This is a genomic window from Rickettsia endosymbiont of Rhinocyllus conicus, assembly GCF_964026465.1.
Taxonomy (GTDB): domain Bacteria; phylum Pseudomonadota; class Alphaproteobacteria; order Rickettsiales; family Rickettsiaceae; genus Rickettsia.
In genome coordinates this window covers 288,358-346,028 of sequence record NZ_OZ032155.1, presented here as the reverse complement: position 1 = coordinate 346,028, position 57,671 = coordinate 288,358, and the positions used below count along the sequence as shown (strand labels likewise).

Genomic DNA, 57,671 nt, shown 5'->3' with positions numbered 1-57,671 from the left:
CATAAATCTTAATTTTTAGTCTAGACAAATTGGGCCACCTCACTTTTATAAAAATCTTGAAGTTAATACAAAAGATTTAGGAGGAAATTCTCCTTTACATCTAGCTATTAAGAGTAGTAACCCTGAGATAGTTGAAATGTTACTTTCCTGTGAAAATATTAATGTCAATGAAAAAGATAAATATGGAGATACTCCTTTACATAAAGCTATACGTAGTTACAACCATAAGATAATTGAAATGCTACTTCTTTGTGAAGAGATTGATGTAAATGAAAAAGATAACCAAGGAGAGACTCCTTTACATGGAGCGGTTAAGAGTAATAGACCTGAGATAGTTAAAATGCTACTTCTTCGTAAAGAAACTGATGTAAATGAAAAAGATAACCAAGGAAAGACTCCTTTACATAAAGCCGTTGATAACGATAAGCCTGAGATAGTTAAAGTGCTACTTTCTCGTGAAGATATTAAAATTAATGAATTAAACAAAGGTAAAGAAACCGCTTTATTGATAGCTTTTTCTAATGAAAAAACTAATATAGTTAAAATGCTACTTTCTCATAAAAACATGGATACTAAGCAAAAAGAAATATTTAGTTTTCTAGAAATTTCTAGAGAAGATGAAGCTAAAACTCCTATAAATGATGGAGTATCAATTTTAGGAGCATCAGAAGCAGAAAGTTACGGTGAATCACTACATAATAAGGATGCTTCTTCTTACAGCTTATAATTAAATTCAACTGCATTAACCCAATCTTTATAATACGAATGAATACAGGATAAGGTTTTTTAAAATCTTATCCTATACTAGCGTTTATAAATTCTTAAATTGAAATTATTTTCTTAATTGACTATATTATTTTTACTTGATGAGAAATAACATGACCAAAGAGAAAAAGCACTATATTTGTTCTAATTGTGGGAATACTAGCCCTAAATGGTCGGGGCAGTGCTTTGATTGTGGGGTATGGGGTAGTATTGTTGAAGAAAAAGTAATTTCAAATAAGAATATTGCCAAAATAGGAAGTAAACAAGATTTCGAACAATTATCTAGTAATGTAACTGATCAGGTGCGTATTTCTACGCCAATTGGTGAGTTAGATAGGGTCCTAGGCGGCGGTTTAGTACTCGGTTCAGCTATATTAATAGGCGGCGATCCTGGTATTGGAAAATCTACCTTATTGTTGCAGCTAGTTGCCGGCAGTTTTGCTTCAAAAGTAAAATGTTTATATATAACAGGTGAAGAGTCGCTTGATCAGATAAAGCTAAGAGCTTTAAGACTAGATTTAGTTAATGATAAAACAAATATTTTAGCTGCTAATAATTTAGAAGATATTATAGCAAGCCTTGAGGCGAATAAAGGTAATATCGATTTAGTGGTTATCGACTCTATTCAAACAATTGCAACACGGGAACTATCTTCCCCTCCTGGTACTGTTTCCCAAATTCGTACATGTGCTCATGAGTTTGTTAATTATGCCAAGCAAAATAATATCATTATTCTACTTAGCTGTCACGTAACCAAAGATGGGCAGTTAGCAGGTCCTAAATTGCTTGAGCATTTAGTTGATACTGTACTATATTTCGAGGGTGATCATAATAACCATTTCCGTATTTTACGCTCTTATAAAAACCGTTTTGGCGGAGTTGGGGAAATAGGTGTGTTTGAGATGAGCAGTAGCGGGCTTATCGAGGTCACTAACCCATCCGAGTTATTTTTGATGAAGCGAGAGCAAAATGTGATAGGTACAGCAATTTTTGCTGGAATCGAAGGTTCAAGACCACTACTTATGGAAGTGCAAGCTTTAATAGTGCCGTCAAATATGGTAACGCCTAGACGCTCTGCTGTCGGCTGGGACGTTAACAGGTTATCAATGATACTTGCGGTATTAAGTAGCAGAATAGGACTAAATCTTGCCAATTATGAAGTATATTTAAGTATTGCAGGCGGACTTAAAATAAACGAACCTGCATCAGATTTAGCGGTAGCAGCTAGCCTTATTTCCGCAGCTACAAATAAGCCTCTACCGGAGCATAGCGTATTTTTTGGTGAAATAAGCCTATCGGGTGAAATAAGAAAAACTGCCAAAGCCGAAGCAAGAATAAAAGAGGCTTTAAAGCTTGGATTTAATAATATTATTTGTTCCAGGTCAGAAAATTTAACTCATGATTTTATATCTTCAATAGCTCACTTAAAGGATTTGAAATTATTGTTAGGTAGTTCTTAAAATGTTAAATCTGTCATTATGCTTAAAGGTTGTTATATGTATCAGTCTTAACCATTTTCACCCCATGACGGCATTGCTTGCGTGGATCATTTTCCCCTATCACCTTGTGGCTTGCTAACTAGGTCTATGAGTTTTGTAAATGAATCTAATAAAAAAATTTTTAATAATATCTATAATTCTAATTCCAACTTTGGTACTAGCAAATACTTATCGGCAGATAAATTATAAAATAACCCCTTTAAATGATCGTCCTGTTTCCGCTATCAAGGTTGAAACGGAAATAATAGGCGATATCGACGGTGAAGTTATTTTAGATTTACCATATGCTTGGGCTAGTGCTTCTTACTATCAGCAAATCAAAAATGTTAAGCTAGAATATCCGATCGGGAAATTAAAATTTAGAAATCAAAACTCTAATGAAGCTATTTTTAATATAGGAAAAATCAATATTATTCGTTTAAGCTATGAAATATACCAAAAAACCGGTAACCCTTCAAAAGTTCATGAGACTATAATTAGACAAAATTTAATCCATTCACCCGGTTGGGGACTTTTTGCTACTCCTAGAGATCTAAAGAAAGAGGATATAGTAGAATATAATGTTGAGTGGAATAATATTCCCGAAGCTTGGCAGGCTATATCCGATTATGGTCTTGGTAAAAATATCAAGTTTAAAGCTACGCCAATTGGGCTATATGATGCTATTTATGCGGCAGGAGATTTACGTATTTATAAAATAGTTAATAAAAAAAATCCTGTTTATCTTTCTTTGCATGGTCAGTTCGATTTGAAAGACCAAGAAATAGCTTCTTATACAAATAAAATTATTAAAGGTCAGCGAGCATTTTTTCATGATAATGATTTTCCATATTATTTAATAAGTTTAGTTGAGGGCGATCAACCAATGCATATGGGCGGCACAGCCTTAACTCATAGTTTTACCGCTTTTATTCCACAAGGTTTGAATAAGCAGGATTATACGACTTTACTTGCTCATGAGCATTTGCATAATTGGATAGGTAAGAAAATACGTAATACTTCAGATTTAAATTATTGGTGGAGCGAAGGATTTACTGATTATTATTCTAGAGTTTTGGCTTTGCGTTCTGGAGTTATAACTGTGGAAGAATTTGTAGAAGAATTTAACCAATTTTTTAAGGATTATTATTTATCACCAGTAATAAATGAACCTAATAGCAAAATTGAAGAAGATTCTTGGAGAAATTACGCCGTAAGTAAATTGCCTTATTATCGTGGATTTATTTTTGCACTTTATCTAAATAACCTTATAAAAGAGAATAGTAAAAGTAAATCGTTAGATAATGTTATGCTTGATTTATTTAAAACAGCAAAGCAAAAAGAATTTTCTACAGATTATTTTAAACAGATCACTAAAAATTATATTCCAAAAGGAATAGATAAAGAAATAAACGAATATATAGAGCAAGGTAATACTATAGATTTAAGTGATGTAGCTAAAATATTACCGATTGAGAAAACAAAAATGGGGGCGTATGATCGTGGTTTTGATAGAGATGCTTTATTAAATAATAATATGATAAAAAATATTGATGAAAACAGTAATGCTTATAAATCGGGTTTACAAAATGGTGATGTAGTGATAAATTATGACTTTCCTAAATGGGGTGCTCCTGATCAGATCGTTACAATCAAAACTGCTAGAGGTGAATTTAAATATAGACCCGAAAGCCCAAACAAAAAGGACATATACAGGTTCAAACCTGATTTATCTAAAGAAGATAAGCTGAAAATCAAAAATTTTTTTAACAGTTAATACTCCTTTCTATCGATTCTAACGAATTTTTAATAGTACCAGATAGTTTTTATTAGGTTTTCAAATCGTCATTGCGAGCGAATGAAATGAGCGTGGCAATCCAGGAAAAATAATTAAAAATACTAATTTTATTAGTATTTTTAACTGGATCCCGTGAATAAATCACGGGATGACAGGGGAAAATGATTCACGCAGGCAAAGCCTATGTGGGAATGACATATAAGGTCACCTATATTTGAATAAAATATAACATTTTTTTAATAACTATCTGGTACTATACGGATTTTTACCTAATCGTTAACTCTTGAGATAAAATTCTAATTTCTCATTCTATCAATTAGAATTATCTATCCCCTTTACTCCGGTAGTTGTAGCTTTATCAAGCTGAGTATTTTTAATTTCTGCCTCAGTAAAGTCAGCATTAGTTAAGTTACTACCAGTGAAATTAGCTTGATCAATTTTAGCCGATTTAAATATACTATCCGTTAATGTAGAGTTTGAAAAGTCTGTTTTACTAACTATTGCATTAGAAAAATCTGCTTTTTCTATAATAGAACTTTTAATTGCTGTATTTGCTAAATTAGCATTTTTAAAAATAGCACCAGAAAAGTTAACTGCGTTAAATATTAAATTACTTAAGTCAAAATTTGCTAAATTCATATTTGTTAAATTAGTAGTTTTTGGTAAATCCTTTACTGAAGTAATTAATATATTTGATGGAAATTTACTAAAATCTTCACTATTTAAAATGATATTGCTTGCAAAGTTGGTATTAACAAAAGTCGAATTTATATAGTGGCTGTTATTTATTTGCGAATTATAAAAAGAAGAATTGTTAAATGTAGTATTCGTTAAATTAGATCCTATTAAAGCTATCTGATTTAAATTTCCTGAAGTAATTTTTACATCCGAAAAATTTACATTTTGCATTAATGTTTTAGAAAAATTTACATTACTAAACTGACTATTGCTTATATTCGAGTTTGATAATTCACTATTATTTAAGTCGGTATTAATTACTGTGAACTGCTTAACATCATTATTGCTAAAGATATTATTAGTCCAACTTAAATTGTTGAAAGTAATATTTACCCCAGCCATTTTATTAAATCTTGCAAAATTAGCGTTACTATTTTTTATCGATAAATTATTAAACTTAATATCATTTAGGCTTACATTATTTAATAAGCTAGTATCTACTTTAAACTGAGTTAAAGTAGAGCCGCTAATTACACTACTTTGTAAATCACATTTAACTATACTGATATTTTGCAGGGTTGAACCTTGAAAAGTAGTATAAGAAAAAATAGAGTTATTAGACTGTACATTGTTAAAATTTATCTCATTAAATATACTTTGTGTAAAATTAGAATCCTTAATTATTACGGCAGTTAATTTCGCTCTACTTAAGTCACTAGATTCAAAATAATTATTAGTAAAATTAGTATTATTTATGATACTCCCCTCTAAATCTGCACCATAAAATATTGAATTTTCTATATTAGTATTTTTAAAACTATTGCTTTTAAGAACGGCTTTTTGAAAATTAACCCCATCAAGAGTATTGTTATTCCATAATATATTTTCAAGCTTAGCATTTTCAAAATTTACATTTTTAATAGTAGTTTTACTAAAAGCAGTATTACTAAAATTTGCCTGAACAAAATTTATATCTTGCAGAGTAATATTATCAAAAATAGAGCCTTGGAAATCAGAGTTATATCCTGAAACATTTTGTATTGTCCCATTTGCAAAATTACTTTCTTGTATGATAGCATTTGTTAAGATAGCTTTTTGTAAATTAGCTCCAGTAAAATCAGCACGTAATATTTCGCATGAAGTTAAATCTACCTCTGATAAATCTTCGTCTATTAATTTTACTCCAATTAGTTTTAATCCTCTTAGATTTGAGCCAAATTGTCCTTTAAGGTTAACTTTAAGGTTTTTAGCATTTTGTGATATTATGTAATTCCTAATCACAGTACTTTGGCTATCAGTTAATAAACCATTCGCATCACGTGTAGGTTCAGAGCAGTTAGTTAAGAATAGCGAAAAAGTAAATACTAGAAGTAGGTTAGGCGTTTGCTTCTTCATATTCCTCCTCGTTTATTCTGCCTGTCGGAGGTATATGCAAGCTTAATAGTTTTAATTTACGATGCAATGCTGATCGCTCCATACCAACAAATGAAGATGTTTTCGAGATATTATTATTAAAACGACTCATTTGTGCTGATAGATATTGGCGTTCAAAAACTTCTCTAGCTTCTCTAAGGGGCATAGATAGCATATCAAAGCTATCTTCAAGTTTAGTTAGATTAACGCTGTTTGCTAGAATCTCTGAAGGTATCATATAGGGTTTAATGATTTCATTATTTCCTGAAGTGATAGGATTCATAATTAAAGTCCACTCAACAACGTTGCGTAACTGTCTAATATTACCTGGCCACTCGTAAGATTGTAATGCAGCAATAGTTTCATCGGCAAAAATACGTTCCTTTAAACCTGAAAATTTTGAAAGTTGTTTAACGAAATATTTGACTAGCAGTGGTATATCTTCTTTTCTCTCAAATAATGATGGTACTTTTAATGACGATACATTTAGGCGATAATATAAATCTTCTAAAAACCTACCGTTATTAACCTCTTCCTGAATATTTTTAGAAGTACCAGTGATGATTTTTATGTCAACTTTGACAATTTTCCCACAAGGTTTTTTTATGGTATGATCTTTTAAAAATTTTAATAATTTTATTTGAATTGGAACTGGGATATTACTAACTTCGTCTATATATAAAGTGCCGTTATTAGCAAATTCTAAAATAGTAGGTCGTTTGTTACTGTTATTATTGCTTTCTTGTTTTTCTGCTTCCCCAAATAACTCTTGATTGATTTTTTCTAAAGTCATGCATGTAGGACTGAAAATAATGAATGGATTATTAACTCTCTTTGATTTTTTATGAATTAACCTTGCTGTTAACTCTTTACCACTACCTACTTTACCATGAATCATAATACGGCTACTGGAGCTTGCCGCTTTGTCTATTTCTGCTTTATATTTTAAAGTAATAGTGGAGTTGCCTACTAGCTCAGTCTTATCTATAACTTTTGATTTTAAATCTATATTCTCACGTTTTAGCTTTGTAACTTCACAAGCTCTTTTGAGTAAAATAACTAGCTTATCATTATTAAAAGGTTTTTCTATATAGTCGTAAGCTCCCATTTTTATAGCATTTACTGCTGTCTCTATTGTACCATGACCACTAATAATTATTACTGGCATTAAAGGGTAGCGTTTTTTAATCACCTCTAAGATACCAAGACCATCCATCTCACTTCCTTGAAGCCAAATATCAAGTATCACCGCAGATACTGGCTTTTCAGCAAGTATTTTAAGAGCTTGCGTACTATTAGCTGCAACTTTAGGATTAAAACCCTCATCCTTTAAAATTGCAGCAATGATATTCCGTATATCTTCTTCATCGTCTACTATTAAAACATCTATCAGTGACATTATGACTTACCCTAAAATGTTGACATAAATATATACGTTAATGCCGAATCTAAAAGAAAGCAACATTTTTTTATAACATTTTTGTCACAATGTTTATGGATAGTTTAATATTTAGGTAAAATATGACAATTTGTTAGGTTATTATAAGATGTCATCCCGTGGCTTGTCCACGGGATCTCAGGACACAGAATATGATATAAGTTCCCGTGATCAAGTCACGGGATGACAGGAGTTGCGTAATGAGAATCTTCAACAAATAATATTTATGATCTTTTTAGGAACAAGGATAATTTTTTTAGGTTCTTTGCTTTCTAAAAATTTTTGAACTTTCGGTAAGTTAATAACAATTTGCTTTATTTCATCTTCACTTGCGGATGTATTAAACTCATAAGTATCACGAAGTTTGCCGTTAACCTGAACTGCTATAACATATGTGTCTAGCTCTAGCATCGATTCATCAAAAGTAGGAAATGCCGCATTATATAAAAATGTTTTGTGACCAAGCTTTTGCCAAATTTCTTCTGTAATATGTGGAATGAAAGGATTTAATAGCTGAATTAGTACATTAAAGCCGTGTTTTGCGTTCTGCACGTCAATTTCTTCTTTATTTATCTCGCTCGATATAGAATTAAAAAGTTCACGCATACGTGCTATTGCTCTATTTAAAGCAAAATGTTTTATATCCTCAGCAACATATTTAATGGTGAAATGGATTAACCTCTTTAATTCTTTATTAGTATTGTCATTATCTGAAAGCTTTATTATCGCTTCTTGCATTTGTTCAAGCTTATTGATGAAACGTGCACTTCCTTCAATACCGCTTGCTGACCATTCTAAATCTTTTTCCGGTGGGCTGTCAGATAATACGAAAAATCTTATTGCATCTGCACCATATTGTTGTTGCATAGTTTCAAGATCAATGAGGTTCTTTTTGGATTTACTCATTTTCTCGATGCGACCTTGTGTAACCAAACCACCATTATCTTTATGGAAAAATTCATTACCTTTTTTAATTACTTCCTCAGGATATAGCCAATTATTATGCTCGTCTTTATAAGTAGCGTGCAGCACCATACCTTGCGTGAATAACCCTTTAAAAGGTTCACGGACGCTAACATAATTCTGCTCGTTCATTACTTTGGTAAAAAACCTTGCATATAATAAATGCATTACCGCATGTTCAATTCCGCCAATATATTTATCAACCGGCAACCAATAATCGCAAGCTTTTTTATCGGTCATTTCTAGAGCCTGGCTATTACAATATCTTGTGAAATACCAAGAAGATTCGAAAAACGTATCAAAAGTATCAGTTTCACGAATAGCAGGCTTGCTACATTTCGGGCAGTTAACATGCTTCCAAGTTGGGTGATTGTCTAAAGGGTTGCCTTGACCATCAAATTTCACGTCATCAGGTAGCGTAACCGGTAAATCCGAGTCAGGTACAGGTACTAAACCGCAAGACTCACAGTGGATTATAGGGATAGGGCAGCCCCAAAAACGTTGTCTTGAAATTCCCCAATCTTTCAGTCGATAATTTATTGTGCGTTTGCCTATGCCTAATTTCTCAAATTCTTCTATGACTTTTTGCTTAGCTTCATTAGTAGATAAGCCATTTAGAAAACCAGAATTAATAATTATCCCATCTTCAGTATAGGCGGTTTTCTGCACATCAATATCCGCTTCAATTACCTGCTTTATAGGTAAGTTCATTTTAACAGCTAACTCATGGTCACGCTGATCATGAGCAGGGCAGCCAAAAACTGCACCTGTGCCGTAATCCATCAACACGAAATTAGTAATAACAACAGGTATAGTTATATTTGAGTCAAAAGGATGAACAACGTAAAGACCGGTAAATATTCCCTCTTTCTCAGCTTTGTCAAGTTCAGCAGAGCCAGTTATATTTGAACATTTAGCTATGAAATTTTCTATTTCAGGAGTTTTAGAAACTAATTTTTCTATTATTGGATGGTTAAAAGCAATACCTACAAAGCTAGCTCCAAAGATAGTTTCAGGCTTAGTTGAGAAAACCTCTATAGCATCTTCATTATCTTTAATTTTGAAACGAAAGTTAGCACCTATTGATTTGCCGATCCATTTTTCTTGCATAGAGCGAACTGCTTCAGACCATTCCGTTAAATTTGGAATTTCATTTAATAGCTCTTCAGCGTAATTCGTGATTTTTAAAAACCATTGCTTTAAATAACGCTTTTCAACTATCGCACCTGAACGCCAACCACGCCCATCAACAACCTGTTCGTTTGCAAGTACAGTATTATCAACCGGATCCCAGTTAACAAGAGATTCTTTTTGATAAGCAAGATTTCTTTCGTAAAGCTCTAAGAAGAATTTTTGCTCATGTTTATAATAATCAGGGTCGCAACTATTTATCTCTCTAGACCAATCATAAGAAAAGCCCATCGATTTCAGCTGCTTTTTCATATTCTCGATATTTGAATAAGTCCACTCTTTTGGATGAGAGTTGTTTTTTATTGCAGCATTTTCTGCTGGCAAGCCGAAAGAGTCCCAGCCCATAGGATGAAGTACGTTAAAGCCTTGCATAGTCATGAATCTAGCAACTACATCACCTATAGAATAATTACGTACGTGACCTACGTGAATTTTACCGGATGGATAAGGTAGCATCTCTAAAACGTAATATTTAGGTTTGCTGCTTTCATTTGGTACTTCAAAGGATTTTTCTTCTTGCCAAATTTGTTGCCATTTTTGTTCGATATTCATGTTTTTTATTTCTTTTGGTATGTATGTCATTCTGTGTGGATCGAAAAACGCCTTGATGTCATACCGTAGCTTGGGAACTAGATCCAGAAAATAATAAAAAATACTAATTTTATTAGTATTTTTAACTGGCTCTAGTTTATAAATCACGGGATGACAGGAGTGGGAATGACATATCATTTCGCACTATTAATATATATTTCCCTTGCTTTTCTTAGAATTTTGTCTTCAAGTGTGATAGCAAGATTCGAAGTATTGTCATTCATTACCCATTGTTTATTTTTCAGCACTTCTTCAAATACTTTTACTTCAATTGCGTCAGGATGTATCACATCATCCTTAATAAATATGTTTATTTTAAAACGAAAATTGGGTGTAGCGGGAGGGCTATACCATTCTGTAATGATAACGCCGCCATTTGAGTCAGCTGATGCAAGAGGAATAAAACTTAGAGTGTTTATTGATGCTTGCCATAGATATTTATTAATTGAGCAACCAGCTGCTTTAGTAGATTCATTTTTAATTCTGCCTGGTCTAAAAACTAGCCCTTCTTCCCCAGCTATCGAACCTACTTCATCCCATTTCTGTTCTTGTTCACTTTTGGGATAATCGTCAGCCAAAATAATATTATTTCCTACACTGAATACGATAAAAATTGCTGCAAAAAATAGTTTTATATTTTTGTTCATAACTAGAACTCTATTTGTGATTATATATTGATCAAGATAATAGAGGAGCTTTATATGTTAGTCAAATTTTATATCCTCTCTTAGTGCTAGCATTTTTTCAGTTATAGTATTTTTAGCTTCAGAACTGCAACTTTTAATAGATCTAGCAGATACAAGCCGCAGAGTGACAACGAAGAATAGGTAATAAACATATGAAAAAAATAATCTACAGTAATCAAACTTTTGACAATATAGAAATAAAATCCTCAACTAATAGTGAAGTAGTAATTAATGGCTATGCAAGTGTCTATAATATTGCCGATCATCACAATGACTTAATAGTTAAAGGGGCTTTTGCAAATGTCGCTCATCAAAATATAAAATTCCTTTGGCAGCATGATAGTAAAAAACCAATCGGAATTATTAGTCATCTTGTGGAAGATGATCACGGTTTAAAAATGGAAGCAGTGATAAATAATAAGGTTAAAGCTGGTCGTGAAGCAATAGAGTTAATAAAGCAAGGGGCGATAGATGGTTTATCGATCGGCTTTTATATAAAAAATTCGGTTTTTAATGATGCAAAACAGAGAGTAATTACCGAAGCTGATTTGTTAGAAATAAGTATTGTTACTTTTCCTGCTAATCAAAGTGCTAAGATTTTATATATCACTAAAGGACAAGAGGTAGAGAGTAATACGGAGTATTCGAATCAAATCACTGAATTACAAGAAAAAGTCCATAATATCCAAAATATCTTAGAAAGACCAAATAATATAAATATCGAAGACCAAGAACAAAAAACAGCTTTTATTAATTATGTCCGTAAAGGTGAAGAAAATAGCTTTACTCAAAAATCATCTTTAAATAGCGGTGCTGAAGCAGGTGGGTTTTTAATATTACAAACCCTGTATAATAGTATCATTACAGAAGTAAATGCCAGATCGCCTATGAGGCAACTTGCTTCAATTGAAACAATTTCTACAAACGCTCTTGATATAATAAGCGAAGACGGCAAATTTAATAGTGGATGGATTGGTGAAGTAGAAGCAAGAGATGAAACAAATGCAGCAAAATTAAAGCAACAACGGATATTTGTTCATGAGTTATATGCTCAACCGAAAGCTAGCCAAGCTTTGCTCGATGATGCAACTATTAAAATAGAGACTTGGCTAAGTGAGAGATTACGTGATAGCTTTGTTAAAGCGGAAAATGAGGCATTTATAAATGGTGATGGGGTAAAAAAACCGAGGGGCATCTTGTCTCCTGATCATGATAAAATCGAAAAAGTTAAAATGGGTAATAAAATTACAACAGATAACTTATTAGATTTTATAAATTCTCTCAAAGAGGAATATTTAGCCAATGCAACGCTGTTAATGAACCGAGCAACTTTATCAGAAGTGCAGAAACTTAAAGATAATCAAGGGCGTTTTATCTGGCAGCAATCTCTTTCCGAGTCCTTTAAGCAAACTATATTCGGTATTCCCGTGGTTTGTTAGCTCTAACATGAAACCAGTTGATAAAGATACAGCAGCTATTGCAATAGGTGATTTTAAATCAGGTTACAAAATAGTAGATAGAAGCGGTATTAATATCATGCGTGATCCCTACACCGAAAAGCCTTTTGTCAAATTCTATGCAGTGAAGAGAGTTGGTGGGGATGTAGTGAATCCGGAGGCTATTAAGGTGGGAGTTTTTAGTTAAATACTTCGTCATTGCGAGGAGATTCGTAGAATCGACGCGGCAATCTCATGAAGTAGTATAAAACTCCTGAGATTGCGTACGTACAAAACTTACAGTTTTTCCTCGCAATGACGTTTAATGACAAAAAGGTTACATATGCCACAAAAAAACAATTTTCAGATTACTAAAATATTTCTGCAAGAAGTATGGGGTTTAGAGCAGGTCAAAAATTATATGCGGGTGGAAGCAAATTATGATGATGATTTGATATTAGGTTTGATTGACGCAGCAATAACAGCAGCTGAAAATTTTACTAAGCTGAATTTCATATCTAAACAAATAAAATTTGTTTGCACTATTTATGGCAAAAGAGAGTTTTTATTAAAATATAACCCTGTGCTTAGGATATTGAAAGTAACAAAAAAATTCAAAGATCAGGAAAATGAACTAACTCTCGATGATTATGTAATAGATCAGAATATTTTAGCTTTAACTAAATCCTTAAATAATGAAGAGCTTACAGTGGAGTATATAAGTGGTTACGATAAAGATAATATACCGCATGCCATAAAACACGCGATTATGCTGCATATAGCCGAGATGTATGACCGGCAAGCACAAAACTGTGTAGGTCTCTCTAAGGAGGTGAAAAACCTGTATTTACCTTACAGAAATATAAGAATGTGAAAGGTTAAAATATGCAAAAAACAGCTATAAGAAATTTTAGGCATCAGATTAAGTTTTTGGAAAATATTACGCTAGAGCCTATGGAAGAAGATAGATGGATAGAGAAGCTCACAGTTTATGCCGAGATTATACCTTTATGTGATAATAAATTTTTAGCATTAGAGAATATAAGCTTTGGGCATGTCATAACGGAAGGATATTTTTTATTTAAAATAAGATTTATCAAAAATATTACGACCAAAATGCGTATTCTATTTAAAGAGCGAGAATTTGAGATTAAGCGAGTTATTAATGTTGAAGAAAAGAGCAAATTTTTAAATATTATAGCACTGGAAATATATGTATCATGATTTTATCTATAATTTTCAATTAAGTTTGTATAAATTACTTATAAACGATAATGATATAAAAACTAAAGTTAATAAGATATATTTTTCAATAGCTCAGGATGCAAAATATCCGTTTTTACTTATTAATATATTAAATGTTAATGATATATCAACTAAAGTACAAAATATAGTGCAGTTAGAGTTTGAAATATGTATTTTTACTAATGATAAGAATCGTAATATGGCATTAAAGCTTGCAAGTGAAATAGAGGATAAAATAAAGCATCATTCATTTGAAAATGTTGCGGGAATAAAAGCCAATAAAATCGAGTTCCAAGCTAGTAAAGATTTAGTGAGTAACAAATTAGTAATGAATTACCAGACATTATTAAAGCAAAGAATAGGAGTATGAAATGCATTTAATCGCAGGGCTAGATATAAGTAGCTTATTAAAATCAAGGAATAAATTTGAAGAATTCCGTAAACATCTAGAGACCGAACAGAATAAAGCCGGTAGCATTAAAGCCTTTGAATTTTGTTATGAATTAGCTTGGAAAACAATGAAACGCTTTTGTGAAAAATCCGGTAAAACCCCTTATATTTTAAAGGATGTATTTCGTGAAGCAGCGGTTAGTGGTTTGATTTCAGATCCAACAAGATGGTTTAAGTTTATAGAGATTCGTAATATTACAGTTCATACTTATAATGAAAAAAATTTAGAACTAGTAATTAACATTTTTGATGATTTTTCTGATGCTTTAAATGAGCTTATAAATAATTTGGAGAAATATAGTGGTTCAGATTAAAAAGCAAGATTTGTTAATATTACGTTCTATACTTAAGAAATATCCTTATAAATTTTATGCTTACGGCTCAAGAGTTAAGGGTAAGGCAAAAAAATTTTCCGATCTTGACCTTTGTATTATGGATAATATTAATTATGAAGTGTTGTTTGAAATTAAGGAAGCACTAGACGAGTCTGATGTGTCAATACATATAGATATAAAAAGATGGAATATAGATATGAACGAAGATTTTCGTTCTTTGATTAAAAATGATTTAGTGCTTTTTGAATAGTAATTTAGGTATTTTATGAATTTTCATGATATCCGTATGCCGGAATTTATCGAGAGCTTTGCGGTTGGAAAGCCTGAATTTGCTACCTCTCATGTTATGACTAAATCCGGTAGAGAAGCAAGGCATTTAGACCGCAAAAATGTTTGTCAGAAATATTTAATTAAAAACGCTAAACTAAGTGCAGCTGAATTTGAGCAATTTAATAGTTTCTTCAAAGCAAGGCGGGGTAGTAACTTTGCTTTTAGATTTAGAGACTATGCTGATTATAAAGTGACTGAAGGGATTATTGCCAAAGGGGGTGGTAACTTAAATAAATTTCAGCTAAAGAAAATATATGCTGATCCTATTTTGCCATATGAAAGAGTAATTACTAAGCCTGTTAATAACAGCGTTACATTATATATTAATAATATCAGAACTATGGGAGTAATAGATTATAATGACGGAGCTATAACTTTACCAAACCCTTTAAATCAGGATGAAATTTTAACAGCAGATTTTGTTTTCGATGTAGCAGTTAGATTTAGTGTAGATAGCTTTGAGTATTCTTATTGTAGTGATGGCTCTATAGAGTTATCAGATATAGAATTGATGGAAGTAATAGTATGAGTATTTTAATTAAAAAGATAATTACAAAGTTAGAAAATTTTGCTTATTGCTTTCAAATTAAGTTAGCAAATGGTAAGGAATTAAATCTAACGGGTAACGATCATATTATAAAAAATGAAGATATAATTTTTTTACCGAATTCCGGTTTAGATTTGAAAGAAGCAGAATTTAATGATTCCGCACAAAATCAAGTAATTATTGAGGGTATTTTTGAAGAAAAAGGCATCACGGCAGAAATGAATTAAAATAATGCTGCTGTTAAAATAATATTATATAATAATGGTGTTTTTGAGCATTTTATTACATATTATTGCACTTTATATACAAAATATGATTTGAACTTTAAAATGCATTTAAAGCCTGAAACAATAAAATATAACCAAACTATAATTAATAGATATAGTAAAACATACAGAGTGAGTTTTGGGGATAATAAATGCAAAATAGATAAAAACTTATATAGTGGAGTCTATAAGATTAAAGAAATTCTAAAAGAAAGTTTAAGAATAGAAAATTTAGATCAAGAAAATGGCTATTATAACGGTGGTCAAATTATATTTTGTGATAATAACTTTAGTAGTAAAGTTTTAAGTAGTTTCGGTGATTTAGTTATATTAGAAGATGTTATACCTGATTATGCTAAGGATGCTAGAGAAGTAAAAATTATATCAGGATGTGATAAAAATTTTATAACTTGTTGCAATAAATTTAATAATGCTATAAATTTTAGAGGCGAACCGCTAATACCTGACAAAGATTTTATAAATTCACATTTAATATAATAATGAAACAAAGCTTTATAAAAGTGATTTTTAATGAATTAAAAACTATATTCAAAACAAGCAACAATATAGAACAAAAGAAAGAAGTAGCATTGTTTGACTATTTTGAGATAGTAAGAGATAATTTAGCGTATACGTTTCAAAAAATAATAAGAGAATATGAAAGAGACTAAAAGTTTTTTTACAAAAAATAATAGATTAAACAAGGGCTATGCTAAGAGTTTTCATTCTAATGAAATAGATAAAAATTTTTATCGTAAAAAGTTTGAGCATATATTGCCGCCAATTGATACAGTTACCGAATATGAAAATATTTATCCAGGTACTTTAGAAAAGTTAGTGAATATGGCACAAAAAGAGCAAGCTCATAAACATGAGATAGAATTACAAAATTTAAAAATAAAGGAAAAAGTTGCTAAATTAACTAGAATTTGTCTAACAATATTTGGTATTGTTGCTGTATTGGTATTCGGTATTTGTTTAATTATATCTTTCCCATTTTTTTAATAGAATATATAAAAATAAAGATAAAATATTTTATTTACTTGTAATTTAGAGTAAAATAAGTTAAATGCAATATGAAACAACATAAGACGGAGTAGTTTTATTTCTAAAAATAATTTTCCTAAAGCTAATAGAGAAATCAGAGCTAGAGAGGTTCGTTTAGTAGGCGAAAATGGTGAGATGCATGGCATCGTAAATATTAGGCAAGCACTTGATATGGCTGAAAGAGTCGGTCTTGATTTGGTTGAGATATCGCCTAATGCTGAGCCTCCTGTATGTAAAATTTTAGATTTCGGTAAATTTAAGTACGAAAGCAAAAAGCGTTTGCATGAAGCACGTAAAAAGCAAAAAATAGTCGTACTTAAAGAAATGAAATTCAAACCTAATATTAGTATAGGTGACTTTGAAACTAAACTAAGGAAAATAAAAGAATTTCTAAAAGATGGTGATAAAGTAAAAATCTCTTTATGGTTTAAAGGTAGAGAAATTCTTCATAAGGATGTTGGTGAGGAATTATTTAAACGTATAGAAGTAGGATTAGAGGGACTTGCTAAGATCGATCAGCAAGCTAAAATGGCAGGCAAACAAATGATAATGATAGTTAGCCCTGACAATAAGTGTGTAATGTAATACGTCATTGCGAGGAGGTTATTTTAATAACCGACGCGGCAATCTTATTAAGCCTCCTGAGATTGCCTTCGCCCTCTGCTACGCATCTCCTCGCAATGACGATGTTGATTTACTATAAACCAAAAATACTAATAAAAAATCAAAACTATAACAAATTATGCCAATCAAAATTTTAATGCCTGCTTTATCTCCAACTATGACGGAAGGGAATTTAGCAAGGTGGTTAAAAAAAGAAGGGGATAAAATCAATCCCGGAGAAGTAATCGCTGAAATCGAAACCGATAAAGCAACTATGGAAGTAGAGGCAGTAGATGAGGGTACTCTTGCTAAAATAATTATTCCTCAAGGTAGTCAGAACGTGCCTGTGAATTCGTTAATAGCGGTATTAATCGAAGAGGGGGAAGAATCATCCGAAATTGAAGAATTTATAGCGAAAAACAACAGTAACTCACCTAAAAAAGAAGAAATATCGAAACCTGCTGAAACTATAGCTCCTCAGAACGTTAAGGAAGAAAATATCGCAACCGCTTCAAATCAAAACAATATTAAGGTATTTGCTTCACCGCTTGCTAAAAGACTTGCAAAAATCCAAAATGTGAAACTTGAAGAAATTAAAGGTAGTGGACCGCATGGCAGAATAATCAAACAAGATGTATTATCGCATAAAGGCGGCTCAAAAACCTTAAATAATAAAATAGTTAGTAGAAATCCTGAAGAATATCGTTTAGCACCTAATAACAATATACGTAAAATTATAGCTAAGCGTCTTCTTGAATCAAAACAAACAGTTCCACATTTTTATTTATCAATAGAATGTAATGTTGATAAGTTACTAGATATAAGAGAAGATATTAATAAGTCTTTTGGTGATGATAAATCAGCAAAAATATCAGTTAATGACTTTATTATCCTAGCTGTTGCTAAAGCTTTGCAAGAAGTGCCGAACGCTAATGCATCGTGGGGGGATGATGCTATTAGATACTACAATAATGTTGATATTTCAGTAGCGGTAGCAATTGAAAATGGACTTGTTACTCCGATAATTAGAAATGCTAACCAGAAAAATATTGTAGAGCTGTCTAGTGAAATGAAAGGGTTAATCAAGAAAGCTAGAGAAAATAAACTAACTCCCGAAGAATTCCAAGGCGGAGGGTTTACTATTTCAAATCTTGGTATGTATGGTATTAAAAATTTCAATGCTATAATTAACCCGCCGCAAAGTTGTATAATGGGCGTTGGCAGTAGCTCAAAACGTGCTATAGTCAAAAATGATCAAATAAGTATATCAACAATTATGGACGTAACTCTTTCTGCTGACCACAGAGTAGTAGATGGAGCAGTTGGAGCAGAATTTTTAGCTGCGTTTAAGAGGTTTATAGAAAGCCCTGCCCTATTATTGTTGTAATCTCATTCACCGTCATTGCGAGAAGAAACTGAAAAGTTTCGACGAAGCAATCTCAGAAGTCCTAATATTGTTTCATGAGATTGCCGCACTCCCTGCGGTCGTTCGCAATGACGATACCTCACCACAAATAAATCACGAATAAAATAATATGAACATTTCAAGCTTTTCGGACAATCTGACAAAAATTTTAGGTAAATATGAGGATTTAAGTGAAAAACTATCCTCAGGAATAGGAGGAGAGGAGTTTGTTAAAGCTTCCAAGGAATATGCTGACCTTGAAGATATTGTCCAAAAAATTAAAGAATATAACAAAGCTAAAGCTGAACTTGAAGAAGCAAATAATTTTAAGCAAGATCCTAGTTTAGATAAGGCAACTCTAGAAATGATTGAGGAAGAAATACGCAATCTTGAAGATTCGTTGCCAACTCTTGAGCGTTCCGTAAAAATAGCATTACTGCCAAAAGATGAAGCGGATAGTAAAAGTGCTATTATTGAAATTAGAGCAGGCACAGGCGGTGAAGAGGCAGCACTTTTTGCTGCTAAGCTGTTTAATATGTATCAAAGATATGCTGAATTAAAGGGCTGGCGTTTTGAGATATTATCTATTGATGAGACAGGCATAGGGGGATACAAAGAAGTTTCAGCATCTATAAAAGGTAAAGATGTATTCTCTAAGCTCAAATTTGAATCAGGAGTCCATAGAGTGCAGCGTGTTCCGGAAACTGAATCGCAGGGGCGTATTCATACCTCAGCCGCTACTGTTGCTGTACTTCCTGAAGTAGAAGATGTTGATATTAAACTTGAGGAAAAAGATTTAAGAATTGATACTTATAGAGCTTCAGGAGCAGGAGGGCAGCACGTTAATACAACTGATTCTGCTGTCCGAATAACACATATACCTACCGGTATTACTGTAGCACTACAAGATGAAAAATCCCAACATAAAAACAAAGCTAAAGCATTAAAGATCTTACGTGCTAGAATATATGAAGAAGAACGTAGGAAAAAAGATCAAGAAAGAGACAATAATAGACGTGAGCAAATAGGCTCTGGGAATCGTTCGGAGCGTATACGTACTTATAATTTTCCACAAGGACGTGTATCGGATCATCGAATAAATCTTACTCTTTATAAAATAGATGAGGTAATTAACGGACAGTTAGATGAATTTATTGAGGCTTTAATTGCAAATGATGAGGCTAAGAAGCTTTCAGATATATAAAGGGTTCATATGGGTAAACGTAAACTATTGAAAGAATCTCAGAATAAAACAAGCAAAGAGTTAGCAAAAGAAAGATTAGAAATTAGAAGATTACAGTTTAAAGCAGAAAAACTTGGTTTTAAAAATTCTGATAATAAAGAAGAACTTTTATCAGCCTATGCGGGTTATAGAGAAGAGAAATCAGCAAAGAAAGCTGGATTTATTGATAAAGATGATAAAGGAGATAAAATAGCGTATAGAAAATATTTACGAGCAGGAGCAGCAAAGAAAGCTGGGCTTATTGATAAAGAAAGTAATGGGGATATAAAAGCTTATGATAAGTACCTCAGAAAACAAACTGCGAAAAATGCTGGATTTATAGATAAAGATGGCGAAGCTGATATAAAAACTTATAATAAATATACAAGAAAACAAGCGGCAAAGAAAGCCGGATTTATAGGTAAAGATGGCGATGTGGATCTAAAAAATTATAATAAATATATATTAGAACAAACTGCAAAAAATGCTGGATTCATAGATGAAGACGGTAAGGTAAATGTTAAAGCTTATGATAAGTATGCCAAAGAAAAGACAGCAAAAAATACCGGATTTATTTATAATGGTAAAGGAGATATTAATGCTTATAAGAAGCACTTAAGAGAACAAAAAATAAAAAATGATAATTGTCTAAATATAAACTATTTAGACATGGAAGAGGAAAGCCATTTAATTTTAGCTGGAATGAGTCAAGAATTTAGTTCTAAAATTATATGAAAAATAGAACAAATCTATAAGAGGTGAAGTATGGATAAATATGAAAATGATATAACGATATATACATATGATCCTCAAGGTAGAATGTCTAGCGTGTCAATTGGAAATGTAAGAATAGAAAAAGCTGATTCTAATAACAGTTTAAATAGTAATGAATTAAACTTGTTAAATGAAATGGAAAAGAAAAAAGATAAGTATAATGATGAAGATTTAGAAATAATTAGTATCACTGCTGATACAGACTCATTAAAAGAGCACAAGGATAGTGATAATAATAGTCAAACAAAAATTTTAGATTCAGAAAAGGAAAGTGATTGTGGTACGTTTGATTGTATGGGTAAAAATGATGATTTTTGTTGTATAATTACCTAACATCATATGAAAACGTTTAAACAATTTAGGTAATTAATGAAATCGCAAGCATCTATAAATGGTAAAATATGGCAGCGTAGAAGCGTTAACGAGGAAATAGTCATAGAATTATGCCGTAGTTTTAAAATCAGTGATTTGCTTGCTAGAATGATATCTTTAAGGATTGATGATATAGCTAAGGCAGAAGATTTTTTAATGCCGAAAATCAAGAATTTGCTTCCTGATCCTTTCCATCTACTTGATATGCAAAAGGCAGTAGATAGAGCTATTAAAGCTATCTTAAATAAGCAAAAAATATGTATATTTGCCGATTATGACGTCGATGGTGCTACTTCGTCAGCATTACTTAAAAATGTTTTCAAAGATTTAAATATTGTTTGTGATATTTATGTCCCTGATCGTATAGCTGAAGGGTACGGTCCTACTCCTTCTGCTATGCAAAAAATTAAAGATAACGGCACTGAATTATTAATAACAGTTGATTGTGGTGCGATGGCTCATGAAGCCTTGAAATACGCAAAGGATGCAGGGCTTGACGTAATCGTTATTGATCATCATATAGCTACTGAAATATTACCTGAAGCGGTAGCTATAGTGAATCCGAATCGTGTTGATGAGACAAGTGAATGTAAACATCTTGCAGCTGTAGGGGTTGCTTTTTTATTTGCAACTGGGATATTATCAGATTTAAAGAAGCAAAATTATTTTGAGAAAACTCTTCCGCCTAATTTGATGAAATATTTGGATTTGGTGGCTCTTGGTACTGTGTGCGATATGGTAAAGCTTATTGGGTTAAACCGTGCTTTTGTATCGAGCGGCTTAAAAATAATGCATCAAAGGCAAAATATCGGCATTAAAACGTTATATGATATGGCAGGGCTTAATGAAATCCCAAAATGTTATCATTTAGGTTTTATTTTAGGCCCGCGTATTAATGCTGGCGGTAGAGTAGGAAAATCAAGTTTAGGTGCTAATCTATTATCTACCAATTGCTCTAATGAAGCTCTTAAATTAGCTGAGGAGCTTGAGAAGCATAATAATGAACGTAAAGTCATTGAAATGCTGATGATAGAAAAAGCAATGGAAATGGCTAAGACACAGCAAGATAATAGTTTATTATTTATTGTTAAAGAAGGATGGCATCCCGGTGTTATAGGTATTGTTGCAGGAAGACTTAAAGAGAAGTTTGATAAGCCGGTAGCAGTTATAGCCCTAAATGACGGAATTGGTAAAGCATCATGTCGCTCTATTTTAGGTATTGATTTTGGTGCTGAGATTATTAATGCTAAAGTCAAAAATTTACTAATTACAGGCGGAGGACACGCCATGGCAGCAGGTTTTACAGTAGTTGCCGAAAAAATACAAGAATTACAAGAATTTTTAAATAACGCTTTTAGAATTAGTCTAAATAGACTAGAAAATTATAAGCAAGCAGAATATGATCTTGATTTAAGTCTTAGTAGCGTCCACTTACCTTTAATGGAGGAATTAAGTACTTTGGAGCCTTTTGGTCAAGGTAATTATGAACCTATATTTAAATTTGATAATTTATTTGTATTAAAAGCGGATATAGTGGGAAGTAAGCATATTAGATGCTTGTTTGCTCCGAATAAAAAAAGTTCCAGTAGTAAAGCATTACAAGCTATTGCTTTTAATTCGTTAGGTACTTCATTTGAAGAGGTATTACTTAGTCCTAAAGCACATAATATTTCAGTATTAGGAACATTAAAGACAAATAATTGGCAAAATAATTACACTATTCAGTTAATTATAAAAGATGTAATAATAACTTAAAAATGATGTTTATGAGCAATTTTAAAAAAATAAAAGATGCTTCTACAAAAATTTCAAAAGATTTAGCCAAAGTCGAAGAGCATTATCAAAACTATCCCCATCCATTTAGAGATCCAAATCAAGAAAAAGAACGTTTACTTAATGTTTGCGGTGAGTTTTTAGGAGAGTTAAATCATTTTTTATATAAAGGTAAAGAAAATTTTGATAATGATTTTAGATGTCTAATAGCTGGTGGCGGTACAGGTGATTCGGCTATTTATCTTGCAGATCAGCTGAAAAATAAAAATGCCGAGATAATATATTTGGATTTAAACAAGTCTAGTATGGAAGTAGCACAAAAACGTGCTGAAATACGTGGTCTTAAAAACATCAAATGGGTTAACGATTCTATATTAAATATACCTAATCTAAAACTTGGAAAATTTGATTACATAAATTGTACCGATGCACTTAATCATTTAGCAAATCCCGATATGGGATTAAAAAATCTAAAGGATTCTTTAAAGCCAGAAGGTGGTATGGGTTTGATGGTATACGCAAAATATGGTCGTACCGGTGTTTATCAGATTCAAGATTTAATGAATATGGTGAATAAAGATGCTAAAAACCGTGTCGAAGAGGTGATAAACGGAAAATTAATTTTAGATAATTTGCCTGCTACCAATTGGCATAAAAGAGGTTGGGAATTATTTTCAAATTATAAAAATTTGAGTGAAGCTGAAGTTTATGACATGTTTTTGCATAAACGAGATAAAGCCTATTCTATTCCTGAGTTATATAAACTTGTAGAAAATGCCAGTTTAAATTTTGTTGATTATCTTGATCCGATTGAGAAAGTTTTATTAAAACCAGAAAATTATATAAAAGATTCATCCCTTTTGCAAAAAATTAAGAAAATGGATAAAGTAGCTCAAGAAGCAATTTGTGAAATACTTACTGGTAATATTACTAAACACTCTTTTTATGTATCAAATCAAAAAGATAGTGTAGCATCACTTGATGATCTTGATAATGTGCCTTATTTCTATAATATCACTAATTTTGCTAAACAAATTTATGAGTATCTAGAATCTAATGCTTCAACAATAAGTAATGTTATTAATTTTACTATTAATAATGGCGTATTAAATAATGTTAATATCTCAATGTCGATATTAGCTAATCTAAATACATATTTAAATATATGGCAGAGGAAAGAAGCTTAGGAGAGATATTTGATATAGTGCGTAAAGAATTAAATAAAGATATAAGCAATAAAGCATTATTAAACGAAGTCAAAAATGTATTTGCCCCGTTACTTAGTACAAATATTTTGTTATTAAAGTCAAAAAGTTTATAAAGAGTATTGTTGACATTTCTGAAATCTTAATTATCTTTAAGTAAATAATTTTGGAGTAAAAAAATGGTAAGAGAAATTACTATAGGGGGACAAGAACCCGAAAAACAAAATAAAGAAGAAATAAAATTTAATGATATCGGGATAAAATTAACAGAAGTTAATAATAATTTTGATAAAATAATAGAGAGTTTAAAAAAAGCAATAAGTAAAGATCCAACAAACAAAGCTCTTTTAAATGCTATGAAAGATTTTAATATTATTAGTGAAGAATTCAAAAATCATACTGAAAATGTCAAAAATAATATTGATGAAATTATCTCGTCACCTATAAAAAATTTAGCTGAACATTTAGAAAAAAATACTCCGCTTGGTAAGTTACAAAAGTTTGTAACTGATCAAGCAGAAAAAGCACAAGAAAAATTGCATGGTTTTGTAGGTGAAAATAAGATTTTGAAAGCTGCATGGGGAGTTGTACTTGCTGGATGTGAAGTAATAAAAGTTACTGTTAGTGCAGCTGTAAATTCTGCTATAGCCAATGGTAAGCTTGCTACAAGTGTAAAGGATTTTGGGGCAGCAGTTAGTGATTCATTACAAAAAAGCCCAGCAACTGGTAGAGTACGTTAATTTATTGTAAATTGTGATTTATTCTATAGTACCGGACAGTTTTAAAAAAGTCTCGTCATTGCGAGGAAATTATGAAATAATCGACGAAGCAATCTAGTTAAAAAATACTAATAAAATTAGTATTTTTTATTATTTTCTGGATCTAGTTCCCAAGCCACGGCATGACAGAAATGGAGCTGATCCAAGCAAGCAGCTCTTAAGCAGTAGTAGCAACAAGTATATATTCTACAAAAACTTGTCTTATCTCAGGCTGTCTGTGATTATGGAATAAATATCTATTAAAGAAGTAACTTGTTAAGCTTAAAGCTTGCCTTTTTTCTTCTAAGGTAATTTTGTCATTACCAGATAGCAGAAATTTTGGCAAAGGTAATAATTTATCTTTATAAGGTGTTCCTACCTCATATGATACAGCTCTGCCTGATTTAGGTGATAGATAAGCTAAATCTTGTGTAGTATTGCTAACACCGCATTTAGTAAAGTCAAGTTCATAGCCCATTTCAGCAAGCAGTGCTAGCTCAAAATTAATATAATCATGAAAACAAAAATTTTTTGCTAGATTATCCAGATAGTTTATTAGCAATGAGAAAAAATTATAATGCTCTTCTCTTTCGTGAAATAACTCTTTGATTAAAGATATGACGGAATTAAAAGCATATAGCTTAGCTTTATTTATAATAAAATGACCGGTATAAGATTTGACAAGCTCGCATTTGGCAATTCCGATATGTTCATGAAGTCTTGCTTGCCATAAAAAATCTACTACATTACCTTCTTGATATATAAACTTGCTTTTTTTCGAAGATTCTTTTGCAACACCTGAATATAAACCATGATTTTTGGTAAAAACTGTAATAATAAACGTATTTTCCTTTAACGGTTTTTTAGCAATTATTACTCCTATATCTTTTATGTTCATGGTTTTTTTATTACTTAATGTCACCCCGTGGCTTGACCACGGGGTCTTTTATTACAGGTTATAAGATCCCGCGATCAAGTCGCGGGATGACAGATACAGCTGTTTCTTCGCCTCGTCTGAGTTACCCGTATATACTATATTTTTATAATTTAGTTTCATTGCAGTAAACAAAGCTGCATGGTCATCATCAATATCCACAATAACATCTATAACTTTTTTAGGAAATTCTTTTTGTAAAGTTTCAAGCATATGATCAACTACTAACATACCATAATATTTTACACTGCTTTCAGAATTTGTTAATATATACTCACCTTGTGCAGAAGATAAAAAATCTCGTGCATCTTCCAAATTTTCCACCTTATAAACTACACTCATTTTATTATCTCTTTTAATTTTATTCATCCACCACGGGATGACAGGGTTGGAACAAGACCTATGCATGAATAACCTAACTACTCTCTGCCATAAGCTTATGAGCTTCATTATCCTCAAGCCATTCAGCATTTTCTATCAAATATTGCTCTTGAAACTTGGCAAGTTTTGGATCAGGCTCCCCTGATAAATTTTTAAGTCCCTCAAACAAAATACCTAAAAAGCCGATATTATTCTTTTCGCAATAATTTTGCATATCTTCTATATGATTTTTGCGATCATCAACAAACACGATAAAACTAGCTTGTAGCTCTTTAGAAAATTTGGCTAAAGTACCACTTTTTGAATGGTTACCTGTTATAAATATTCCTTTATAAAAAACCGCCTCATCTTTTTTAGCTGGACTAAAAATTGCCAATTTTTCATTGTCAGAAAATTCTATACCTAAACTTTTTAATTCTTCATATCGCCATTCTTGCATGGATGGAATATTGCCAAATTTCCCTGTACTCATCTGTGTAAGGGCATAAACGAAATAATTTTTTTTAAGAGTATTTAAAACCTGCACCCATTCTTCATCAATCAGTATCACTTTCCGCTGCAAACGCCAATTACTGACAATCTCTTCAAAATTATCATAATTACTTTTGTTTGCCTTAATTCTATCAAGCATTTGATTATAGGGCGGGTTTCTAAAAGTAACTGATTTCGGTGTTATAATAGTATCGTCTACATCTAGAAAAATTAATGCCTCGGCGGGGATATTTTTTATTAACTCAAGAATTTCTGAAGCTGAGCTAGCAACTGGAAATGAGGAGGTGATGTTGTGCATATATTATTATTTATGTGTTTAAGTTTTTCCGTCATTGCGAGGAAAGGCAAAGCCTTGACGCGGCAATCTCAGGAGTCTTACTTCATGAGATTGCCACGCTCATTTCATTCGCTCGCAATGACGGTGCTGGACAAGTCGCAGGATGACATTTTGAGAACCCTTATTCCCCTTGGGCTAAGCTATATCCAGCTTTACCATCAAACTCAAAAAGATTTTCTACTTTGATAAAGTCGATATTTGCTTTGCTTAAGGTCTCAAGTAATTTTGTTATATCTAAATGCTTTAATTCTTTTCCGTCTTTAGCCATAAAACGACAACACCAATGATCGGATATGGTCTCGAATCTTGTATCACGAGGCCATAATTTCAGTCCTTTAGAAGAGATTGTTTTCAGCTCAAAATTACCGAGATCAAGCTTATTTACCTTATCAGCTATATCATGAGCAGAAGCGACATTCATATTTACAAATATATCCGTGCCGACTAATTTTTTCGATTCTTTAGTGTTGATTTTATATGTGGTATTACTTTCCTGCTTTTTAGTAACTAACGGATAATCTGCTTTAGCTAATTTCTCTGGCTTCTGACCTAGCCTTTTTACTACTTCCTCGGCGAATTCTTTTGTGCCGACCTTTTTAGTAGAATGGTCTTTATTATATATATCTGCTGTATGCATGCCATCTTCTATAGTCTTCTTCCAAGCATTTTCGATTAGAGTGGCAATATCACCCTGCCCTATATGCACTAACATCATTATAGCAGCATTTAATAGCCCTGATGGGTTTGCGATGTCTTGACCTGCAATATCAGGAGCACTTCCGTGTACTGCTTCAAACATTGCATAATGCTCTCCGATATTGGCAGAACCAGCTAAGCCTACCGAACCTGAAATTTCAGCTGCTACGTCAGAAATAATATCACCATACAAATTAGAAGTTACGATAACATCAAATATTTCCGGTTTAGTCGCAAGCCTTGCAGTGCCGATATCGATAATATAATGTTCATTATTGATTTGCGGATATTCTTTGGCAATTTCATTAAATACTTTATGAAAAATCCCATCGGAAAATTTCATGATATTATCCTTACTTAAACAAGTAACTTTTTTGTGGTTATTTTTTACTGCATACTCAAAGGCATATCTGATAATTTTCTCGCAACCGGTACGGCTAATAAGCTTAACTGATTCATACATATTATGCGTCTGGCGGTATTCTATACCGGCATATAAATCTTCCTCATTCTCACGTATGATAGTTAGGTTTAGATTTGGATGCTGAGTTTTAGTAAAAGGATGAAACGAAACAGAGGGGCGAATATTAGCAAAAAGTTGTAATGTTTTACGAATCGTAACATTTAGGCTTTTATATCCTCCTCCTTGCGGCGTAGTAATCGGAGCTTTAAGTATAATTCCCGTGCGTTCTATCGACTCCCAACTTTGTTCACTTATACCTGAACTATAATGCTTTACATAGAGTTTTTCCCCTACTTCTATAGTTTCTAAACGGATTCGTGCTTCAGCTTTACGTAATATATAAAGCACGACTTCCATTATTTCAGGACCTATACCATCCCCATATGCAATTGTAATCGGTGTAAATTCTGCCATATTGATACTTATTAATAATTATAATTGATTTGGACTTCTTTTAATCTCTCATTCAATATAAAAGTTACTTCAGAAGTTATATTTAAATTATCTTTTGCATATAAAATTTGAGCACTTGGAATGACTAAATTAACGCTATATTTTTCTGCAAGCTCACTAATTATTGTAATCGTTAATTCATGAATTTTACTCATAGCTTCAGCATGAGCTTGCTCAAGTCTTGCTTTTTTACTCTGAATTTCTTTTTTTACTTCAGTAACTTTTTCATAAAATTCGCTTACTTTCTTTTCAAACTCATCTTCACTTAAAGAAGAACGTTCTTTCATCACGCTTTCTTCCATAGGCTTAAATTCTGCTTCTTTTGTGTTAATATCTTCTTGAATTTTTTGATTAATTTTTTCAACTTTATTACGCAAATTTTTTATAGCCATTGACCCTTCTAAAATCGATTGAACATCAACAATAGCCACTCTAACTTTAAAATTATCTTCTTTATTTGGCAACTCTGCTTGAGCAAAATATGAAAAACTTATTATTAAAAGCAACCCTAATAATCTATACTGCACGATATAACTCTGTTTTTATTAAATAGACCGTTATTGTCATTGCGAGGAGATGCAACGCATCGACGCGGCAATCTCATAAAGCAATATAAACCTCCTGAGATTGCCACGTCGAAACTTACAGTTTCTCCTCGCAATAACGAATAATCTAAAACACTCCACTAATCAAGAATAAATAACATAATATGATTTGTCTAGTCTGAATGTTCTGCTAACATTGGCACATCCTGCTGCCATTCTCCATCATCAGATTTATAACTTCCTTGATCATCGCCCATACTAACATCCTTATCACTATTACTATCTTCAAGCTCTGGTTCTGTCAAAGGTTCTTCCAAGTTAACATTATCAACCATATGAATTTTATTAAGCTCCCTTAAAGCGTCAAAAGCAATCTTAAAACTTGTATCTTTCGACTCTATTAATACAGCTTTCATTCCAGCTTTCTTTGCAGCCTCTACATTATATAATGTATCTTCAATTAATAATACATTTGCCGGATTTGTTACTCCTACTTTTTGCATAGCTTCTTCTATATGCTTCTGTTTGTCACAAACAGGATGAACCATATAATATTGCTTTAGAGCTTCTGGCAAATAAGACACTATATGTAGCTTTTCCACATCTTCTTTAAGTATTTTTGTCATAGCATATTCTACTGCTTGTGGGTAATCGTTAAATGATACTAAAGCCACCTCATACTCAGATAACCAAGCCTTTTTTATTAAAGTTACTAGTCTTTTTTCATTCCTCCAACCTAAAGACGGATTTCTCAAAAACTCATCTGTATACTGTATTTTTAGTTTTTCAGTGATAGATATTCCAAATTTATGATCTATAGTTAATTTCTCACCAAGGTAATTATGTAAACTCTTGAAAAATATTGTTCCGTCAACATCAAGACATAATAGTTTTTTTTGCTTCATAAATGGAATTGTAAAAGTTAATATATATTGTTCTTTAAATTGAATTCATGAGTTTTACAAGAAGTTTATTCCAATTTTTGCTATTTTGGTATATAATGCAGAAAACTATTGTAAACTTGTGAGAATTTTTAAAGATGACATCTATTCGTAATATAGCAATTATTGCCCACGTTGATCATGGGAAAACCACGCTTGTTGACAACATGCTTAAACAAAGTGGCACTTTTAGAGCTAACCAACAAGTAGCCGAACGTGCTATGGACTCTAACGACCTTGAGCGTGAACGTGGGATTACCATACTTGCCAAATGTACTGCCCTTATGTGGGGTGATGTACGTATCAATATAGTAGACACACCAGGACACGCTGACTTTGGCGGTGAAGTAGAACGCATACTTAGCATGGTTGACGGCGTTGTGCTACTTGTTGATGCATCAGAAGGACCAATGCCACAAACAAAATTTGTGCTTTCTAAAGCCTTAAAGCTTGGTTTAAAACCTATCGTTGTTATCAATAAGATCGATAGAGATGACCAAAGAATAAATAAAGTTATTGATGAAGTATACGAGCTATTTGTAGCGTTAGAAGCAAATGATGATCAGCTTAATTTCATAGATAAAATAGTTTATGCTTCAGGTAGAGCAGGAAGAGCTTCATTAAATTTTGATGAAACGATAAATCCTTTAGACAATTTAGCAGATGATCTTGCACCTTTATTTGACCTAATAGTAAAGCATGTACACGCTCCTATAGCTGATGCTAAAGCACCTTTTTCTATGCTTGTTACTACTAGAGAATTCAACCCTTTCTTCGGTAGAATTTTAACCGGTAGAGTACAAAGCGGTAGCGTTAAGGTTAACCAAAATATTAAAGTACTAAACCGTGAAAATAAAGTACTTGAAAATGGGCGAATCACTAAAATATTAGCCTTTAGAGGACTCGAGAGAATCGCTATAGATGAGGCTACAGCCGGTGATATTATCGCCATTGCTGGTGCTGAAAATGCTAACGTTGCCGATACGATATGTGCACCTGAAGTAACTGAGGCACTGCCATCACTACCGATTGATCCACCAACCCTATCTATGACCTTTAGCGTTAATGACTCACCACTTGCAGGTAAAGAGGGTACGAAAGTTACATCAAGCTTAATTGGCAGCAGATTGATGCGTGAGCTTGAGAGTAACGTAGCCCTTAAAGTAACCGAAGCACCTGGATCAAACGCTTTCCAAGTTGCAGGACGTGGAGAATTACAGCTTGGTATCTTAATCGAGACTATGCGTCGTGAGGGCTTTGAATTATCAATCAGTAGACCAGAAGTATTATTCCAAACAGGCGAAAACAGCAATAAACAAGAACCTATGGAAGAAATCCAAGTTGACGTTGACGATGATTATGTTGGTGTGGTCGTAAGCTCCTTATCGCTTAGAAAATGCGAAATGACCGATATGAGACCATCAGGTGGCGGCAAAAGCCGTGTTACCTTTATCGGTCCATCAAGAGGTTTAATTGGTTATCACAGCCAATTCTTAACTGAAACTCGTGGTACTGGTATCATGAACCGTATTTTCCATGGCTATGCTGATTATAAAGGCACTATCGAAGGGAGGACTAAGGGCGTACTTATCTCTAACGGCGATGGTGACGCTGTTGCTTACGCTTTATGGAATCTGGAAGATAGGGGAAAAATGTTTATCAATCCAGGTGACAAAGTATATAGAGGGATGATTATCGGTGAACATAGCCGTGATAACGATTTGGAGGTAAATCCGCTTAAGGCTAAACAGCTAAGCAACGTCAGAGCATCCGGTAAAGATGAGGCTATTAAATTAACCCCACCAATGCTTTTAACTTTAGAGCAAGCAATCAGCTATATACAGGATGATGAGCGAGTTGAGGTAACACCGAAATCTATCCGCTTACGTAAAGCTCTACTCGACCCCAATGATCGTAAAAGAGCTGGGAAGTAAAGAATTATTATTGCATAAATCGAAAAACATTCTTGGTGTCATCCCGTAGCGGCATTGTTGCGTGAATCAGTTTTCCATTTGTCATCCCGCGAGCTTGTAGCGGGATCCAATTAAAAATACTAATAAAATTAGTATTTTTTATTATTTTTTGGATGCCGTGGTCAAGCAACTAGATGACATCGAAAGTGCTTTTCGATCCACGTGACAATGCCTCCCGTGGCTTGTCCAATAGTACCGGACAGTTATTATTCTATGTCATTCTTAGCAATGGCGGGAATCCAGCATAAAGCGAGATAAATCGAGCTTTTATATTCTAAAAAATTACTGTATTTAGACTTTTTTTTCCTGGATTCCCGCTTTCGCGGGAATGACATACAAAGTCACCTACATCTGAATAAAATATAACATTTTTTTAATAATTGTCCGGTACTATAGGCTTGTCCACGGGATCCAGTAAAAAAATACAAAAAACTTGATTTATCTCGATTTATGCTGGATGTATACCATTGATACTTCAAGATTTGGCAAGCCAAATTTCGGGATTCGTCTTTGCTTACGTACTTCTGTACGCTCCGCAGACTCACCGCTTATTTGACTTACCAACTTTTGAAGTATCTGCGGTATATATGCTTTTCAAGCTACACAACAGCTTTACAATTCTTTATCAGGCAAAAAGCCCCCAATTTGAGAGTCCCATAAAGTCTTATATAACCCGTTACGATCTAGTAGCTCGTTATGGCTGCCGTCTTCGACAATTCTACCTTTATCAAAAACAATAATCCTATCCATATGCAAGAGCGTTGATAAACGGTGGGCAATTACTATCGTTGTTTTTCCCTGCATTAAATCCCATAAGCTTTTTTGAATATATTCCTCAGTCACAGAATCTAGTTGTGAAGTGGCTTCATCTAAAATCAAAATTGGAGCATTTTTAAGGATAGCTCTAGCGATTGCTATTCTCTGTCTTTGTCCGCCTGATAGCTTGATACCTCGCTCACCAACTAACGACTCATAGCCCAAGGATAATTTTTTAATAAACTCATGTGCATAAGCTTTTTTAGCAGCCTCTATTACTTCTGCATCTGAAGCATCAGGTTACCATATCTAATATTTTCCATAAGGCTGCGATGAAAAAGTGAAGCTTCTTGCGGTATTACACCTATATTATTACGTAGCGACTCTTGCGTAATTTCTTTAATATCTTGATCGTCAATAGCTATTTTTCCTTCTGCTATATCATACATTCTAAGGATCAAATTAACAAAAGTTGTCTTGCCACTTCCGGAATAACCTACCAGTCCTACTTTTCCTCCTGGCTTGATTACTAACGATTTATTTTGAAATAACGGCGTAGTATTTTTATATTGGAATTTTACTTTATTAAAAATTATCTCTCCCTTTTTAATTATCAAATTCTTGGCATTAGGTTTGTCAATTATTTCAAGCGGAGTTAAAGCAATATCAAGCCCCTGCCTCGTTTCACCTACTGCTCTAGAAAATTTTAAAATATCGCGAGATAAAGACCATAAAATATCTATAATCGAAATATTAAGAGTTATAAGCAGAACAAAATCACCAGTAGTAACGACTCCCTGCTTAAAGCCCGATATTAGGAGAATAAAACCAATTATCTGATAGATAACAAATAATACGCCTTGAAAAGCAAACATATATAAAAACCACCAGTCACGTTTTTGGCTAGCTTTTACATATTCATTAAGTTGACCGCTTAATCTTTTTGACTCTATCTTTTTTGAAGCAAATAAATGCACGCTGATAATATTGCTTAAAATATCGACAATATAACCGACTAGTTTTGAGCGTATTTGCGAAGATTCTGCTGATAATTTCTTAGCACGTTTGGCAAAACAAATAGCAGAGATTGTAAAGATAACTACCCAAATACCTAATAAAATCCCAAATTTATAATTTATTGTAGAGACTGTAAAAATGGCTATTATTATTGCTATAAAATTACCAAAAAACTGATTTATTACCGCATATAGTAAATCGGGTATATTACCCATTACGTCTTTTACTTTATTAGCAAGATTGCCGGCAAAATGATTCTGAAATAAATTTTGCGAATGTTGCATCATTTTCTCCATCAGAATATCTGCTATATAACGCTGCATAGGCGAATATAATTTAATGCCGATATAATCTAAAAACCTCCACATAAGGATTATGACTAACGACATGCTAAGATAAAAAATCATCAATCCTGATAACTCACTTACTATATTTTCAGCATTTAATAATGGAATTTTATCAAGCATCAGTTTTAATATATATGGGCGAAGACTCATATCGATTGCCCAAATAATAGCAACGGCAAATTGCCCTAAAATTAACCATTTAAAAGGCTTACAAACTTCAAATATAAAATTAAGTATTGGATTACTTTTCATAAATTTTTAAATTAGAACAGGATAAGTAAATAGTAATAAGTGAGACAGGTTTAGACCGAAATGAACCATCATAGAGCATAATATTTTATTGGTTTTATAGTATGCATAGCCATAGAAAAATCCACAAGTGCTACTTAGAATTACATATGTCAAACCACCTTGAAAATGTGCCACTCCGAATATTAAAGATGCTATAACTAGTGCTAACATTTGTTGTTTCGGTAAAAGATTTTGCAGGGTTCTTTGTATAAATCCCCTAAAAAATACTTCTTCACTAAAACAGATAAAAAAGAAATTATTAATCATCCATATCAGTAATATATCTGGAAGTTTAGGCTCAAATAAAACATAACCGCTTACTAATACTAGAGTTATAATTATTACTATACATGACAATAGCGAAAATAATATAATGGTACCCAAAAACTAGACAAGAAAATAGAGAAAAGTAGGTATAATATCTCCTAGGAAAAGGAGCAAAAAATGAAAAAACAAGTTAAAAAATATAGTGCAGAAGAAAAAGCAAAAATAGCAATTGAAGCAATATCTGGAGAAATGACTATAGCTCAAATTACCAGCAAATATGGTGTTCACGCTAATCAGATTTATAAATGGAAGAAAGAAGCTTTAGATTTTATGGTTTCTGGATTTAAATCGAAATCTAAACAACAAGATACCGGCCAAGAAGATTTAATTAAATCATTATTTGAGCAAATAGGCCAGTTAACAGTTGAAAGAGACTGGCTTAAAAAAAAATCTAGTATCTTTGGATTTAGAGGTTAGGAAAAAAATGATAAGTTATGCTTCAAATTTAACCATAGCAAGACAATGCAAACTTTTAGATTTAAACCGCTCAAGTTACTACTACCGAGCTAGGAATACCTTAGATGATAAGGAGTATAGAGTACTGAACAGAATTGATGAGATTTTTACAGAGCATCCCTATTATGGTACTAGAAGAATGTCTCATGTCCTAAAATCCGAAGGGTTAAATGTTAGTCGTAAGATGATAAGAAAATATTATAAAATACTTGGTATTGAAGCAGTATACCCAAAGATTAATTTAAGCCGTAGGAATCAGGCTCATAAAGTATACCCATATCTATTAAATAATATAGAGGTGGTTTGCTCCAATCAAGTTTACTGTGCAGATATTACTTACATAAGATTAAAGCAAGGTTTTGTATATTTGGTTGCTATAATGGATTGGTATAGTCGTTATATTTTGAGTTGGCGGGTGTCGATTAGTTTAGAAAATGATTTTTGTATTGAAGCTCTAAATGAAGCAATATCTATACATGGCAAGCCTGACATTTTTAATACGGATCAAGGAGTACAATTTACATCAAAAGATTTTACTCAAATACTTGAGCAACAAGGCATAGCTATTAGTATGGACGGCAAAGATAGAGCCTTAGATAATGTATTTATTGAACGTTTTTGGCGATCTTTGAAACAAGAGAAGATTTATCGTTTTGATCTTGAAACGGTACGTGAAGCAAAGATAGCTATCAGAGATTATATAGAATTTTATAATCAGCAAAGACCTCATCAATCGCTTGAATATAAGACACCTGAAATGATACATTTTGCAGAAAAACTAGAAAATTATCAAGAGGCTATATGACATAGAAAATGCAAACTTTACTTTGAAAAACCAATACATTAATACAGGAGAATTACACCTCTAAAATTTAAAAAATTTGTCTAGACAAAGGGTACCACCTCATACCAATGCCCGTGTCACCGATTAAAATACCAATGCGAACGAGCTTTTCAATAATATTATTTACTACTTTTTTGGCATAATCAGGATAGTCAACGGATTGCGTATTATGTGTTCCGCAATCGTAAACACTCAAAGATTTTTTTTGTAAATATTCGATAATTATGGATTTAAGTTCATAACCGGAGTGATCACTTGCTATAACAATATCGTAAGTTTTCATAATTAATTTTTTTAATGGAAAATGAATGATAAGAATTATATAATAAGTATAATTTATTGACCAACACAATATAATAATCTTATTAAATATATGAAATACCCTGTTGCATACTCGTTTTATTTGAAAAATTGGCTACGTCATCTTTGCAGCTCCTTCGGTACTCACGTACTAAGTGTGTACGCTCCGTTCCTCGGGCTACAAATTTCTTGCTCTTTTCCAAATAAAACTTCGTATGCTAATTCTCTACTGATTCGGTGTACACTTAGTACTATATTATGCTTTTTTCTAACTGCTTGCGTTGATCAACCTCCTGCCCCAATCGAGTATAAAGAAAGAGGAATTACCGTTAGTAATTCTGGTAATGTTATTGATAATGATGAGGGGATAATAACTAGTAGCACTATAGAAGAAGCTCCTAAATTAGAAGTAAGCGGCTCTTTAGAAGAGCCTGCAATAGAAACTACCGAAGATGATAATGATGCTGTAGTGATTCCTACCACAAAACATGATGAAGAAATAACAAAGTTAATTTTTGAAAAACCTCTGGACGGCGAGATTGTCACCGAGTTTAAAGAGGGGAAGAATAAAGGCATAGATATTGCTGTTTTAGAAGAAAGCAGTGTTAATTCTATAGGCTCAGGAACTGTTATATTTTCAGGAAATAATGCACAATTCGGTAATTTAGTAATCGTTAAATTAGATAAAGATGATCTAGAAGTAGCTTATGCCGGCTTAAAAGATTTATCAGTTAAAAAAGGCGATAAGGTTACTAAAACTAGCATAATCGGGCATGTGGAAGATAAGCTGTATCTAGCTATGCGTAAAGGCAAAGTAGCAGTTGATCCAACTAAATATATCGCATTCTAAAATGGAACTTATTACTTTAACTAAATATGGTGATCCTCAGAATGTAACAGTCAGAAGAAGCACTCAGGCTAAGAATATAACTATCCGAATTACACATAAAGGGGCTGAGCTTGTATTACCCCTTAAGGTAAAAGCTGAAAAGGGTTATAATTTTTTGCTAAGTAAAGAACATTGGGTTAGGCAAAAATTACACCGTAACATGGCTAAACCTGCCAATGAAGACAATAAGATTTCCATTTTAGGCAAAGATTATCAAATAATTCATACTGATTCACCTGAAAATCAGGTAAAATTACAAAATGACGCATTGGAAGTATATTGAAGCAAAGTACTTAAAAAAATTAGCATTGAAGTATTTTTGAAAAAGAAATTACTATCAGAAATAAAAGCTATAGTAGAAACCATTTCCAAAAAGCATAATTTAATTTATTCTAATATTAGAATAATGAAAAATGTAACTACGAAATGGGGCAGCTGCTCTAGCTGCGGCAATCTTTCTTTTAACTGGCGAATAGTTTTTGCTCCTTATGAGGTCCTAAAATATTTAGTAGCTCATGAAATGGCACATTTAAAGGAAATGAACCATAGCAAAAATTTTTGGCAGCTAGTTGAGGATATTTATCCCGAATACCAACCGGCTAAATTATGGCTAAAAAGAAACGGCAGAAATCTATATAGTTATTTATTATAAAAACAGGTAAAACATATGCACAATTTAGTTACAAGTGAAGAATTTAAACATATAGATAAGCTTATTGATGAGGTTACGTTGTACCATCAACCAACCCTAATAAAAGGAAAAAGGAATAGTGCTATACTTGTTTCTCAAGAAGATTGGGAAGATATACAAGAAACTTTATTAGTAGCATCAAATAAAAAATTAAGTAATTCTTTAATTAAAGGCAAGAATACACCTTATACTGAATGTAGTACCAAATTAGATTAGCCCAAGTGTATACATTATATTATTCCCATGATGCAAAAAAAGATTTTAAGAAAATTGAAAAATCACATCATAAAGATAGTTGCTTACAACTACTTGATTTAATTGCTCAAAATCCATTTCAAATACCACCACCATATAAAAAACTTTCTGGTATATATGAAGGAATGTATTCTCGAAGGATTAATATACAGCATAGATTATTCTACGAAGTTGATGAAAAAAACAAAAGAATAAAAGTACTAAAGATATGGAATCATTATTATGATAATCAAAAAACACAGAGGAATAAATGAATAACGCAACAAAAAGAGTAGTAGTTCCGGCACTTGAAGAAATTTTATACGAGCCTATAAAGGTATTAGATCACGGTTTTATTAGAGTAATCGACTATATGGGTGATGATAGTGCTATAGTACAAGCTGCTCGTGTTTCTTACGGCAAAGGCACAAAACAGCTAAACCAAGATAAAGGGTTGATCAATTATTTGCTACGTCACTATCATACTACGCCTTTTGAGATGTGTGATATTAAGTTTCATATTAAATTACCGATCTTTATTGCAAGACAGTGGATTAGGCATAGAACAGCCAGCGTTAACGAATATTCTGCTAGATACTCAATATTAGGTAATGAGTTTTATTTACCTGAACCACAAAATATTGCCCCGCAATCTAGTACTAATAAACAATGCCGAGAAAGCGATAGCCTACCAAAAGAAGTAGCCGAAAAGGTCCTTAACATATTAGAAGAAGATGCCCGAAATTGTTATAAGCACTATACGGAATTAATGAATACCGACGAAGATGGTAATGTCATAGACGAAAATACTACCGGTATAGCTAGGGAGCTTGCTCGTATGAATTTGACATTAAATTATTATACGGAATGGTATTGGAAAATTAATTTACATAACTTGCTTCACTTCTTAAGGCTACGAGCTGATCCGCACGCTCAATATGAAATTAGAGTTTATGCCGAAAAGATGCTTGATATAGTTAAAGCTTGGGTACCTTTTACTTATGAAGCTTTTGAAGAATATCGTATGTGCGGAGCAAATATTTCTCGTAAAGGTTTAGAAGTGATTAAAAAAATGATAAGCGGTGAAAAAGTTACCCATGAAACTAGCGGAATGACTAAACGAGAATGGGAAGAGCTAATGAAAGTTCTCAAATAGTAAATATTTATTAACTAATTCTTGATGGATAGTTAATTTTTTTTTATAATACCTCTTTTATTAAATAGGAGAGGTTTATGATGAGAAAGAAATTAATTTTAACTTTAAGCATTTGTTCTATTATTTCCTTTAATAGTTATGCTTTTAATGAATCCCCTACTACTACGGATAAAGTCCAAAGTGAAAATACACAAACAAATAAAATCTCTCCTATTAATATGCAAAATCTTCACAAGCTAGCAATATCATTAAAAAACGAGAATTTTTCCAATAAAATATTGGCATATTCTGACTATTTCATAGGTAAGCCTTATGATACGGAACTAGGCACAAATTTAATTATTTGGGATAAGAATAGAGATAAGAATGAGCTAATTAATCTAGAAACTTTTGACTGCTTTAGCTATATAGAAATGGTTATAGCATTAGCAGAAATAAAAGAACCAAATGTGGATCCTGTAAAATTTAAAGAGCAGTTAGCAGAAGCTCTAGCAAAAATTATGTTTCCTTCTGACGATATATCATATGTTAACAGAAATCATTTTATGGATGAATGGTTAAAGAATAATAGTAAATATCTTACAATGGAAAATGTATTTGCAAATCTTCCATATGCTAAAGTTAAAACTGCGATGATTAATAAAGCAGGTCTACTTGAAACACAAATTAATAATTATATTAAAGATAATGTATCTAGAGATGAATGCTTTTCATTTGGTGAAAAATATAATCAGATAAAATCCATCAAACCTTTTAAATCTGATATTAGTTATATAAGCTTTACTGATTTCTTAGAGCATAAGCAAGAACTGACAAAGCAATTTGCAGGAAAAATATATCTTATGGTTATGACAATGGACAACCCAAAACTATTAGAGCTAACAAAATCAGAACATAATATAGCTCACGTTGGGTTTATATTTACCAAAAACGATAAGCTTTATTTTAGGCATGCAACCCCAATAGGTCCTAAAGAAATTGTTGAAGTGTCTTTAGAAGAATATGCAACCGGTAAAAAAGAAAGTAAAATCTTTACAGGCTTTACTTTATTCAGTTTAGAGCAGAAAGATAACCCTCCTAATAAGTAAAAATCAACTTTAAAAAAAGCAAGAAGCATCTAAATTTTTGACCTCAGCCATACGTTTTAATACTTGAGGATCAAAAATAAGAAATATTATTGCCAATTTTTCAAATAAAACGACAATAAACTTTTTATAATCAATAGATATAACTTTAAAAGGGGTTAACATTATGAAAATTTTAAAAATAATTATATTAGGTTACTTATTAACTATCGTAAGTACAGCATATGGATCATTACCAAATGCTCGTACCATTTATATAACATCCGATGATGGACCGTTACCAGGTACAAAGAATTTGATTAATGTTATGTTGAAAAATAAAACTCCTTTTCGGCTATCGGTGACGGTAGTAGGGTTTTCGTGGAAACTCGTTCCCTTTTCATTTTTGTAGTTGTCACTTTATTGTTTTAATGCTATTATACTTCCCATAAAGTTCTAATTTTTACTATTTTTCGACAGCAAGAGTTCCGCCTCCAGTCATTATGGGAACTAAATACTAGGATGCACAGTGATAGATACAAATCAAATTATACAAAATAATACTATACCAGAAAGCAAGTTGTCAAAGAAACTCCTTGATAATATTATATCTCATATTGAATCAGCTAAATCTCATGTGGCAAGTTATACCAATTCGACATTGGTACTCCTTTACTGGAATGTTGGCTTACTAATTAATAACGAAATTTTATCTGGATCAAGAGCAGAATATGGAGAACAAATTTTATCACATTTAGCAAAGGAATTAACGCTATTATATGGTAATGGATTTGATAGACCTAATCTTTCTCGTATGGTTAAATTCTCAAAACTATATTCTAAAGAGATTTGTGTTACACTGTCACAACAATTATCTTGGTCTCATGTAATAAGACTTATAGCGATTGAGGAGGAGTTAAAGAGAAACTTTTACGCAGAAATGTGTCGATTGGAACGTTGGAGTGTAAGGGTTTTAAGACAAAAAATAGATAATATGCTTTTTGAGAGAAGTGCGATTGCAAAGAAACCAGAATCTATCATTAAGACAGAGATAGGAAAACTTCAATCTGGGAATTTGAATAATCCAGATTTATATCTGCAAGATCCATATATCCTAAATTTTTTGAAATTCAAAAAGATTTCTTCAGAATCAGATTTAGAACAGGCAATTTTGGATGAATTGCAGCTTTTCATCCAAGAATTGGGTTCAGATTTCTGTTTTGTTGCAAGACAAAAGAGAATGAGTACAGAAAATAATGACAGATATCTTGATTTATTATTTTTCCACCGGGCTATGCGTAGATTGATAGCGATTGAATTAAAAATGACATCATTTCAGCCAGAACATGCCGGACAAATGGAATGGTATCTCAAATGGCTTGATAAATATGAAAGAAGGTCAAATGAAGAAAAACCTCTAGGGATTATAATATGTGCTGGAAAAGATCAGGAAGACATAGAATTATTAGAACTAGATAAGAATGGAATACACGTTGCAGAATATCTTACTTCATTGCCACCAAAGGATTTGATAGAATATAAATTAAAGCAAGTCCTCTCTATTGCACGAGAGAACTATCACAAAAAGCTGATCGATAAACAATAATTATCATGAAACGATACTGGTCTATAGAAGAATTAGAGGATTTTTGGAAGCTTTTACCAGAAGAAAAGGTACTATTAGGTAAAAAGCACGGGGTTCAAAAATTCCTTTACTTATTATTTCTAAAATACTATTCAATTGATTACCAATTTCCTGAATGTTCTGATGATATTCCTAAAACACTAATAAATTTTGGACTACGGCAATACGGAATAACTTTGGATACAAATGATATAATTGAGTTCTTAAATGCACGTCATAATTATATTAAATATCAAAAAGAAATTAGATCATTTTATGGGACCTGTTTATTTAGTGCTGCAGATCAGCAAATGATTGTAGGTCATGTTTATAAATTAGCACTAGAGACGGTAAAAGAGGATAAGCTTACAGCCGAGCTTATTTTATTGCTTAAACGTTTAAAAATAGAGAAGCCTAACAAAAACATTATTCAAGACTTAATTAAGCAAAGCTTAATTGCTGTTGAAACATATCTATTTAATTATATTTATCAGTCATTAACAACTGACCAGCATAATTATATAGATCATAACTTACTAGGTTTAGAACCAACTACAGAAGAAATGCTAATAACTTATTTAAAGCAAGATTCAGGCAAATCAAATCGGGATGCAATTGCAGTAGAACTTGATAAGTTGAATGTTTTGCAAGGACTTAAATTAACAACAACCATAATTCCGGCAGATATCTCACCAGCAGTATTAAAATTTTATAGACGCAAGGTTATTAGCGATACACCAAATCAATTGAAAAATAGACCTAAACAGATTAGATATGCACTAATAATTGTTTTTTGTTATTTAAAGCAGCAGGAATTATTTGATAATCTTGCTGATCACTTAATCAATTTTATTCATAAGATCAAGAAAAAAGCTGACAAGACAGAGTTTGCGTTAAATAATGAAATTGGTAAATTAAGCCGTGGTTTAGATTCGTTGTATCTAATTGCAGAAGTTGCAAGGGATATACCTAAAGGTATTATCCAAGAAACTATCTACCCCTTAGTACCAAAAGCACAACTTGAAGCAATAATAAAAGCACGCTATTTACAAAAAAACCTTACTAATAGCGTTCGAGATAAAGCCATACAAAGCTACACTACTCATTATCGAAAAAAAATCTTTGATATAATCAACATATTACCACTAAAGTCTAATAATAAGGAGATAATATCGGCATTAGCATTAATAAAAAAATACCAGTATAAGAAGTCAGAATTCTATCCAATTACAGAAGATATCCCACTTAATGGATTAATTAACAAAGCCGATTTAGAGTTTATTTGTAGTTCTAATGAGGCTGGCAACAAGTTGGTTAGCCGTAAGGATTATGAGTATTCAATTTTTAGGATATTACGAGACAAGCTTAAGCATAAAGAGGTCTGGATAGATGGTGCATTTAAATATAAGGACCCTGCCACGGAATTACCTAAAGATTTTATAAAAAATAAAGAATTTTACTATCAATTATTAGGGCAACCTTTAATAGCACAAGAATTTATTAATGTTCTGAAATCAAAGTTAATGGAAGCAATTCAAGCATTCGATAAAAATCTTCCAAAGAATAAGTATGTTCGGATTATCAAACGTAGAGGAAAACCTTGGATCAAATTATCGCCATTACCAGAACGAATAAAGCCACACAATTTACAACAACTGAAAGATAGTATAAATCATAAATGGGGTATTATCAACCTGCTAGATGTTTTAAAAGAAACTGATTTGCGAGAACATTTTACGTCATGCTTCACAAGTTCAGGTAATCGTGAGATTCTTTCACAAGAAGAAATTCAAAAACGCTTAATCATGTGCTTATATGCAATAGGTACTAATACTGGGTTACACCGTATTTCATCTGCATCTACTAATAATATTACTCTTGAAGATTTGAAATATATTAAGCGTAAATACATTAATCAAGAGGATTTACGAGAGGCTATTACAAAAATAGTTAACGCTATTTTCAAAATTAGAAACCCTGACATTTGGGGAGAATCCACTACTGCTTGTGCTGCTGATTCTAGAAAATTTACATCTTGGGATCAAAATCTAATGACTGAATGGCATGCACGATACAAAGGTGCTGGGGTTATGATTTATTGGCATGTTACTAATCAGTCAATTTGCATTCATTCACAATTAAAAACATGTTCGTCATCTGAAGTTGCATCGATGCTCCAAGGAGTGTTGAGCCACGGTACTGATATAGAAATTGAATCTCAGTATGTAGATAGCCATGGTAAAAGCGAACTTGGTTTTGCTTTAACTTATCTGTTGGGCTTTGATTTACTTCCTAGATATGCTGAAATAAGCTCTCAAAAAATATATCTTCCAGAACCAGAATTCAATTGTAAAAATATAAATGAGATTATGACCCGAGTAATCAATTGGGATTTAATAATAGAACATTATGATACATTAATTCAATATACAGTGGCTTTAAAAATTGGAACAGCAACTGCAGATTCAATTATTCGCCAATTCTCAAGAACTAATTTTCAGCATCCCGTATTTAAAGCATTTATTGAATTGGGGCGTGCCGTTAAGTCAATATTTTTATGCCGTTATCTATTGTCACTAGATTTAAGACAAGAAATACATACTGGGCTTAATATTGTTGAAAATTGGAATAGTGTAAATGACTTTATATTTTATGGCAAAAAGAGCGAAATAAATTCTAATTCTCGTGATGAACAAGAATACTCCGTGTTGTCTCTACATTTACTACAGCTCTGCCTAACATACGTTAATATTTTATTAGTGCAGGATATTATTAATACTGAATCCTGGTTAACCAAGTTAACGGTTGAAGATAAGCGAGGTATAACTCCATTATTTAGTGGTCATATAAACCCTTATGGCACTTTTGAGTTAGATATGTCAAAACGCATTTTACTCAAGGAGGCAGCATGAGAACCTCCACTAAAGAAGTTGTTTCTAAGATTGTGAAAATATTAAAAAATGAACGTCCCGACTATATTTATTTACGAAATTTATTTAAAAAAATTCGTGAAGAGTTTGCAATAGAGGTAGAAACTCAAACAAAGCGACTTCCGTATGTTCCAACTGAAGAAGAAATAAAACGCTACTATGAAGTAGTATGGCAATCACGAGAGACCAAGCATATGGTATTAATTAAAATCCTTCTCTATACGGGCGTTAGAGTTAATGAATTAGTAAATATTAAACTTCAAGATATTGATTATGATAGTTGTCAAATCAGGATAAATTTAGGCAAGGGCAGTAAAGATAGGATTGTTCCATTTCCTGTAGGTTTCAGAGAAGCGCTTATGTTATATGCTAAAAATGAAGAGACAAGTGGTGCTATATACTTATTTGAATCTAATCGTAAAAAAGCATTTACCACTAGAGGGATAAGAAAAATATTGGCAAATTATGCTAAGAAAGCTAATATAGCACAATCCCTATCACCGCATAAATTAAGGCATTTCCTGTTTACTTGGCTAAAGAAGCAAGGGATTGATGATGCTCTAATTCAACCTTATTCTGGTCATGAAACTAGGCAGTCACTTGAAATATATTCTAAATTATCACTAAACGATTCACAGGGAGCGTACAATGAAATCATTGACAAATTCCCAGTACGCTAATGACTGGAGGCAGAACTCTTGCTGTCGAAAAATAGTAAAAATTAGAACTTTATGGGAAGTATAATAGCATTAAAACAATAAAGTGACAACTACAAAAATGAAAAGGGAACGAGTTTCCACGAAAACCCTACTACCGTCACCGATAGCCTATTACGCTGTTTATGGTGGGGTTACATTATGATAATGCAAAACAAGATGTAAGAAATTTTATAAATAATGCTAGAAAATCTCCTCTTATTGACGTAGGAAATCATAGCTATACTCATGCACACAATCATTATAGGTATTTTTATCATCATTGCTCGGATGTAATTCAAGATTTAAAGAAAAATAATATTACTTTAGGTTTAAAAGGTGACCATATTATTACAAGGTTACCAGGAAGAGATGTATTCCGACCCCTAATCTTAAAAAAGATGATCCATATATTACAAAAGCAGAAGATGTGGTAGAGACAATGACGATGCGATATATAAAAATGGTTTTTATATCTTTGGATGGGATTTAGAATGGGCTCATAATATACATGGTAAACCAATCCAGTCAGTTACGCATTTAGTACAAGAAATAGAAGATAAATTTAATGCCGGAAATACGATTTTACCTAATAAATTAATATTGCTTATGCATGATGAAATGTTTCAAGAGCAATTCAATGGTCCAGAACAATTACAACAGTTAATTACTAAGCTCCATAAAAAAGGTTATAAATTTGACCTAATAAAAAATTATCTACGTAATTAAGTCATAGCACTAAGTTGCATGACTTATACGTCATTCCCGCGGAAGTGGGAATCCAGCATAAGCGAGATACCTAAGCTTTTAATTTTAAAAACTTGCTGCTTTTATGTTTATTTTTCTGGATTCCCGCCTACGCGGGAAGGCATTGCCTGCGTGGATCGAAAAACGCCCTAAGGTAGTCATACCGTGGCTTGACCACGGCATCCAAAAAATAATAATTTTATTAGTATTTTTAACTGGATCCCGCGATCAAGTCGCGGGATGACAACTGGAAAACTGATCCACACAATAATCAATTAAAACGAATATTTACAAAATAAACCAGCGAACCAGAATTTTGTATTCTTACTTAATCTACTTCCAGCTCTGACACCATAATTTATATTATTAGTTTGAGCTGATAACTCACCACTAATACCAACATATGATTTGTCTGTTTTATAAGTAGGTACTTCGAATTGCTTTGGCATATCAGATACTTTAGCCTTAGCTTGTTTCTTAATTGGGTTTATAAAATCATATCCATATGTCAATGTGAATGACGGAGTAACAGAAATATTTTCTTTCACATTAACGTTTCCATCAATTCTAGCACCTATTTCTGTTATTACAGATTTACGATCAGGGATATTAAAACTCATAGTAGTACTACTGATTTCACCTTTCTCAGTATATGACTTTAAGGAAACTTTTTGATAATTAACATTTATAAAAGGTGTTAGATTTGTTTCTGCAAAGGCATTATATTGATATCCCGTACCGATAGTAGCGATATAATGCATACCTCTTGGTTTACCTTGTTCTATTCTTATAGCTTGACCAAGGTTAATTTGACGTTTGATATCATATTTAATCCAGCCACTACCGATAGCACCATACACAAATATAGGGTTATCAAATTTATAAGTACCATTTAATGTTAGTAATAATTCTTTAATCTCTGCTTTACCATTATTATTTTTAAAGCTCATATTAGATTTATCACCATTGATACCAAAACCTACTACTAAATTATCTGCAAGCTTATAGTTAAAATTTGCAGCGATTTCAGAGGTATCTGATTTTTTAATCCCAATATCTTTGACAGTTTTGGATTTAGTATGGAAATCTAGGTAATTGCCATTTATATCACCACTAAACATTTCACTTTCATTCATTGTTAAATCATAAGATTTAGAACGAATATTTTGAGCTACATTTTCACCAATTGCGATTGGTATTTCTCTTACATAAGCGATGCGGCTCGGTGACTCAATTACAGAAAGAATATATTGGGCAGTAATTTTATGTGCTGCTGGCGTTGGATGAGCAGTAAGGTCAAACACACCTTCATCTTCTATTGTGTTTTCCAGCTCATTTGCAGTAAAGAAGCTCGATGGATTAGTGGCAAGCTCTGCTACTAACCTTCCATAATCTGCATATATTACATTTGCAGATGGAGCGGATTTATTTATCGCACTGTAAATAGCTTGATTAAATGAATTACTTAAAAATCCCCCTGCAAAATTTTCCTCTTCATCAGTACCACCTAATATAAATTGCCTGTAGGACTCATTAAAATGATTTAAGACTACTATATATTTAGCCCCGCCATCAGATATATTTTTAACGAATTCACTAACATTATTCCCTCTAGAAACTACTTCTGCAGTAGTATCGGGAAAATCGTTAGAAGTTAAAGAGCCATCTTTAACGCCGCTCATAATCTGCTCAAAAGTTAAACCACGGGTAAATAATAATTCACTTAGATCGGATCGTAATGCAATAAGTATGGAGTCCGCATCATTTGGTCCCATATACATCATATAAAGAGCGTTAGGGTCAAATGTTTTTACATTTGCTTTATAAGTACTTAATTCAGGACTTAAGCTGTTAGTTGAGGCTCCGCCTAATGAAAAATTTGTTTGATTGTTTACATACTTAAAACCGTAATGTTCGGTTACTAAAGCTGACCAACTATTAGCTGGCGTAGAAAAACTATCACCAAAAGTAAAAACATTTGAAAAGGTTTGAGGAGGAGTAGCTAGTGTACTACCGCTAGTAATTAATGTACTGCTTGCAACGAGCGTCATTAATAGCTTTTTGGCTTTATTTTTCATAAAAAATTAATCCTAAATTATTAAAACTGGAGTATTTTAACACAAATTTAATATAAAGTAAATATATTAGATTAGGGAATTCATGAGATGTTAATTTAGTAAATTTGACCATTCAGGATCGGACGCATCACTGGGTGTTTTGATTTCTCGCTCGTTATGACCAGTCAAGTCAATTGCATAAATTCTATTTTTGCCGGAAGATTTGCCGTTTGATGACCAACCTTTAGCAAACATAATAACCCGTCCATTAGGCGACCAACAAGGGCTTTCGACTAAATAACCACTTGCTATTACTCTTTCACTATTTTCATCATCTTGCGGATATGGCTTCATAACACCGATATTAAAAGTTTTACCTTCTGAACCTCTAATAATTTTAGTAAATGCTATATAATCCCCTCGAGGCGACCAGCTAGGAGCCATATAAGAACCACCACCAAAGCTAATACGCTGGACATTGCTACCATCAGAATTCATTATATATAGTTGAGGAACACCATTTCTATCAGAATTAAAGACAATTCTACGTCCATCCGGTGAATAGCTCGGGGAAGTATTAATGCCAAAACCATCAGTCAGTTTATGAAGCCTTTTTGTTGCAAGGTCAATCTCATAAATATGAGTTGAGCCGTTCTTAGCTATAGACATTACAGCTTTTTTACCATCAGGGGCAAATCTTGGTGCAAAGGATATTCCAGCAAAATCACCAACTATACTTTCTTTGCCTGTTTTTAAATCCTTTTCATAAACAAGAGTTCGTCTTTTAGTAGCATAGGAAACATAAAAAATCTTATCTGCTGAACCAGAAAATCTTGGAGTTAAAACTAACGATTTACCATCGGTAATATATCGATTATTAGCCCCATCATAATCCATTAAAGCAATTCTTTTTACCTTTTTTAAATCAGGACCACTTTCAGCTACATATATTATCTTACTATCAAAATAACCAGTATCACCTGTGATTTTTTCATAGATTTTATCAGCAATTTTATGGGCTGCTCTTCGCCATAAATTTTCAGGTAGTTCAAGTACTTCACCGCCGAGCTGTTTTTCAAGTAATGTATCCCATAATATAAAACTGATTCTAAGCTTACCATTTTCAAGCTTTTTTACTGCCCCATTAACCAGTAAACTAGCATTAATTTGACGCCATGCAGCAAAAAGCGGTTTATACCCAATACCAGTTTTTTCTTCTATAAAAGAAGCCGAAGAAATAGGACGAAACAACCCACAAAGTTTTAGATCATTAGATATAACTTTCACTATTTCATGACCTACTGTATTATCTGAAGCAGAATCAGCCTCAAAATTATTCACCGCTATCGGAGTTGGGTCAGCCGTTCCATATTCAATATTGATTGTCTCAATAGCATAGCTATTAAAACTAAAAAATAGTAAAACAAAATATATAATGTTTTTCACTAAATTACTCCTTTGTGTGGTGGCGTCACCTCGTGGCTAGAATTGCCCGCATGGATCGAAAAACGCCCTAAGGTAGCCATCCCGTGATTTATTCACGGGATGACAGGGGAAAATGATCCATGCAGGCAATACCGCCACAGGATGACAAATTACAACTTACCCGGATTAAAGGTAAACTCAAACTCTTTCCAATGATTAAATCTTGCAGGATCAAGATTTTCGATAGGGCTTGCTTTCCATACTGCCCTAACTGCACTATCTGCTAATGCTTCGCAAATACTACTTGGAATCCCAGGGCAAATTTTTTTTACAACTTTTGCCTGTTCTACATTACCTGCTTTATCTAAAACAATATGAATAAATATTATTAGATTCTTATTACCCCTAGCACCTGCCGGAATATTGCTCCAATTTCTTTCAATCTGACGCCTTATTGATGAACTTTCATTATCTGAAAGAGGTAATCCTTCTGAATAAACTCCCTTAGCCTCTTTCTTATTATCAACTTTCTCTGACCTTTTATGCTTATTCGATTTTACATTATCACCTTCTGAAGACTGTTCCAAGTTCTTTAATAAAGAATCAAGCTCATCAGTTTTAGGTTCTTGCTTTTTTTCCTCTTTAGGTTTCTCTATCGGCTTTTTTTCTTCTTTCTTTTCTTCAGTTTTTTTTGCCTCTGCTACCTGTTTTTTTTCCTCTTCTTTAGGCTTTTCTTCTTTTATTTCCTCTTTTTTCTCAGGTAGTGCTTCCTTTACTTCTTCTGGTTTTTTCTCCTCTATCGGCTTTTTTTCTTCTATTTTTGGCTTTTCTTCTACTGGTTTGATTTCAGGTTCTTTTGCTTTTTCCTCTTTAGGTAAATCTTTAGGCTTCTCTTCTTTAGGTTTAGTCTGCTCTGATTTTTTAGCATCTTCGTTCTCTATCGGAGCTTCTTTTTGCTTCGTTTGCGTTATGATATTAGCTTTCTCACTAATAGGCAACATTTCAAAAGTTATGGTTTGTTCTTCTGGTAATTTTTCAAAAAGAGATGGCATACCAAATAGAAAAAAATATAAAAGAAGTAAGTGCAGTGCAATAGAGCAGCTAAGGAAAACTGTGAAATTATCCTTATTGTTTGTATCGTTACTTTTCATTATTTTTAATATTTGAAATAAGAGCTACACGAGAAAATCCGGCTGCATGAATTTCTGATACTACTTCTACCACTTCACCATAAGAAACGTTTTTATCACCTCTCACAAAAATCCTAGTATCTTTTTTCTCTTTAGTGATATTTACAAGCTTATCAGTTAAATGCTTTCTTTCAATAGGTGTTTCAAGCAAGAAAACTTCCCCTTTATTATTGATAGTAACAACTAAAGGCTCATCTTGTCCTGAAATTGGGCTTGAATTTGTTTCAGGTAAGTCGACATTTACACCTGAAACTAACATTGGGGAAGTGATCATAAAAATAATTAGTAACACAAGCATCACATCGACAAGCGGCGTAACGTTGATTTCACTAACTACAGCTCTTTTACTTTTTCTATTACTTCCAGCAAGCTTAATAGCCATTACATTTTCTCCTGATCTATTGCCTTAGAAAGTATGGAGTTTAACTCGCTAATAAAATCTTCCATTTTATTATTGATCAGAGTAATACGGGAAATAAGATAATTATAAAAAATTACTGCTGGAATAGCTGCAAATAAGCCTATTGCGGTTGCAAGTAACGCCTCAGCAATACCAGGTGCTACTACTGCAAGTGAGGTATTTTTAGAAGTAGCAATTGATTGGAAACTATGCATAATTCCCCAGACAGTACCAAATAGCCCAATAAAAGGACTACTAGAGCCGACAGTTGCTAGAAAGCTTAAGTTCTTCTCAAGTTTTTCGATTTCTCGGTTTTGAGCAAGATACATAGAATTTGTAATACGCTCTTTATGATTATTTTTTAATAGCTCAGGAAGTCCCTTAGTATTTATACTTTTACATTCATCCATAGCTGAGATGAATATTAAAGCTAGCGGATTATTAACTGACCTTTTTATGCTATCATATAACTGCTCTAAAACACCACCTGACCAAAAAGTATTTTCAAATGATCGCATTTTTCGTTGCACTTGCATTAGCTTAAATACTTTATCCAAAATGATAGCCCACGACCAAATAGAAGCGATAAGCAGCATTAACATAACTGACTTACCGATAATATCAGATGAACTTATTAAAGAAAAAATCGATAAATGATCTTGCACAGCGACTTCTAAACCATCGCTAATATTAGTATCTGCACTCATTGAATATATTATTTAATTATCTTAAAATTAAATAATATATTCATATTTTGATTTTGTCATTAGGTATGTAGAAAATTTTTAAGTTTCTAGAGGATTAAGATATAAAAATATTGTACAAAATAGAAATTGGATTTATAATTTGTACAATAAGTAATATTAGCAAATTTATATTATGTTTGATCGTGATATAACCGATTATATAAAATATTCGGCAAAGTATTATCCGGTGGTTACTGTTACAGGTCCACGCCAATCCGGTAAAACTACTTTAGTAAAAATGATTTTTTCAGATAAACCCTATGTCTCACTTGAGGATATAGATATAAGAGAGTTTGCCCAAAATGACCCTAGAGGTTTTTTATCTACTTATAGTCAAGGTGCAATCATTGATGAAGTACAATACTGCCCTAATTTATTTTCATATATACAAACGAAAGTAGATAATGACCAAATTGCTGGACAGTTTATTTTAACAGGTTCACAGAATTTTTTATTGCTTGAAAGCATCTCACAATCCTTAGCGGGTAGAGCAGCTATAGTTTATTTACTTCCTCTTAGCTATAACGAAATAAGTAAAAAACTACCTGTTACAGGTGATCCTCTAAATTTTATATTTAAAGGCTTTTATCCTAAGCTTTATACTCAAGATTTATTACCTAGTGTGTGGTATAGAAACTACATCCGTACTTACATAGTGAGGTGGCCCAATTTGTCTAGACTAAAAATTAAGATTTATGAGATATAAATTGTATTATAATTTTACTCAATAATTTTTGTAGAATACACCTGTTCTGGAGTGAGATATTCTAATGACTGGTGCATTCTTTTTCTATTATAAAAATTTATGTAATCAGTTATAGCATTTTTTGCCTCCTTGACAGTATTTAAAACCATCAAATATATTTTTTCTTGTTTTAATGAACGCCAAAATCTTTCTATAAATACATTATCTAGGGCTCTGCCTTTACCATCCATACTGATTTTGATTTCACGTTTAATTAGTTTATCTGTAAAATCTTTTGATGTAAATTGAGAACCTTGATCTGTATTAAAGATTTCAGGCTGACCATATTTTATTATTGCTTCTTCAAGTGCATCAATACAAAAGTCACTTTCTAAACTAATAGACACCTTCCAGCTCACAATATAACGACTAAACCAATCAATAATTGCTACCAAATATACAAATCCTTGTGCCATTCTAATATAAGTGATATCTGTACTCCATACCTGATTTACTTTAATAATTTCAACTCCTTTTAAAAGATATGGATATATTTTATGAGCTTGATTGCACTTACTTAAGTTCATTTTAGGATAGATAGCTTCAATAGCCATTATTCTATAATAACGACTTACTGCCTTGCGACCGATTGTGATTCCAAATGGTACAAGGTGCTCAGACATTCTTCTTGCTCCAAAGTAAGGATGCTGTGTGTATATTTCATCAATCACTTGCATTATTTTTAAGTCTTTTTGGGTTAAGCCTTGTGGCTTGTAATAATAGCTAGATTTGTTAATAAACAGTAGAGTACATTGCCTAGCGATACTTAGATTACTACACTCTTTATCTACCATATTTTTTCTAATTGCCAAGTCCAAACAATGTAGATTTTTTTTTCAACCAGTCACGTTCAACAGTTAACTGGCCTATTTGTTCATACAATTGTTTTATTAAATCCTGATGATCTGGATCCTTAGATTGTGGCTTAATTTGAAAACCACTAATTAAATTTTCTATACCTCTTTTCTTCCATGCTTGTATTTGTGTCGGATGAACTCCATATTTGCTACTAATTTGAGCTATTGTCATTTCAGCTTTTATTGTTTCTAAAACTATCTTTGTTTTTTCTGCTGCACTATATTGTTTTGCTTTTTTGGACATATAATTTCTCTTTTGTATCTGAAAATTATATCTCATTCTAGCATTTTAGTAGTCCAGTTTTTGGGTACCATTATATTTACAACAATCTCTAATTATTTGATTAATTTCTTTATCGCTAATTTTTTTATACTCTGCAGCAATATCTTCTTCAGATAGGCTAACATCATATTTTTCTTTAAAGATATTTGGTATTATTTTTTGTTTTACAGTTTCAATTCTTTTTTTATTACTGTTAGTAATTATTTGTTCTTTTTTTTCTGAGTCTAAATTTTTAAGCCATGTGGAAACAATGACATTTTCTTTCTCATTCCAATAGTTATAATTTATACTATATTGTATAGTTTCAATCGTAATATTATATTCTTTTTTTGATAAAAATTGTTCCACTTTATCTTCAGCATAGACACCTAACACAAAATTATTGTGCTGCCTGTCTATAATCAAGATGTTATCAATTATTGCTAAATAATCATTAGAATTATCAACAATCTTTTTATATACATTTACAACGTCTGCCTCCGTAATTTCCTTTACCTCTGTTCCAAAATCAGCATATTCCCCTAATTCTTCACCAATTATATATTCTAACTCCGAACAAAATTCAGAATTTATCAAGTCTGTAAGTTGTTTTTGCTTTTCTATACTCATATTAGAAATCCAGTCGGTTATAACCTTATTTGCTGAATTTTTTTCTAATATTTCTGCCAACGTGAATTTTACATTATTTTCCAAAAATTCTAGAATTATATTTGGTTTTTGTTCATAATCTTGCTTTTCTTCTCCCATATACATAATAACACTCCGATATGTTTAATATTAATTAATGTAATATTTATATTACAAGTTATTCAACAAGCCTAAAATAAAAATATACAGAAAGTTGAAATTACAGTTGGAAATTTAACTTAATAGTTATTAACGAAATGGAGATAATACTGATTCTTATAATTAAATATAGAGAAGAAGAGATGGTATAAAAACCACATAGCAGGAAAAAGTAATTATAGCAACTTTATTGCCAAAATATCAATTTAACCAAACAAGATAGCAGGAATGTTGATAGTAATCCCGTAAGCCATAGGACAATAAACCACTGCCATCTATTCAAACGGGAAGTCATTTTGAAATATAAATTTTTAATACATAGGGTGATGCGAAGATTTGCCACGGAATATATAATAACAATAAAAAGTGTAACCAAGTATAACAGGTAAAAATATCCCTGCCCCAACTAATAGTAAAGATTGCGACTCCGGTGCTGCTGCTGCTTTTGCAAGCGTTACCTTATAAGGCACTATAAATGGCCATATACTTATAGCAAGCCCTAAATATCCTAATAAAAACAAAGAAATAGTATATATAAATGGAGCTACTTCTTTTTTATCTCTTACAGCTTTAATTAACCTAATAAATACTATAGAGGTTAAAATAGGAACAACAGATAAGTAGTAAATATTTGGTATACTAAACCAACGATGACGTATTTGATCATTCAAGAAAGGCACCCAAAGGCTTACAAGCCCCATAAAAAGTGCGACATAAAATAAGATATATAGTGTAGATTTATACGCCCAATCTTGTGTTTCTTTTTCGGTTTTCATGATAAGCCACGTACCACCTAAGAGAGCGTAACCAAATATCAATGCTATTCCCGTCATCACTGAAAAAGGAGTCAGAAAATCAAATGCGTTCCCTACAAATTCCCGTCCCTCTACTTCTATACCTTGCACAAATGTGCCAAGCATTAAACCTTGACAAAAAGCAGCAAGCATAGAACCAAAATGAAAAGCATAATCCCAAATATAACGATGTCCTATATGTGCTTTAAACCGAAATTCAAAAGCAACTCCGCGGAATATAAGACCGAGTAACATCAGGATAATAGGGATATACAAGGCCGGTAATAGCAAAGAATACGCAAGAGGGAAAGCAGCAAGTAACCCACCGCCACCAAGCACTAACCAAGTTTCATTACCATCCCAAAAAGGAGCAATGGAATTGATCATCTTATGACGACAATCATCAGTTGGAGCGAACGGGAATAATATACCGATCCCTAAATCAAAACCGTCTAACAAGACATATAAACAAATAGCAGTAGCTATAAGACCGCCCCAAACAAGCGGTAAATCTATATAAGCAGAGAAATCAAACATAAGATTTTTATTTTTATAATAAGTTATTTATTTAGATATATCAATATAATGATGAGCCTTAGCAGAGTTAATAAATAAAAATTTACTATTTTTTTATAAAAAACTCTTTTACTTTTTCAATTTTTTATTAATATCTAAGCATTATTATATTTTAGGAATAAAGATGCCAAAAAAATGCACACAAATACTTGATGAGTTCTTGCAAGTAATACATCAAAATATAGTTGGAGAAGATAAAGCTATTATAGATATATTAAATACTTTAGGTATAGAGCAAGCTAATGATCTTATTAGTGCTGCTTTTTTAAAGCACTTTAAATTTATGCAGTTAGAACAGTGGCAAAGATACCCATTAAATATAGTTAGTACTGATATTATTGATGAACAAGGTGAAAATGTTATTCATAAATGTGTTAGATACGATAAAATTGATTTTCTAAAGCATATTCCATCTATTGGCTTTAATCTAGGAATACCAAACAAAGATGGAGATACCCCTCTTCATCTTGCTTATAAAAAATTAATATATGCTCAAAGTTATCCAACTTTTACAAAGGCTAAAAATACTCTTTTAAATATAGTTAATTTTAAAAATAAGGACGAAATATCATCGCAATTTATGGGGGTACTAATTAATTTAGAGTATATTTTTAAGCCTGTTATAGATTTTAACTATAATGTTGCAACTTTTAATCATTTTATGCATCATAAGCCTTCAGTACCAATTTTACCTGATATAAATATACCTATTAATAACTTTAAGCCTTTACTACCTCGCATAACCTTGCCTAAAGATATAAATGAAACTTCCTCATTTAGAGATCTAGCACCTCCTGGACACAAGCGTAAAACAAATAGTATGGAATATAATAATACAAAGAAACATAAAACTATCAGTAATGACTCACATCATAATTTATATTCATCTATTGAAAATAAGAGATTAGATAACGATCTAAACTCTACAAGCAAAACAACAACTACTACCTCATATAATGAGTTAAATAAGTCACTTATTGCATTTTCTAATACAAATAATGCATCTATAGATGAAGATGGAGTAGAGATTGTTTTAAGTGGACATAATTTATAGTTAATTCACTCTTGGTTCTAGTTACCAAACCATAAAACGAGTATAATTTTCTGATTATTTTTAGAAAGATTTAACAAGCTTTTTTTATAAGAAAATTTTTTACTATAAAATTTCGAGTTTTTTCTTCCAATAGATGATATGACACAACAGAAATTATAAAATTGATAATAAAAGCTATTATAACTACAAAATGAAAGCTAATATCTGGATAATTCTGAATTAATTTCTTTCCAACTTCCATCGCAACAAATTGCCATAGATAAAAAGAATAACTAATTTTTCCTAAATATTCCAAAATTTTATTATTATAAAACTTGGATTTAGAATGATAGACTGTTACAATCCATAACCCAAGCAAAGGAGTAATTATAAACTGTCCGTTCATATACTGATATTGCCTTTCACA

59 protein-coding genes and 4 pseudogenes (1 of these 63 running past the window's edge) are annotated in these 57,671 nt (G+C 32.2%); 38 read left to right on the top strand and 25 right to left on the bottom strand.

Annotated features, from left to right (window positions below; all coding sequences use genetic code 11):
* The first annotated feature begins 28 nt into the window (after nt 1-28).
* The 3 genes from AAGD54_RS01770 (at nt 29) to AAGD54_RS01760 (ending at nt 4,020) form a co-directional block, all read left to right on the top strand.
* Complete coding sequence (locus AAGD54_RS01770) at nt 29-727, top strand: ankyrin repeat domain-containing protein (RefSeq protein ID WP_341795159.1); 699 nt, start codon at nt 29-31, stop codon at nt 725-727.
* A 151-nt stretch (nt 728-878) separates the two neighbouring features.
* Nucleotides 879-2,225: a DNA repair protein RadA gene (gene radA, locus AAGD54_RS01765; RefSeq protein ID WP_341794855.1), complete on the top strand. Its 1,347-nt coding sequence runs from the start codon at nt 879-881 to the stop codon at nt 2,223-2,225.
* Between the two features lie 139 nt (nt 2,226-2,364).
* Entirely contained in the window at nt 2,365-4,020 is a 1,656-nt protein-coding gene (locus AAGD54_RS01760) for a M1 family aminopeptidase (protein WP_341794854.1), read from the top strand.
* Between the two features lie 333 nt (nt 4,021-4,353).
* Here the strand turns inward: AAGD54_RS01760 and AAGD54_RS01755 are convergent, their stop codons facing one another.
* From AAGD54_RS01755 to AAGD54_RS01740, 4 genes are all read right to left on the bottom strand, one after another.
* Nucleotides 4,354-6,114, bottom strand: a complete 1,761-nt coding sequence (locus AAGD54_RS01755; RefSeq protein WP_341788859.1) for a pentapeptide repeat-containing protein — start codon at nt 6,112-6,114, stop codon at nt 4,354-4,356.
* Nucleotides 6,095-7,531, bottom strand: a complete 1,437-nt coding sequence (locus AAGD54_RS01750; RefSeq protein WP_341788858.1) for a sigma-54 dependent transcriptional regulator — start codon at nt 7,529-7,531, stop codon at nt 6,095-6,097. Before AAGD54_RS01750 ends, AAGD54_RS01755 begins: the two co-directional genes overlap by 20 nt.
* Before the next feature lie 249 nt (nt 7,532-7,780).
* Complete coding sequence (gene leuS / locus AAGD54_RS01745; protein WP_341794853.1) at nt 7,781-10,276, bottom strand: leucine--tRNA ligase; 2,496 nt, start codon at nt 10,274-10,276, stop codon at nt 7,781-7,783.
* A gap of 173 nt (nt 10,277-10,449) precedes the next feature.
* Nucleotides 10,450-10,962, bottom strand: a complete 513-nt coding sequence (locus AAGD54_RS01740; protein ID WP_341788856.1) for a DUF3576 domain-containing protein — start codon at nt 10,960-10,962, stop codon at nt 10,450-10,452.
* Between the two features lie 191 nt (nt 10,963-11,153).
* Between AAGD54_RS01740 and AAGD54_RS01735 the strand changes: the two genes are divergently transcribed.
* The 20 genes and pseudogenes from AAGD54_RS01735 to AAGD54_RS01640 all read left to right on the top strand — a co-directional run bounded on the left by AAGD54_RS01735 (nt 11,154) and on the right by AAGD54_RS01640 (nt 24,751).
* On the top strand, nt 11,154-12,440 hold the full coding sequence (locus tag AAGD54_RS01735) for a phage major capsid protein (RefSeq protein WP_341794852.1): 1,287 nt from the start codon (nt 11,154-11,156) through the stop codon (nt 12,438-12,440).
* A 7-nt stretch (nt 12,441-12,447) separates the two neighbouring features.
* The gene (locus AAGD54_RS01730; RefSeq protein WP_341794851.1) at nt 12,448-12,645 is read left to right on the top strand and encodes a phage major capsid protein; all 198 of its coding nucleotides are present in this window, start codon (nt 12,448-12,450) and stop codon (nt 12,643-12,645) included.
* Nucleotides 12,646-12,780: 135 nt separating this feature from the next.
* Complete coding sequence (locus AAGD54_RS01725) at nt 12,781-13,311, top strand: head-tail connector protein (protein WP_341794850.1); 531 nt, start codon at nt 12,781-12,783, stop codon at nt 13,309-13,311.
* Nucleotides 13,312-13,322: 11 nt separating this feature from the next.
* Nucleotides 13,323-13,661: a phage head closure protein gene (locus tag AAGD54_RS01720; protein ID WP_341788853.1), complete on the top strand. Its 339-nt coding sequence runs from the start codon at nt 13,323-13,325 to the stop codon at nt 13,659-13,661.
* Complete coding sequence (locus AAGD54_RS01715; protein ID WP_341788852.1) at nt 13,651-14,052, top strand: hypothetical protein; 402 nt, start codon at nt 13,651-13,653, stop codon at nt 14,050-14,052. The genes AAGD54_RS01720 and AAGD54_RS01715 overlap by 11 nt, the downstream gene beginning before the upstream one ends.
* Before the next feature lies 1 nt (nt 14,053).
* Nucleotides 14,054-14,446, top strand: a complete 393-nt coding sequence (locus AAGD54_RS01710; RefSeq protein WP_341788851.1) for an HI0074 family nucleotidyltransferase substrate-binding subunit — start codon at nt 14,054-14,056, stop codon at nt 14,444-14,446.
* Nucleotides 14,433-14,717, top strand: a complete 285-nt coding sequence (locus tag AAGD54_RS01705) for a nucleotidyltransferase domain-containing protein (protein ID WP_341788850.1) — start codon at nt 14,433-14,435, stop codon at nt 14,715-14,717. The genes AAGD54_RS01710 and AAGD54_RS01705 overlap by 14 nt, the downstream gene beginning before the upstream one ends.
* A gap of 15 nt (nt 14,718-14,732) precedes the next feature.
* Complete coding sequence (locus AAGD54_RS01700; RefSeq protein WP_341794849.1) at nt 14,733-15,326, top strand: TIGR02217 family protein; 594 nt, start codon at nt 14,733-14,735, stop codon at nt 15,324-15,326.
* Complete coding sequence (locus AAGD54_RS01695; RefSeq protein ID WP_341794848.1) at nt 15,323-15,571, top strand: DUF2163 domain-containing protein; 249 nt, start codon at nt 15,323-15,325, stop codon at nt 15,569-15,571. The genes AAGD54_RS01700 and AAGD54_RS01695 overlap by 4 nt, the downstream gene beginning before the upstream one ends.
* Before the next feature lie 102 nt (nt 15,572-15,673).
* Complete coding sequence (locus AAGD54_RS01690; RefSeq protein WP_341795158.1) at nt 15,674-16,108, top strand: phage BR0599 family protein; 435 nt, start codon at nt 15,674-15,676, stop codon at nt 16,106-16,108.
* Between the two features lie 2 nt (nt 16,109-16,110).
* A complete protein-coding gene (locus AAGD54_RS01685; RefSeq protein WP_341788847.1) occupies nt 16,111-16,281 on the top strand; it encodes a hypothetical protein in 171 nt (56 codons plus the stop codon).
* Nucleotides 16,268-16,615, top strand: a complete 348-nt coding sequence (locus AAGD54_RS01680; RefSeq protein ID WP_016948521.1) for a DUF2335 domain-containing protein — start codon at nt 16,268-16,270, stop codon at nt 16,613-16,615. Before AAGD54_RS01685 ends, AAGD54_RS01680 begins: the two co-directional genes overlap by 14 nt.
* 81 nt (nt 16,616-16,696) lie before the next feature.
* The gene (gene infC, locus AAGD54_RS01675; RefSeq protein ID WP_341789263.1) at nt 16,697-17,242 is read left to right on the top strand and encodes a translation initiation factor IF-3; all 546 of its coding nucleotides are present in this window, start codon (nt 16,697-16,699) and stop codon (nt 17,240-17,242) included.
* 157 nt (nt 17,243-17,399) lie between these two features.
* Complete coding sequence (locus tag AAGD54_RS01670) at nt 17,400-18,647, top strand: pyruvate dehydrogenase complex dihydrolipoamide acetyltransferase (protein WP_341794847.1); 1,248 nt, start codon at nt 17,400-17,402, stop codon at nt 18,645-18,647.
* 148 nt (nt 18,648-18,795) lie between these two features.
* Nucleotides 18,796-19,869, top strand: coding sequence for a peptide chain release factor 1 (gene prfA / locus AAGD54_RS01665; protein WP_341794846.1), 1,074 nt, complete (start codon nt 18,796-18,798; stop codon nt 19,867-19,869).
* A 9-nt stretch (nt 19,870-19,878) separates the two neighbouring features.
* Nucleotides 19,879-20,622: a hypothetical protein gene (locus AAGD54_RS01660; RefSeq protein ID WP_341794845.1), complete on the top strand. Its 744-nt coding sequence runs from the start codon at nt 19,879-19,881 to the stop codon at nt 20,620-20,622.
* A 30-nt stretch (nt 20,623-20,652) separates the two neighbouring features.
* Nucleotides 20,653-20,994: a hypothetical protein gene (locus AAGD54_RS01655; RefSeq protein ID WP_341794844.1), complete on the top strand. Its 342-nt coding sequence runs from the start codon at nt 20,653-20,655 to the stop codon at nt 20,992-20,994.
* Nucleotides 20,995-21,030: 36 nt separating this feature from the next.
* On the top strand, nt 21,031-22,788 hold the full coding sequence (gene recJ, locus AAGD54_RS01650; protein WP_341794843.1) for a single-stranded-DNA-specific exonuclease RecJ: 1,758 nt from the start codon (nt 21,031-21,033) through the stop codon (nt 22,786-22,788).
* Between the two features lie 11 nt (nt 22,789-22,799).
* Nucleotides 22,800-24,127 (top strand): annotated as a pseudogene (locus AAGD54_RS01645) (class I SAM-dependent methyltransferase).
* A 63-nt stretch (nt 24,128-24,190) separates the two neighbouring features.
* A complete protein-coding gene (locus AAGD54_RS01640) occupies nt 24,191-24,751 on the top strand; it encodes a hypothetical protein (RefSeq protein WP_341788840.1) in 561 nt (186 codons plus the stop codon).
* 196 nt (nt 24,752-24,947) lie between these two features.
* Here the strand turns inward: AAGD54_RS01640 and recO are convergent, their stop codons facing one another.
* The 6 genes from recO to AAGD54_RS01610 form a co-directional block, all read right to left on the bottom strand.
* Nucleotides 24,948-25,667, bottom strand: a complete 720-nt coding sequence (gene recO / locus AAGD54_RS01635) for a DNA repair protein RecO (RefSeq protein ID WP_341794842.1) — start codon at nt 25,665-25,667, stop codon at nt 24,948-24,950.
* 51 nt (nt 25,668-25,718) lie between these two features.
* Nucleotides 25,719-26,045: a hypothetical protein gene (locus AAGD54_RS01630; protein ID WP_341794841.1), complete on the bottom strand. Its 327-nt coding sequence runs from the start codon at nt 26,043-26,045 to the stop codon at nt 25,719-25,721.
* Between the two features lie 73 nt (nt 26,046-26,118).
* Complete coding sequence (locus tag AAGD54_RS01625; protein WP_341794840.1) at nt 26,119-26,874, bottom strand: DUF2608 domain-containing protein; 756 nt, start codon at nt 26,872-26,874, stop codon at nt 26,119-26,121.
* Nucleotides 26,875-27,034: 160 nt separating this feature from the next.
* Nucleotides 27,035-28,486, bottom strand: a complete 1,452-nt coding sequence (locus AAGD54_RS01620; protein WP_341794839.1) for an NADP-dependent isocitrate dehydrogenase — start codon at nt 28,484-28,486, stop codon at nt 27,035-27,037.
* 11 nt (nt 28,487-28,497) lie between these two features.
* Nucleotides 28,498-29,052, bottom strand: a complete 555-nt coding sequence (locus AAGD54_RS01615; RefSeq protein WP_341788836.1) for an OmpH family outer membrane protein — start codon at nt 29,050-29,052, stop codon at nt 28,498-28,500.
* Nucleotides 29,053-29,243: 191 nt separating this feature from the next.
* Nucleotides 29,244-29,975, bottom strand: a complete 732-nt coding sequence (locus AAGD54_RS01610; RefSeq protein ID WP_341788835.1) for a hypothetical protein — start codon at nt 29,973-29,975, stop codon at nt 29,244-29,246.
* Between the two features lie 134 nt (nt 29,976-30,109).
* On the opposite strand from AAGD54_RS01610, the gene typA reads away from it, so the two are divergent.
* On the top strand, nt 30,110-31,945 hold the full coding sequence (gene typA, locus AAGD54_RS01605; RefSeq protein WP_341794838.1) for a translational GTPase TypA: 1,836 nt from the start codon (nt 30,110-30,112) through the stop codon (nt 31,943-31,945).
* Between the two features lie 498 nt (nt 31,946-32,443).
* On the opposite strand, the pseudogene AAGD54_RS01600 reads toward typA, so the two are convergent.
* The 4 genes and pseudogenes from AAGD54_RS01600 to AAGD54_RS01585 form a co-directional block, all read right to left on the bottom strand.
* Nucleotides 32,444-32,570 (bottom strand): annotated as a pseudogene (locus AAGD54_RS01600) (palindromic element RPE5 domain-containing protein); the annotation flags it as partial.
* 26 nt (nt 32,571-32,596) lie between these two features.
* A complete protein-coding gene (locus AAGD54_RS01595; protein WP_341794837.1) occupies nt 32,597-32,965 on the bottom strand; it encodes an ATP-binding cassette domain-containing protein in 369 nt (122 codons plus the stop codon).
* Nucleotides 32,966-33,015: 50 nt separating this feature from the next.
* Nucleotides 33,016-34,356, bottom strand: coding sequence for an ABC transporter ATP-binding protein (locus tag AAGD54_RS01590; protein ID WP_341794836.1), 1,341 nt, complete (start codon nt 34,354-34,356; stop codon nt 33,016-33,018).
* A 6-nt stretch (nt 34,357-34,362) separates the two neighbouring features.
* On the bottom strand, nt 34,363-34,662 hold the full coding sequence (locus AAGD54_RS01585) for a CPBP family intramembrane glutamic endopeptidase (protein ID WP_341795157.1): 300 nt from the start codon (nt 34,660-34,662) through the stop codon (nt 34,363-34,365).
* A 177-nt stretch (nt 34,663-34,839) separates the two neighbouring features.
* Here AAGD54_RS01585 and AAGD54_RS01580 point away from each other — a divergent pair, with 177 nt between their 5' ends.
* Together AAGD54_RS01580 and AAGD54_RS01575 are read left to right on the top strand one after the other, a co-directional pair.
* Complete coding sequence (locus tag AAGD54_RS01580) at nt 34,840-35,139, top strand: transposase (protein WP_045812944.1); 300 nt, start codon at nt 34,840-34,842, stop codon at nt 35,137-35,139.
* Nucleotides 35,140-35,146: 7 nt separating this feature from the next.
* Complete coding sequence (locus AAGD54_RS01575; protein WP_341794232.1) at nt 35,147-35,983, top strand: IS3 family transposase; 837 nt, start codon at nt 35,147-35,149, stop codon at nt 35,981-35,983.
* Between the two features lie 100 nt (nt 35,984-36,083).
* Here the strand turns inward: AAGD54_RS01575 and AAGD54_RS01570 are convergent.
* Nucleotides 36,084-36,305 (bottom strand): annotated as a pseudogene (locus tag AAGD54_RS01570) (RpiB/LacA/LacB family sugar-phosphate isomerase); the annotation flags it as partial.
* 90 nt (nt 36,306-36,395) lie between these two features.
* On the opposite strand from AAGD54_RS01570, the gene AAGD54_RS01560 reads away from it, so the two are divergent.
* The 10 genes and pseudogenes from AAGD54_RS01560 to AAGD54_RS01515 all read left to right on the top strand — a co-directional run bounded on the left by AAGD54_RS01560 (nt 36,396) and on the right by AAGD54_RS01515 (nt 46,042).
* Nucleotides 36,396-37,172, top strand: a complete 777-nt coding sequence (locus AAGD54_RS01560; protein ID WP_410525914.1) for a murein hydrolase activator EnvC family protein — start codon at nt 36,396-36,398, stop codon at nt 37,170-37,172.
* 1 nt (nt 37,173) lies between these two features.
* Nucleotides 37,174-37,863, top strand: a pseudogene (locus AAGD54_RS01555) (M48 family metallopeptidase).
* Nucleotides 37,864-37,878: 15 nt separating this feature from the next.
* The gene (locus tag AAGD54_RS01550) at nt 37,879-38,118 is read left to right on the top strand and encodes a type II toxin-antitoxin system prevent-host-death family antitoxin (RefSeq protein WP_341788827.1); all 240 of its coding nucleotides are present in this window, start codon (nt 37,879-37,881) and stop codon (nt 38,116-38,118) included.
* Nucleotides 38,119-38,123: 5 nt separating this feature from the next.
* Nucleotides 38,124-38,411, top strand: a complete 288-nt coding sequence (locus AAGD54_RS01545) for a Txe/YoeB family addiction module toxin (protein ID WP_341788826.1) — start codon at nt 38,124-38,126, stop codon at nt 38,409-38,411.
* On the top strand, nt 38,408-39,292 hold the full coding sequence (thyX, locus tag AAGD54_RS01540; protein ID WP_341794835.1) for an FAD-dependent thymidylate synthase: 885 nt from the start codon (nt 38,408-38,410) through the stop codon (nt 39,290-39,292). The genes AAGD54_RS01545 and thyX overlap by 4 nt, the downstream gene beginning before the upstream one ends.
* A gap of 77 nt (nt 39,293-39,369) precedes the next feature.
* Nucleotides 39,370-40,380 (top strand): N-acetylmuramoyl-L-alanine amidase-like domain-containing protein, encoded by a 1,011-nt coding sequence (locus AAGD54_RS01535; protein ID WP_341794834.1) that lies wholly within the window; start codon nt 39,370-39,372, stop codon nt 40,378-40,380.
* 505 nt (nt 40,381-40,885) lie between these two features.
* Nucleotides 40,886-41,962 carry a YhcG family protein gene (locus AAGD54_RS01530; protein ID WP_341794833.1) on the top strand — a complete coding sequence of 359 codons (1,077 nt, stop codon included), beginning with the start codon at nt 40,886-40,888 and terminating at the stop codon, nt 41,960-41,962.
* Nucleotides 41,963-41,967: 5 nt separating this feature from the next.
* Nucleotides 41,968-44,892 carry a Tn3 family transposase gene (locus AAGD54_RS01525; protein ID WP_341794832.1) on the top strand — a complete coding sequence of 975 codons (2,925 nt, stop codon included), beginning with the start codon at nt 41,968-41,970 and terminating at the stop codon, nt 44,890-44,892.
* Complete coding sequence (locus AAGD54_RS01520) at nt 44,889-45,590, top strand: tyrosine-type recombinase/integrase (protein ID WP_341794831.1); 702 nt, start codon at nt 44,889-44,891, stop codon at nt 45,588-45,590. Before AAGD54_RS01525 ends, AAGD54_RS01520 begins: the two co-directional genes overlap by 4 nt.
* Nucleotides 45,591-45,751: 161 nt before the next feature.
* The gene (locus AAGD54_RS01515) at nt 45,752-46,042 is read left to right on the top strand and encodes a hypothetical protein (protein WP_341794830.1); all 291 of its coding nucleotides are present in this window, start codon (nt 45,752-45,754) and stop codon (nt 46,040-46,042) included.
* Between the two features lie 585 nt (nt 46,043-46,627).
* Here the strand turns inward: AAGD54_RS01515 and AAGD54_RS01510 are convergent.
* From AAGD54_RS01510 to tolQ, 5 genes are all read right to left on the bottom strand, one after another.
* Nucleotides 46,628-48,430, bottom strand: a complete 1,803-nt coding sequence (locus AAGD54_RS01510) for an autotransporter domain-containing protein (RefSeq protein ID WP_341794829.1) — start codon at nt 48,428-48,430, stop codon at nt 46,628-46,630.
* A 90-nt stretch (nt 48,431-48,520) separates the two neighbouring features.
* Complete coding sequence (gene tolB / locus AAGD54_RS01505; protein WP_341794828.1) at nt 48,521-49,855, bottom strand: Tol-Pal system beta propeller repeat protein TolB; 1,335 nt, start codon at nt 49,853-49,855, stop codon at nt 48,521-48,523.
* A gap of 149 nt (nt 49,856-50,004) precedes the next feature.
* Complete coding sequence (locus AAGD54_RS01500; protein WP_341794827.1) at nt 50,005-50,985, bottom strand: energy transducer TonB; 981 nt, start codon at nt 50,983-50,985, stop codon at nt 50,005-50,007.
* The gene (gene tolR / locus AAGD54_RS01495; RefSeq protein WP_341794826.1) at nt 50,975-51,406 is read right to left on the bottom strand and encodes a protein TolR; all 432 of its coding nucleotides are present in this window, start codon (nt 51,404-51,406) and stop codon (nt 50,975-50,977) included. The genes AAGD54_RS01500 and tolR overlap by 11 nt, the downstream gene beginning before the upstream one ends.
* On the bottom strand, nt 51,406-52,131 hold the full coding sequence (gene tolQ / locus AAGD54_RS01490) for a protein TolQ (RefSeq protein WP_341788818.1): 726 nt from the start codon (nt 52,129-52,131) through the stop codon (nt 51,406-51,408). The genes tolR and tolQ overlap by 1 nt, the downstream gene beginning before the upstream one ends.
* A 172-nt stretch (nt 52,132-52,303) precedes the next feature.
* Here tolQ and AAGD54_RS01485 point away from each other — a divergent pair, with 172 nt between their 5' ends.
* On the top strand, nt 52,304-52,876 hold the full coding sequence (locus AAGD54_RS01485) for an ATP-binding protein (protein ID WP_341794825.1): 573 nt from the start codon (nt 52,304-52,306) through the stop codon (nt 52,874-52,876).
* 14 nt (nt 52,877-52,890) lie between these two features.
* On the opposite strand, the gene AAGD54_RS01480 is transcribed toward AAGD54_RS01485, so the two are convergent.
* The 4 genes from AAGD54_RS01480 to cydB all read right to left on the bottom strand — a co-directional run bounded on the left by AAGD54_RS01480 (nt 52,891) and on the right by cydB (nt 56,172).
* Entirely contained in the window at nt 52,891-53,709 is an 819-nt protein-coding gene (locus AAGD54_RS01480) for an IS3 family transposase (protein WP_341794824.1), read from the bottom strand.
* Nucleotides 53,710-53,716: 7 nt separating this feature from the next.
* Nucleotides 53,717-54,016, bottom strand: coding sequence for a transposase (locus AAGD54_RS01475; RefSeq protein ID WP_341794311.1), 300 nt, complete (start codon nt 54,014-54,016; stop codon nt 53,717-53,719).
* 45 nt (nt 54,017-54,061) lie between these two features.
* Entirely contained in the window at nt 54,062-54,802 is a 741-nt protein-coding gene (locus AAGD54_RS01470; protein ID WP_341794823.1) for a hypothetical protein, read from the bottom strand.
* Nucleotides 54,803-55,152: 350 nt separating this feature from the next.
* On the bottom strand, nt 55,153-56,172 hold the full coding sequence (gene cydB / locus AAGD54_RS01465) for a cytochrome d ubiquinol oxidase subunit II (protein ID WP_016947812.1): 1,020 nt from the start codon (nt 56,170-56,172) through the stop codon (nt 55,153-55,155).
* Nucleotides 56,173-56,335: 163 nt separating this feature from the next.
* Between cydB and AAGD54_RS01460 the strand changes: the two genes are divergently transcribed.
* Nucleotides 56,336-57,265 (top strand): ankyrin repeat domain-containing protein, encoded by a 930-nt coding sequence (locus tag AAGD54_RS01460; RefSeq protein ID WP_341788814.1) that lies wholly within the window; start codon nt 56,336-56,338, stop codon nt 57,263-57,265.
* Between the two features lie 70 nt (nt 57,266-57,335).
* On the opposite strand, the gene AAGD54_RS01455 is transcribed toward AAGD54_RS01460, so the two are convergent.
* On the bottom strand, nt 57,336-57,671 hold the 3' portion of the coding sequence (locus AAGD54_RS01455) for an acyltransferase family protein (RefSeq protein WP_341795156.1). 30 nt of this gene lie beyond the right edge of the window; only the last 336 of its 366 coding nucleotides appear in the window; its start codon lies beyond the right edge, outside the window; it ends in the stop codon at nt 57,336-57,338.

Coding starts and splice junctions, on each gene's coding strand:
- radA (WP_341794855.1), top strand. CDS start 879: ATGACCAAAGAGAAAAAGCACTATATTTGTTCTAATTGTGGGAATACT.
- AAGD54_RS01760 (WP_341794854.1), top strand. CDS start 2,365: ATGAATCTAATAAAAAAATTTTTAATAATATCTATAATTCTAATTCCA.
- AAGD54_RS01755 (WP_341788859.1), bottom strand. CDS start 6,114: ATGAAGAAGCAAACGCCTAACCTACTTCTAGTATTTACTTTTTCGCTA.
- AAGD54_RS01750 (WP_341788858.1), bottom strand. CDS start 7,531: ATGTCACTGATAGATGTTTTAATAGTAGACGATGAAGAAGATATACGG.
- leuS (WP_341794853.1), bottom strand. CDS start 10,276: ATGAATATCGAACAAAAATGGCAACAAATTTGGCAAGAAGAAAAATCC.
- AAGD54_RS01740 (WP_341788856.1), bottom strand. CDS start 10,962: ATGAACAAAAATATAAAACTATTTTTTGCAGCAATTTTTATCGTATTC.
- AAGD54_RS01735 (WP_341794852.1), top strand. CDS start 11,154: ATGAAAAAAATAATCTACAGTAATCAAACTTTTGACAATATAGAAATA.
- AAGD54_RS01730 (WP_341794851.1), top strand. CDS start 12,448: ATGAAACCAGTTGATAAAGATACAGCAGCTATTGCAATAGGTGATTTT.
- AAGD54_RS01725 (WP_341794850.1), top strand. CDS start 12,781: ATGCCACAAAAAAACAATTTTCAGATTACTAAAATATTTCTGCAAGAA.
- AAGD54_RS01720 (WP_341788853.1), top strand. CDS start 13,323: ATGCAAAAAACAGCTATAAGAAATTTTAGGCATCAGATTAAGTTTTTG.
- AAGD54_RS01715 (WP_341788852.1), top strand. CDS start 13,651: ATGTATCATGATTTTATCTATAATTTTCAATTAAGTTTGTATAAATTA.
- AAGD54_RS01710 (WP_341788851.1), top strand. CDS start 14,054: ATGCATTTAATCGCAGGGCTAGATATAAGTAGCTTATTAAAATCAAGG.
- AAGD54_RS01700 (WP_341794849.1), top strand. CDS start 14,733: ATGAATTTTCATGATATCCGTATGCCGGAATTTATCGAGAGCTTTGCG.
- AAGD54_RS01695 (WP_341794848.1), top strand. CDS start 15,323: ATGAGTATTTTAATTAAAAAGATAATTACAAAGTTAGAAAATTTTGCT.
- AAGD54_RS01690 (WP_341795158.1), top strand. CDS start 15,674: ATGCATTTAAAGCCTGAAACAATAAAATATAACCAAACTATAATTAAT.
- AAGD54_RS01685 (WP_341788847.1), top strand. CDS start 16,111: ATGAAACAAAGCTTTATAAAAGTGATTTTTAATGAATTAAAAACTATA.
- AAGD54_RS01680 (WP_016948521.1), top strand. CDS start 16,268: ATGAAAGAGACTAAAAGTTTTTTTACAAAAAATAATAGATTAAACAAG.
- AAGD54_RS01670 (WP_341794847.1), top strand. CDS start 17,400: ATGCCAATCAAAATTTTAATGCCTGCTTTATCTCCAACTATGACGGAA.
- prfA (WP_341794846.1), top strand. CDS start 18,796: ATGAACATTTCAAGCTTTTCGGACAATCTGACAAAAATTTTAGGTAAA.
- AAGD54_RS01660 (WP_341794845.1), top strand. CDS start 19,879: ATGGGTAAACGTAAACTATTGAAAGAATCTCAGAATAAAACAAGCAAA.
- AAGD54_RS01655 (WP_341794844.1), top strand. CDS start 20,653: ATGGATAAATATGAAAATGATATAACGATATATACATATGATCCTCAA.
- recJ (WP_341794843.1), top strand. CDS start 21,031: ATGAAATCGCAAGCATCTATAAATGGTAAAATATGGCAGCGTAGAAGC.
- AAGD54_RS01640 (WP_341788840.1), top strand. CDS start 24,191: ATGGTAAGAGAAATTACTATAGGGGGACAAGAACCCGAAAAACAAAAT.
- recO (WP_341794842.1), bottom strand. CDS start 25,667: ATGAACATAAAAGATATAGGAGTAATAATTGCTAAAAAACCGTTAAAG.
- AAGD54_RS01630 (WP_341794841.1), bottom strand. CDS start 26,045: ATGAGTGTAGTTTATAAGGTGGAAAATTTGGAAGATGCACGAGATTTT.
- AAGD54_RS01625 (WP_341794840.1), bottom strand. CDS start 26,874: ATGCACAACATCACCTCCTCATTTCCAGTTGCTAGCTCAGCTTCAGAA.
- AAGD54_RS01620 (WP_341794839.1), bottom strand. CDS start 28,486: ATGGCAGAATTTACACCGATTACAATTGCATATGGGGATGGTATAGGT.
- AAGD54_RS01610 (WP_341788835.1), bottom strand. CDS start 29,975: ATGAAGCAAAAAAAACTATTATGTCTTGATGTTGACGGAACAATATTT.
- typA (WP_341794838.1), top strand. CDS start 30,110: ATGACATCTATTCGTAATATAGCAATTATTGCCCACGTTGATCATGGG.
- AAGD54_RS01590 (WP_341794836.1), bottom strand. CDS start 34,356: ATGAAAAGTAATCCAATACTTAATTTTATATTTGAAGTTTGTAAGCCT.
- AAGD54_RS01585 (WP_341795157.1), bottom strand. CDS start 34,662: ATGATTAATAATTTCTTTTTTATCTGTTTTAGTGAAGAAGTATTTTTT.
- AAGD54_RS01580 (WP_045812944.1), top strand. CDS start 34,840: ATGAAAAAACAAGTTAAAAAATATAGTGCAGAAGAAAAAGCAAAAATA.
- AAGD54_RS01575 (WP_341794232.1), top strand. CDS start 35,147: ATGATAAGTTATGCTTCAAATTTAACCATAGCAAGACAATGCAAACTT.
- AAGD54_RS01560 (WP_410525914.1), top strand. CDS start 36,396: ATGAAATACCCTGTTGCATACTCGTTTTATTTGAAAAATTGGCTACGT.
- AAGD54_RS01550 (WP_341788827.1), top strand. CDS start 37,879: ATGCACAATTTAGTTACAAGTGAAGAATTTAAACATATAGATAAGCTT.
- thyX (WP_341794835.1), top strand. CDS start 38,408: ATGAATAACGCAACAAAAAGAGTAGTAGTTCCGGCACTTGAAGAAATT.
- AAGD54_RS01535 (WP_341794834.1), top strand. CDS start 39,370: ATGATGAGAAAGAAATTAATTTTAACTTTAAGCATTTGTTCTATTATT.
- AAGD54_RS01525 (WP_341794832.1), top strand. CDS start 41,968: ATGAAACGATACTGGTCTATAGAAGAATTAGAGGATTTTTGGAAGCTT.
- AAGD54_RS01520 (WP_341794831.1), top strand. CDS start 44,889: ATGAGAACCTCCACTAAAGAAGTTGTTTCTAAGATTGTGAAAATATTA.
- AAGD54_RS01515 (WP_341794830.1), top strand. CDS start 45,752: ATGGTGGGGTTACATTATGATAATGCAAAACAAGATGTAAGAAATTTT.
- AAGD54_RS01510 (WP_341794829.1), bottom strand. CDS start 48,430: ATGAAAAATAAAGCCAAAAAGCTATTAATGACGCTCGTTGCAAGCAGT.
- AAGD54_RS01500 (WP_341794827.1), bottom strand. CDS start 50,985: ATGAAAAGTAACGATACAAACAATAAGGATAATTTCACAGTTTTCCTT.
- tolR (WP_341794826.1), bottom strand. CDS start 51,406: ATGGCTATTAAGCTTGCTGGAAGTAATAGAAAAAGTAAAAGAGCTGTA.
- tolQ (WP_341788818.1), bottom strand. CDS start 52,131: ATGAGTGCAGATACTAATATTAGCGATGGTTTAGAAGTCGCTGTGCAA.
- AAGD54_RS01485 (WP_341794825.1), top strand. CDS start 52,304: ATGTTTGATCGTGATATAACCGATTATATAAAATATTCGGCAAAGTAT.
- AAGD54_RS01480 (WP_341794824.1), bottom strand. CDS start 53,709: ATGGTAGATAAAGAGTGTAGTAATCTAAGTATCGCTAGGCAATGTACT.
- AAGD54_RS01475 (WP_341794311.1), bottom strand. CDS start 54,016: ATGTCCAAAAAAGCAAAACAATATAGTGCAGCAGAAAAAACAAAGATA.
- AAGD54_RS01470 (WP_341794823.1), bottom strand. CDS start 54,802: ATGGGAGAAGAAAAGCAAGATTATGAACAAAAACCAAATATAATTCTA.
- cydB (WP_016947812.1), bottom strand. CDS start 56,172: ATGTTTGATTTCTCTGCTTATATAGATTTACCGCTTGTTTGGGGCGGT.
- AAGD54_RS01460 (WP_341788814.1), top strand. CDS start 56,336: ATGCCAAAAAAATGCACACAAATACTTGATGAGTTCTTGCAAGTAATA.